At 40.9% G+C, this 57,671-nt stretch carries 55 protein-coding genes; 41 read left to right on the top strand and 14 right to left on the bottom strand.

Going from position 1 to position 57,671, the window contains the following annotated elements; genetic code table 11:
- The first annotated feature begins 46 nt into the window (after positions 1 to 46).
- The 3 genes from nadA to KTO63_RS03510 all read left to right on the top strand — a co-directional run bounded on the left by nadA (position 47) and on the right by KTO63_RS03510 (position 2,671).
- Entirely contained in the window at positions 47 to 1,057 is a 1,011-nt protein-coding gene (gene nadA, locus KTO63_RS03520) for a quinolinate synthase NadA (RefSeq protein ID WP_217789766.1), read from the top strand.
- 156 nt (positions 1,058 to 1,213) lie between these two features.
- Positions 1,214 to 1,507, top strand: coding sequence for a pepsin/retropepsin-like aspartic protease family protein (locus KTO63_RS03515; protein WP_217789765.1), 294 nt, complete (start codon positions 1,214 to 1,216; stop codon positions 1,505 to 1,507).
- A 75-nt stretch (positions 1,508 to 1,582) separates the two neighbouring features.
- On the top strand, positions 1,583 to 2,671 hold the full coding sequence (locus KTO63_RS03510) for a lipase family protein (protein ID WP_217789764.1): 1,089 nt from the start codon (positions 1,583 to 1,585) through the stop codon (positions 2,669 to 2,671).
- 139 nt (positions 2,672 to 2,810) lie between these two features.
- Here the strand turns inward: KTO63_RS03510 and mnmG are convergent, their stop codons facing one another.
- The gene (mnmG, locus tag KTO63_RS03505) at positions 2,811 to 4,679 is read right to left on the bottom strand and encodes a tRNA uridine-5-carboxymethylaminomethyl(34) synthesis enzyme MnmG (protein WP_217789763.1); all 1,869 of its coding nucleotides are present in this window, start codon (positions 4,677 to 4,679) and stop codon (positions 2,811 to 2,813) included.
- Between the two features lie 633 nt (positions 4,680 to 5,312).
- The gene (gene ybeY / locus KTO63_RS03500; protein ID WP_217789762.1) at positions 5,313 to 5,750 is read right to left on the bottom strand and encodes an rRNA maturation RNase YbeY; all 438 of its coding nucleotides are present in this window, start codon (positions 5,748 to 5,750) and stop codon (positions 5,313 to 5,315) included.
- Between the two features lie 159 nt (positions 5,751 to 5,909).
- Here ybeY and KTO63_RS03495 point away from each other — a divergent pair, with 159 nt between their 5' ends.
- The 4 genes from KTO63_RS03495 to KTO63_RS03480 all read left to right on the top strand — a co-directional run bounded on the left by KTO63_RS03495 (position 5,910) and on the right by KTO63_RS03480 (position 8,735).
- Complete coding sequence (locus tag KTO63_RS03495) at positions 5,910 to 6,176, top strand: FeoA family protein (protein ID WP_232373012.1); 267 nt, start codon at positions 5,910 to 5,912, stop codon at positions 6,174 to 6,176.
- 92 nt (positions 6,177 to 6,268) lie between these two features.
- Entirely contained in the window at positions 6,269 to 6,841 is a 573-nt protein-coding gene (nadD, locus tag KTO63_RS03490; protein ID WP_217789761.1) for a nicotinate (nicotinamide) nucleotide adenylyltransferase, read from the top strand.
- 275 nt (positions 6,842 to 7,116) lie between these two features.
- On the top strand, positions 7,117 to 8,355 hold the full coding sequence (locus KTO63_RS03485; RefSeq protein WP_217789760.1) for a chromate transporter: 1,239 nt from the start codon (positions 7,117 to 7,119) through the stop codon (positions 8,353 to 8,355).
- 209 nt (positions 8,356 to 8,564) lie between these two features.
- A complete protein-coding gene (locus KTO63_RS03480) occupies positions 8,565 to 8,735 on the top strand; it encodes a hypothetical protein (protein WP_217789759.1) in 171 nt (56 codons plus the stop codon).
- Between the two features lie 218 nt (positions 8,736 to 8,953).
- On the opposite strand, the gene KTO63_RS03475 is transcribed toward KTO63_RS03480, so the two are convergent.
- Positions 8,954 to 9,553, bottom strand: coding sequence for a porin family protein (locus KTO63_RS03475; RefSeq protein ID WP_217789758.1), 600 nt, complete (start codon positions 9,551 to 9,553; stop codon positions 8,954 to 8,956).
- Positions 9,554 to 9,697: 144 nt separating this feature from the next.
- Complete coding sequence (locus tag KTO63_RS03470) at positions 9,698 to 10,360, bottom strand: DsbA family protein (RefSeq protein WP_217789757.1); 663 nt, start codon at positions 10,358 to 10,360, stop codon at positions 9,698 to 9,700.
- Positions 10,361 to 10,479: 119 nt separating this feature from the next.
- Here KTO63_RS03470 and KTO63_RS03465 point away from each other — a divergent pair, with 119 nt between their 5' ends.
- A complete protein-coding gene (locus tag KTO63_RS03465) occupies positions 10,480 to 13,401 on the top strand; it encodes a DEAD/DEAH box helicase (protein WP_217789756.1) in 2,922 nt (973 codons plus the stop codon).
- A gap of 177 nt (positions 13,402 to 13,578) precedes the next feature.
- Here the strand turns inward: KTO63_RS03465 and KTO63_RS03460 are convergent, their stop codons facing one another.
- Complete coding sequence (locus tag KTO63_RS03460; RefSeq protein WP_217789755.1) at positions 13,579 to 14,364, bottom strand: hypothetical protein; 786 nt, start codon at positions 14,362 to 14,364, stop codon at positions 13,579 to 13,581.
- A gap of 127 nt (positions 14,365 to 14,491) precedes the next feature.
- On the opposite strand from KTO63_RS03460, the gene KTO63_RS03455 reads away from it, so the two are divergent.
- The 4 genes from KTO63_RS03455 (at position 14,492) to KTO63_RS03440 (ending at position 19,653) form a co-directional block, all read left to right on the top strand.
- Positions 14,492 to 15,622, top strand: a complete 1,131-nt coding sequence (locus tag KTO63_RS03455; RefSeq protein ID WP_217789754.1) for a hypothetical protein — start codon at positions 14,492 to 14,494, stop codon at positions 15,620 to 15,622.
- A 340-nt stretch (positions 15,623 to 15,962) separates the two neighbouring features.
- The gene (locus KTO63_RS03450; protein WP_217789753.1) at positions 15,963 to 16,703 is read left to right on the top strand and encodes a DUF2490 domain-containing protein; all 741 of its coding nucleotides are present in this window, start codon (positions 15,963 to 15,965) and stop codon (positions 16,701 to 16,703) included.
- Positions 16,704 to 17,003: 300 nt separating this feature from the next.
- Positions 17,004 to 18,851, top strand: coding sequence for an amidophosphoribosyltransferase (locus KTO63_RS03445; protein ID WP_217789752.1), 1,848 nt, complete (start codon positions 17,004 to 17,006; stop codon positions 18,849 to 18,851).
- A 310-nt stretch (positions 18,852 to 19,161) separates the two neighbouring features.
- Complete coding sequence (locus KTO63_RS03440; RefSeq protein ID WP_217789751.1) at positions 19,162 to 19,653, top strand: SixA phosphatase family protein; 492 nt, start codon at positions 19,162 to 19,164, stop codon at positions 19,651 to 19,653.
- Positions 19,654 to 19,687: 34 nt separating this feature from the next.
- On the opposite strand, the gene KTO63_RS03435 is transcribed toward KTO63_RS03440, so the two are convergent.
- Positions 19,688 to 20,752 carry a glycosyltransferase gene (locus KTO63_RS03435; RefSeq protein WP_217789750.1) on the bottom strand — a complete coding sequence of 355 codons (1,065 nt, stop codon included), beginning with the start codon at positions 20,750 to 20,752 and terminating at the stop codon, positions 19,688 to 19,690.
- Between the two features lie 69 nt (positions 20,753 to 20,821).
- Between KTO63_RS03435 and KTO63_RS26360 the strand changes: the two genes are divergently transcribed.
- Positions 20,822 to 20,944 carry a hypothetical protein gene (locus KTO63_RS26360; RefSeq protein ID WP_262901950.1) on the top strand — a complete coding sequence of 41 codons (123 nt, stop codon included), beginning with the start codon at positions 20,822 to 20,824 and terminating at the stop codon, positions 20,942 to 20,944.
- Positions 20,945 to 21,015: 71 nt separating this feature from the next.
- Positions 21,016 to 21,267, top strand: a complete 252-nt coding sequence (locus tag KTO63_RS03430) for a hypothetical protein (RefSeq protein WP_217789749.1) — start codon at positions 21,016 to 21,018, stop codon at positions 21,265 to 21,267.
- Between the two features lie 176 nt (positions 21,268 to 21,443).
- On the opposite strand, the gene KTO63_RS03425 is transcribed toward KTO63_RS03430, so the two are convergent.
- On the bottom strand, positions 21,444 to 22,013 hold the full coding sequence (locus KTO63_RS03425; RefSeq protein WP_217789748.1) for a DUF1543 domain-containing protein: 570 nt from the start codon (positions 22,011 to 22,013) through the stop codon (positions 21,444 to 21,446).
- 118 nt (positions 22,014 to 22,131) lie between these two features.
- Entirely contained in the window at positions 22,132 to 24,990 is a 2,859-nt protein-coding gene (locus KTO63_RS03420) for an outer membrane beta-barrel protein (RefSeq protein WP_217789747.1), read from the bottom strand.
- A 468-nt stretch (positions 24,991 to 25,458) separates the two neighbouring features.
- On the opposite strand from KTO63_RS03420, the gene KTO63_RS03415 reads away from it, so the two are divergent.
- The 22 genes from KTO63_RS03415 to KTO63_RS03310 all read left to right on the top strand — a co-directional run bounded on the left by KTO63_RS03415 (position 25,459) and on the right by KTO63_RS03310 (position 45,422).
- On the top strand, positions 25,459 to 27,018 hold the full coding sequence (locus KTO63_RS03415; RefSeq protein ID WP_217789746.1) for an HAL/PAL/TAL family ammonia-lyase: 1,560 nt from the start codon (positions 25,459 to 25,461) through the stop codon (positions 27,016 to 27,018).
- Positions 27,019 to 27,204: 186 nt separating this feature from the next.
- Positions 27,205 to 27,933 (top strand): 3-oxoacyl-ACP reductase FabG, encoded by a 729-nt coding sequence (fabG, locus tag KTO63_RS03410; protein ID WP_217789745.1) that lies wholly within the window; start codon positions 27,205 to 27,207, stop codon positions 27,931 to 27,933.
- Between the two features lie 140 nt (positions 27,934 to 28,073).
- Entirely contained in the window at positions 28,074 to 29,300 is a 1,227-nt protein-coding gene (locus KTO63_RS03405; protein WP_217789744.1) for a beta-ketoacyl-[acyl-carrier-protein] synthase family protein, read from the top strand.
- A gap of 77 nt (positions 29,301 to 29,377) precedes the next feature.
- Complete coding sequence (locus KTO63_RS03400) at positions 29,378 to 29,635, top strand: phosphopantetheine-binding protein (RefSeq protein WP_217789743.1); 258 nt, start codon at positions 29,378 to 29,380, stop codon at positions 29,633 to 29,635.
- Positions 29,635 to 30,516, top strand: a complete 882-nt coding sequence (locus KTO63_RS03395; protein ID WP_217789742.1) for an LpxL/LpxP family acyltransferase — start codon at positions 29,635 to 29,637, stop codon at positions 30,514 to 30,516. Before KTO63_RS03400 ends, KTO63_RS03395 begins: the two co-directional genes overlap by 1 nt.
- 76 nt (positions 30,517 to 30,592) lie before the next feature.
- On the top strand, positions 30,593 to 32,164 hold the full coding sequence (locus tag KTO63_RS03390; protein ID WP_217789741.1) for a hypothetical protein: 1,572 nt from the start codon (positions 30,593 to 30,595) through the stop codon (positions 32,162 to 32,164).
- A 178-nt stretch (positions 32,165 to 32,342) separates the two neighbouring features.
- A complete protein-coding gene (locus tag KTO63_RS03385; RefSeq protein WP_217789740.1) occupies positions 32,343 to 32,786 on the top strand; it encodes a 3-hydroxyacyl-ACP dehydratase in 444 nt (147 codons plus the stop codon).
- A gap of 142 nt (positions 32,787 to 32,928) precedes the next feature.
- A complete protein-coding gene (locus tag KTO63_RS03380) occupies positions 32,929 to 33,576 on the top strand; it encodes a hypothetical protein (RefSeq protein WP_217789739.1) in 648 nt (215 codons plus the stop codon).
- Positions 33,577 to 33,788: 212 nt separating this feature from the next.
- On the top strand, positions 33,789 to 34,214 hold the full coding sequence (locus tag KTO63_RS03375) for an acyl-CoA thioesterase (protein WP_217789738.1): 426 nt from the start codon (positions 33,789 to 33,791) through the stop codon (positions 34,212 to 34,214).
- 81 nt (positions 34,215 to 34,295) lie between these two features.
- The gene (locus KTO63_RS03370) at positions 34,296 to 35,438 is read left to right on the top strand and encodes a beta-ketoacyl-[acyl-carrier-protein] synthase family protein (RefSeq protein ID WP_217789737.1); all 1,143 of its coding nucleotides are present in this window, start codon (positions 34,296 to 34,298) and stop codon (positions 35,436 to 35,438) included.
- A 14-nt stretch (positions 35,439 to 35,452) separates the two neighbouring features.
- A complete protein-coding gene (locus tag KTO63_RS03365; protein WP_217789736.1) occupies positions 35,453 to 36,523 on the top strand; it encodes a methyltransferase in 1,071 nt (356 codons plus the stop codon).
- A 66-nt stretch (positions 36,524 to 36,589) separates the two neighbouring features.
- Positions 36,590 to 37,837 (top strand): NAD(P)/FAD-dependent oxidoreductase, encoded by a 1,248-nt coding sequence (locus KTO63_RS03360; RefSeq protein WP_217789735.1) that lies wholly within the window; start codon positions 36,590 to 36,592, stop codon positions 37,835 to 37,837.
- Positions 37,837 to 38,502 (top strand): hypothetical protein, encoded by a 666-nt coding sequence (locus KTO63_RS03355; protein ID WP_217789734.1) that lies wholly within the window; start codon positions 37,837 to 37,839, stop codon positions 38,500 to 38,502. The genes KTO63_RS03360 and KTO63_RS03355 overlap by 1 nt, the downstream gene beginning before the upstream one ends.
- A gap of 7 nt (positions 38,503 to 38,509) precedes the next feature.
- Positions 38,510 to 38,767, top strand: a complete 258-nt coding sequence (locus KTO63_RS03350; protein ID WP_217789733.1) for a phosphopantetheine-binding protein — start codon at positions 38,510 to 38,512, stop codon at positions 38,765 to 38,767.
- A 29-nt stretch (positions 38,768 to 38,796) separates the two neighbouring features.
- Entirely contained in the window at positions 38,797 to 39,993 is a 1,197-nt protein-coding gene (locus tag KTO63_RS03345; RefSeq protein ID WP_217789732.1) for a beta-ketoacyl-[acyl-carrier-protein] synthase family protein, read from the top strand.
- A 19-nt stretch (positions 39,994 to 40,012) separates the two neighbouring features.
- A complete protein-coding gene (locus KTO63_RS03340; RefSeq protein ID WP_217789731.1) occupies positions 40,013 to 41,179 on the top strand; it encodes an acyltransferase family protein in 1,167 nt (388 codons plus the stop codon).
- A 29-nt stretch (positions 41,180 to 41,208) separates the two neighbouring features.
- The gene (locus KTO63_RS03335) at positions 41,209 to 42,243 is read left to right on the top strand and encodes a beta-ketoacyl synthase chain length factor (RefSeq protein ID WP_217789730.1); all 1,035 of its coding nucleotides are present in this window, start codon (positions 41,209 to 41,211) and stop codon (positions 42,241 to 42,243) included.
- Positions 42,237 to 43,010, top strand: coding sequence for a polysaccharide deacetylase family protein (locus tag KTO63_RS03330; RefSeq protein WP_217789729.1), 774 nt, complete (start codon positions 42,237 to 42,239; stop codon positions 43,008 to 43,010). The genes KTO63_RS03335 and KTO63_RS03330 overlap by 7 nt, the downstream gene beginning before the upstream one ends.
- The gene (locus tag KTO63_RS03325) at positions 43,003 to 43,638 is read left to right on the top strand and encodes a LolA family protein (protein WP_217789728.1); all 636 of its coding nucleotides are present in this window, start codon (positions 43,003 to 43,005) and stop codon (positions 43,636 to 43,638) included. Before KTO63_RS03330 ends, KTO63_RS03325 begins: the two co-directional genes overlap by 8 nt.
- Entirely contained in the window at positions 43,616 to 44,239 is a 624-nt protein-coding gene (locus KTO63_RS03320) for a hypothetical protein (RefSeq protein ID WP_217789727.1), read from the top strand. The genes KTO63_RS03325 and KTO63_RS03320 overlap by 23 nt, the downstream gene beginning before the upstream one ends.
- 175 nt (positions 44,240 to 44,414) lie before the next feature.
- Positions 44,415 to 44,795, top strand: a complete 381-nt coding sequence (locus tag KTO63_RS03315; RefSeq protein ID WP_217789726.1) for a GxxExxY protein — start codon at positions 44,415 to 44,417, stop codon at positions 44,793 to 44,795.
- Positions 44,796 to 45,029: 234 nt separating this feature from the next.
- Complete coding sequence (locus KTO63_RS03310) at positions 45,030 to 45,422, top strand: hotdog family protein (RefSeq protein WP_217789725.1); 393 nt, start codon at positions 45,030 to 45,032, stop codon at positions 45,420 to 45,422.
- A gap of 169 nt (positions 45,423 to 45,591) precedes the next feature.
- Here KTO63_RS03310 and KTO63_RS03305 read toward each other — a convergent pair whose 3' ends face one another.
- From KTO63_RS03305 to KTO63_RS03285, 5 genes are all read right to left on the bottom strand, one after another.
- Positions 45,592 to 45,888 carry a hypothetical protein gene (locus KTO63_RS03305; RefSeq protein WP_217789724.1) on the bottom strand — a complete coding sequence of 99 codons (297 nt, stop codon included), beginning with the start codon at positions 45,886 to 45,888 and terminating at the stop codon, positions 45,592 to 45,594.
- Between the two features lie 230 nt (positions 45,889 to 46,118).
- Complete coding sequence (locus tag KTO63_RS03300) at positions 46,119 to 48,116, bottom strand: alpha-ketoacid dehydrogenase subunit alpha/beta (protein WP_217789723.1); 1,998 nt, start codon at positions 48,114 to 48,116, stop codon at positions 46,119 to 46,121.
- 132 nt (positions 48,117 to 48,248) lie between these two features.
- Positions 48,249 to 48,590 (bottom strand): phage holin family protein, encoded by a 342-nt coding sequence (locus KTO63_RS03295; RefSeq protein WP_217789722.1) that lies wholly within the window; start codon positions 48,588 to 48,590, stop codon positions 48,249 to 48,251.
- Between the two features lie 178 nt (positions 48,591 to 48,768).
- Positions 48,769 to 50,055: a M16 family metallopeptidase gene (locus KTO63_RS03290; RefSeq protein WP_217789721.1), complete on the bottom strand. Its 1,287-nt coding sequence runs from the start codon at positions 50,053 to 50,055 to the stop codon at positions 48,769 to 48,771.
- Between the two features lie 95 nt (positions 50,056 to 50,150).
- Positions 50,151 to 51,386 carry a M16 family metallopeptidase gene (locus KTO63_RS03285; protein ID WP_217789720.1) on the bottom strand — a complete coding sequence of 412 codons (1,236 nt, stop codon included), beginning with the start codon at positions 51,384 to 51,386 and terminating at the stop codon, positions 50,151 to 50,153.
- Positions 51,387 to 51,549: 163 nt separating this feature from the next.
- Here KTO63_RS03285 and KTO63_RS03280 point away from each other — a divergent pair, with 163 nt between their 5' ends.
- The 5 genes from KTO63_RS03280 to KTO63_RS03260 all read left to right on the top strand — a co-directional run bounded on the left by KTO63_RS03280 (position 51,550) and on the right by KTO63_RS03260 (position 56,674).
- A complete protein-coding gene (locus tag KTO63_RS03280) occupies positions 51,550 to 52,032 on the top strand; it encodes a hypothetical protein (protein ID WP_217789719.1) in 483 nt (160 codons plus the stop codon).
- Positions 52,033 to 52,115: 83 nt separating this feature from the next.
- Positions 52,116 to 53,384 (top strand): serine--tRNA ligase, encoded by a 1,269-nt coding sequence (gene serS, locus KTO63_RS03275; RefSeq protein WP_217789718.1) that lies wholly within the window; start codon positions 52,116 to 52,118, stop codon positions 53,382 to 53,384.
- Between the two features lie 573 nt (positions 53,385 to 53,957).
- Complete coding sequence (locus KTO63_RS03270; RefSeq protein ID WP_217789717.1) at positions 53,958 to 54,320, top strand: BlaI/MecI/CopY family transcriptional regulator; 363 nt, start codon at positions 53,958 to 53,960, stop codon at positions 54,318 to 54,320.
- A 4-nt stretch (positions 54,321 to 54,324) separates the two neighbouring features.
- Positions 54,325 to 56,271 (top strand): M56 family metallopeptidase, encoded by a 1,947-nt coding sequence (locus tag KTO63_RS03265; RefSeq protein ID WP_217789716.1) that lies wholly within the window; start codon positions 54,325 to 54,327, stop codon positions 56,269 to 56,271.
- Between the two features lie 52 nt (positions 56,272 to 56,323).
- Positions 56,324 to 56,674 carry a TonB-dependent receptor plug domain-containing protein gene (locus tag KTO63_RS03260; protein ID WP_217789715.1) on the top strand — a complete coding sequence of 117 codons (351 nt, stop codon included), beginning with the start codon at positions 56,324 to 56,326 and terminating at the stop codon, positions 56,672 to 56,674.
- 3 nt (positions 56,675 to 56,677) lie between these two features.
- On the opposite strand, the gene KTO63_RS03255 is transcribed toward KTO63_RS03260, so the two are convergent.
- A complete protein-coding gene (locus KTO63_RS03255; RefSeq protein ID WP_217789714.1) occupies positions 56,678 to 57,574 on the bottom strand; it encodes a diacylglycerol/lipid kinase family protein in 897 nt (298 codons plus the stop codon).
- Positions 57,575 to 57,671: the final 97 nt, after the last annotated feature.

Below are 57,671 nucleotides of genomic sequence, written 5' to 3'. Positions count from 1 at the left end.
CTAATAGTAATAGCTTTTTTTTATAAATAATTAATATATAGTTATTATGTCAGTTATAAACATTGATTCAGCAAAACAAAACATCGAAAAAAATGGATTCCTGGATATAGAAGTTGACGCAACGCTGGATCTGTTTCATGAGATCGAAAGATTGAAAAAAGAAAAAAATGCAATTATCCTGGCACACTATTACCAGGAGCCCGATATACAGGATGTTGCAGATTATATAGGCGACAGTTTAGGACTTGCACAAGCAGCAGAAAAAACTGAGGCTGATATTATTGTTTTTGCTGGTGTGCATTTTATGGCGGAGACTGCAAAAATTTTAAATCCAAAGAAGAAAGTGTTGTTGCCGGATTTGAAAGCCGGTTGTTCACTTGCTGATAGTGCGCCTGCGGATGCGTTCAGAGAATTCAGAAAACAACATCCCGATCATGTGGTGATCAGTTATATCAATTGCACTGCAGAGATAAAAGCACAGAGCGATATTATTGTTACCAGCAGTAATGCTGCACTGGTTGTGAACAGTGTTCCAAAAGATCAACCGATCATTTTTGCACCGGATAAGAATCTTGGGGCTTACCTGATTAAGAAAACAGGGCGTGATATGTTGCTTTGGAACGGTGCATGTATGGTGCATGAGATATTTAGCCTGGAAAAGATCACAAAACTTAAAATAAGACATCCTAAAGCAAAAGTTCTGGCACACCCTGAGTGCGAGGAACCTATATTGCGCATAGCGGACTATATAGGCTCCACTACGGGCATTTTAAAGTACAGTCGGGAAGATAGTGCCAACGAGTACATAGTGGCCACAGAAACGGGTATTTTGCACCAAATGCAAAAGGACAGTCCGCACAAAACTTTTATACCGGCACCTCCAACAAATAATTGCGCTTGTAATGATTGTCCACACATGAAATTGAATACGCTGGAAAAGTTATATCTGTGCATGGAATATGAAACGCCAGAGATTTTGATGGAGGAAGAGTTAAGAAAAGCTGCAAAAAAACCTATTGATAGAATGTTAGAGATTAGCAGAGCGGGAGGACTTTAGTTAGTTGAGAATTGAAAGTTGAAAATTGAAAATGATGGTTGAAACGTTTGTTTGCAAGAACGGCAGCACTATTGGTGTGGATAAAGGCGCGGAAAGGAGGATTGAAATGGTGATTGATCTGGATTTTTTTTTTCTGTGGTTGACATACAGTTAGCAATGTCACTCGATCTTGAATTTAGAGAAGAAAAAAGAAATATTATGCTTCAGGGAAGGCAGATAGAATGTGATGTTGCAGGGCCGGTAATAATATCATTTGGCGAGAGAACATCGTTTGAATTGATTTGTGTTGTTCAAAAACTTGAAAAGGCGATTCTCGGTAGAAGAGCACTAATGGAGATGGATCTGGTAGTAGATGAAAAATCTGGAGTGGTGAGGCGTAAAATACCTGAAACAATTTTTGTCAGAGAAAAATTAGAAAGTTTATTTAATACGAATTATTTCGTAGATTAATTTGGTATACTTTTTTTGAAACGTGTTGAACCCAATGTGGTTTAACACGTTTTATTTTTATACAAAGGAATTACTATGAAGAAGAATATTTTGCTTGGACATTGTTTTTTGTTGATCAGTTTATTTTCGTTTAGTCAACACAGTTTGAAAGCTGGATTTGACGGAAAGGAATACAGAGATGTTTTGAGAATTGCATTCGGTGTTACCGATACGTCTGCTGAGAAAATGAAAATAGAAAATCAGAGGACTTATAAAATGGTTTACAGAAGTAAATCTGGAGCACTAGACAATCGTTGGGATCTGTGGACAGATGAGGAACGTAAAATTGCTGTAATAAACATTCGAGGTACGATTAATACTAAGGAAAGTTGGCTCGCTAATTTTTATGCGGCAATGGTTCCTGCAACTGGATCCATACAGGTAAATGATAGCACAACTTTTAGTTACAAAATGGCAAAGGACTCTAACGCTGCTGTGCACGTGGGTTGGATGATAGGGCTGTCTTATTTAGGGCCGGATATTATTGCTCACATCAAAGAATATTATGCAAAAGGCTTTAAAGATTTTATTATTTGTGGCCACAGCCAGGGCGGTGTGCTTTCACTACTGATGAGAAGTTATGTTGAGTACAATGGCGGCTTACCAAAAGATATTCAGTTTAAGACGTATGCCAGTGCCGCACCAAAACCAGGCAATTTGTATTACGCTTATGATCTGGAATATTTGAGTGGATTAGACTGGACATTTCGTGTGGTGAATATTTTGGATTGGGTTCCGGAGACACCATTTTCCATTCAAACGTTAGACGACTACAGTCAACCAAATGGTTTAGCGGCGTTAAAACCTGCGATCAAAAAACAAAAATTAGTGGTTCGCTGGTACTTGAACGGAGCCTATAAGAAGTTGGACAAGTCACCAAAGAAAGCAGTGAAGTATCAGCAGAAATATCTTGGACACGGTTTGTATAAAATTGTAAAAAAGACTTTGCCTCAATTGAGAGAACCGGCGTATGCAAAGAGCAACAATTACATGGTGGCCGGTACACCCGTTATTTTAAGGCCGGATGAAAAGTACAAGGAGCTTTTTCCGTTCGATGGAAAGAACACGTTTATTAACCACATGATGAAACCTTATTTGTATTTGGCCCAGCTTTGTTACCCTTAGTTAATTGAGAGTTGAGAAGGGAGAGTTGAGAGTTCTCGATAATAGCATTTTAGGCAAAAAAAAATGGGCATCCGATTGGTGCCCATTTTTTATTACTATTTTTCTAGCGGATAACAAACTCTCAACTCTCAACTCTCCACTAACGCCCCATGTATATCATCAATATTTGGACATCGCTTGGATTTACCCCGCTTATTCTGCTGGCTTGTCCCAATGTTCTTGGTTTAATTTTCTTGAACTTTTGAAGCGCTTCGTTTGAAAGAGCTGCCACTTTATTGTAATCAAAAGTATCTGGTATAACGAGATCTTCAAGCTGGCTCATTTTCTGAACAAGCTCTTTTTCCTTCTCGATGTATACTTCATATTTGATTTGAATTTCTGCCTGCTCTAAAGTATCCCGGTCAAAAGATGATAGTAACGTGCCTAGTCTTGGTATGAATTGACACATCCCCACAAGGTCAATGTTTGGACGAAGCAATACCTGAAGCGCTTTCTGTTTTTGTAAAAGAGGTGATGAGTTTTTGCTTTGTAAGTAAGCCTCCGCCTCCGCTGGTTCCACAGAGAATTCTTTAAGGATAGACTTAATTTGCTCCACTCCTTCTTTCTTGTTTCTCACCTTTTCCATTCTTTCTTCAGACGCCAGGCCGATCTTATGGCTTAGTTCTGTTAATCTTAAGTCGGCATTGTCCTGCCTTAGTAATGTTCTGAACTCAGCGCGGCTGGTAAACATTCTGTAGGGTTCTTCAGTTCCTTTGCTAATCAGGTCGTCTACCAACACGCCAATATATGCTTCGCTTCTTTTCAGGATAAATGGATCAAGATGCTTCGCTTTTTGGTGAGCATTGATACCGGCCATAATTCCCTGGCAAGCTGCTTCCTCGTATCCTGTAGTTCCATTGATCTGTCCGGCAAAGAAAAGATTACTGATCAGTTTAGTCTCCAAAGCATGGGTGAGCTGTGTAGGTGGAAAGTAATCATACTCGATAGCATACCCCGGCCTAAACATTCTGGCATTTTCGAAACCAGGTATAGAAGTTAATGCCTTGTATTGAACATCATCAGGGAGAGATGTTGAGAAACCATTTACATATATCTCAACAGTGTTCCAACCTTCTGGTTCTACAAAGATCTGGTGTCTGTCCCTGTCAGCGAACCTGTTTATTTTATCTTCAATGCTCGGGCAATAACGAGGGCCTACTCCTTCTATTCTTCCGGCAAACATGGGGCTTCTGTCGAAACCTGTTTTTAAAAGTTCATGTGTTTCGGTAGATGTATATGTGATCCAGCAGCTTATTTGATCCTGTGCTTTTGGTTTAGGAACGTCAAGGTAAGAGAAGCCGGTTATTTCATCATCTCCCTTTTGCTCTTCCATTTTGGAGTAGTCAAGGCTTCTTCCGTCTATACGCGGAGGTGTTCCTGTCTTCAATCTATCAGCTTCAAATCCTAGTTCTACAAGTTGTTCAGTAATGCCGGTTGCTCCTTTTTCCCCTATTCTACCACCACCAAAGTTCTTTTCTCCAATATGGATGATGCCATTCAGAAATGTTCCACTTGTAACAACCACGGATTTGGAAGGAATATGATGGCCAAGGCCTGTTACTACACCACAAGCTTTATTGTCTTTTACAATAATGGAGCGAACCATATCCTGGTAAAAGTCAACATTGGGTGTTTGTTCTAGTTGTTCCCTCCATTTAGCAGCGAACAGCATACGGTCATTTTGGGTTCTTGGGCTCCACATAGCGGGGCCTTTTGACCTATTTAGCATACGGAACTGGATCATGCTTTGGTCGGTCACGATTCCAGAATATCCACCGAGGGCATCTATTTCTCTAACAATTTGTCCTTTGGCAATTCCTCCCATTGCTGGGTTACAACTCATTTGTCCTATCGTTTGCATATTCATAGTAATAAGCAGAACCTTAGAACCAAGGTTAGCTGCAGCTGCAGCTGCCTCACTACCTGCGTGTCCCGCCCCAACCACTATGACATCGTATTCTGGAAACATTTATCTTAAAAATTTAGAATGCAAAATTACAATTACCATTGTAATTGAGGGAGTTTAATTATGTTCCACGTGGAACATTGAGTCAGGGGATTGTAAAATATGATTAGATGTTATTACTTGTAGAAAGACAGGGTTTATATGTTCCACGTGGAACATGATTCTTAGTAAAAGAGGATGTTGGTTAACGCATATTAGCGGCTTGTTACTTATTGGTTATACCAAGACTTCGACAACCTTATCCTGCTACTCCGCTCATCCTGACAGGATGAGCCTGCCGAAGCCCACTCGCTTGGTTAACGACTCTGAATTGCTATTACTAGTATTTAATAATCTTACCTTATTTCAGCTTTAGGTGCAGATGAGAAAGTTTTAACGGGTGAAACATTCTAAATGTTCCACGTGGAACATAGAACTGGTCTAGTAATCCTGAATTACTGGTTGTGGTTTTGATTTTGACTATAGTTTCTTTTTGGTAATTAGGTTAATTCTTATTCCTGAAGTCTGATGAAATCTCGCTAATTCCTCTTTGGCTGTGATAATTTAATGTTCCACGTGGAACGTTAAATGAGCTTATATAGCTTATTGAATAGAAAGAAAAAAGGATGTTCCACGTGGAACATCCTTTTTTAAAAGCTATTTAAAGTAGAGCTTGAGGTATTTGTCTTCCATTTCCCTCATCTTCTCCTGCTCTTTTGCTGTTTTATCCCTGTATCCACAGAGGTGTAAAGCTCCGTGAAAGATTACCCTGTGTAATTCCCTTTTAAAAGATTGCTCCAGATTCTCCGCATTATCCTTTACCCTGTCCACACTTATGTATATATCTCCCACGGTTTTATTTGTGGCCGACAACTCGAAGGTTACTATATCTGTGTAATAGTTGTGTTGGAGGTAGTTGTTGTTTATCTCTAAAAGATACTCGTCTGAACAAAATACATAGTTCAGGCTCTCCAGTGGTTTCTTTTCCTTCTTAAACATACCGATAAGAAACTGCTTAAGTGCCGTCCTTTGTGTAAATGAAAACTGAACTTCCAGAAAATGGAAACTAATTACGGGTGTTTGTTGTTTATTCATCAATTCCAAAATTCGTAAAACATTCTTATTTATAGAAGATAGTTTTGCATAACCTTAATGCAGATTCTATTAAATAAAGGATAGCTTTGCCAAAGGATAAAAAGATAGCAATGAAATGAGCATGATAGTTATTGTTGCAGATAAAAGCGAGACTGTGATATGCGAATTTCATCTGGCCAAAACAAAATGAAAAATATGCAGATGAAAAGATTATCAGATATAAAAGTGGGTCAGCTAGTAGTAATTAAATCCTTTGAAAATAACGAGATATTTTTAAAGCTAATGGAAATGGGATGTGTGCCCGGCGAATACATTCGAATTGAGCAGGTAGCCCCTCTCGGCGATCCTATAGCAATAACCGTTTCAGGATATAACCTCAGTCTCAGACTCGATGAGGCGCAGAATATTTTTGTAGAAGAAGCTTAATCAATTTGAGAATTTGAAAATATACTAATGTGCTAATGAATGTGGTGCATCGTTCATTTTCAAATTTTCAAATCCCCAAATTTTCAAATTAAATGAACATCGGTTTATACTTCGGTTCTTTCAACCCCATTCATATAGGCCATTGCATTATCGCGAATCATGTACTTAACAATACTTCGCTTGATAATGTATGGATGGTCGTTTCTCCTCAAAATCCGTTCAAACCCTCCTCCTCCCTGCTGAATGAATATCACCGCCTTCACCTGGTAAAACTTGCTGTGGAGGGAGAAGAAAGACTAAAAGCCAGTGACATAGAATTTCATCTGCCCAAACCTTCTTATACGGTACACACGCTTGCCTATCTTAAAGAAAAATACCCTCAGCACACTTTCTCTATTATAATGGGTAGCGACAGCTTCCAGAATATTTTGAACTGGAAGAATGGCGATGTGATTGTAAAGAATCACCACATCTATGTATACACCCGCCCGGGCTATGAAGTGAACAATAATATCGGCGCAAACCTTACTGTACTCAACGCGCCTCTTTTAGAAATATCCAGCACGCAAATAAGAAAGGATATCAAAGAAGGTAGAAACGTTCGCTTTACTTTACCAGAGAATGTACGGCAGGAAATACTGCATAATGGCTATTACAAAAATTGATAATTAGCAATTAATAATTAATAGGGCGACATTTATTAAGAGATGCATCTTACTAATCATCTTATACAATGAAGGATCTTTCTTTTATTAGCGTGGTCCACCTATTAATTATTAATTACTTCTCTCCTAAATAGTCATAGAAAAAGTTCTCATTATCTTTTAGATTTGCGCTACACACTTGATAATGGTTAATTGATTAGTGGCAATGCGTTTGAGGCCGTTGTTATCTGTGGTGAAATAGGATTATCCTATTTAAACTCATACCAGAGAATTCTATGTTTCGCCATATTCCATTTTTAAAAGCAGTCTTTCTTCACAGCATAACAGCATTCGGCGGTCCGCAGGGACACTACGCCATGATGCTGAAAACTTTTGTACATGGAAGAAAAGATGTTACAGAAGAAGAGTTGATGGATTACACAGCATTTTGCCAGCTTCTTCCCGGCGCCTCTTCTACCCAGATTTTGACATTGATCGGATACAAACGCGGCGGAGTTCCGCTGGCCGTTCTCGCCCTGATCATTTGGATGTTGCCCGCCTGTTGTTTAATGGGGGCCTTCTCCTTTTTCCTGGAGTATATAGATCAGCGCACTGTAAAAACGATCTTCAAATTTATCGCGCCAATGTCTGTTGGCTTTCTAGCATTCGCCGCCCTCAAAGCATTCAGGCGTTCGGTGCACAACACAATCACCTGGGTCATCGCCGGTTTTTCAACAGTTATTTTGTTGCTTCTTTTTACGCGACCGTGGGTAATTCCCGTGCTGATTTTGGTCGGAGGTTTTGTGACTAATCTTAGTGACAAACGTATTCTTGAAAAAGAAGTGGTAACGCAAAAAATTAAGTGGTGGAACATCTGGCTATTCGCAATCATTTTTATCCTCGCAGGCTTGCTCAGTGAAACGGCCAGGAAAAATGACTGGCCCAACAGAAGACCCATTAACTTGTTTGAGAACACCTACAGGTTTGGGAGCTTTGTTTTTGGCGGAGGAAACGTATTAATCCCGATGATGTACGAGCAGTTCGTAATGCGTCCGGAGTCAAAAGCAGTGATGAAAAAAAATCCAAATGTTGTAAGAATTGATCGGGAAGATTTTTATTTAGGTGCCGGAATGATTAGGGCCATGCCTGGGCCGGTATTTTCCGTCTCTTCCTATATGGGAGGAACGGCTATGAAAGACGGAAATGTTTCCTGGCAACTATTGGGCTGTGCAATTGGGTCTGTGGCAATTTTTCTTCCCAGTGCTTTACTTGTTCTATTCTTTTTTCCCATATGGCACAACCTTAAGCGGTATGTTGTCGTCTATAGAGCCACGGAAGGAATTAATGCCGTAGTGGTAGGAATATTGTTGGCAGCCACATTCTATATGTTGAAGGATATCACGATTATAGGTTTAAAAATGGTGAGTTTTGTGAATCTTTCGGTCATTGTTGGAACAACGGTTTTGCTGCTGTATTCTAAATTACCTTCTCCGGTAATTGTGTTGTTATGTTTACTGTTGGGTTGGCTAATTTAATTGAAATGTTAAAAAGACGCTATTCACACGTAATTCACAATTTTCCGTGTTTTTTTGCGTTGCATAATACGATTCGAAGAACAGAATGGCGACAAACGATTGTTGTATTAATAAAATAAAAATATATATTATATTAAGTTTTTAATTGATTTCTACTGTAAATTCGTTTATTCTGATATCCTTCTGAATCATTAAACCAAGAATTCAAAATGAAAAACAAATCAATGTACTACGAAGTACACAAAGCAAAAATTTACAAAGACGCATACCGTCCATCTTCTAACCTTGGCAGATTTATTAAGAACATTTTTGCCATTATTATTTTTGGTAACTCCCCTATCAGCGGAGAACATCAATACCACCGCAGCAGATTGAAATAAATTCCCTAAACATTAAAGTTTTTAGCGCTTACTTCTGAAACCACAAAAAACAGTGTTTGTGCTATGGCCGCATTGTAATGATGCGGCTTTTTTATTGGAAAAACGGAGTGCAGATTCTCTTGATTTTCATGATGAGTGATGATTTTTTTCCGAAGAAGCTATTCAAAATAAAATGGCGTGGGATTTCCCACGCCATTTTATGCTTATTAAACCTTGAACTACTTTTTCTTTCCGAATTTATAAAATACGCCAAGCTGGAAAACCTTGTTATGGAGTTTATCATCAGATTCTTTTGCAATGTTTGAAAGCCCAAAAGTATAACGGGCATCAATACCCAGATTTATCTTTTTAAAGATATAACCCAATCCAATGCCACCCGAAAAATCAGTTGATTTAAAGTAATCTTTGTAAGCATGTCCGTCATTATCTGCCGGGTCGTAGTTATCCAATTTTGCGGAAGTTAAAAAACCGATTTGTGGGCCTGCTTCTACATAAAAGCCCGGTGTGAAATAGTACTGAGCCAGGATGGGAATATTGATGTAGCTAAGTGTACTATTTAAGCTTAAAGAAAATGGACCAAATTCGCCCGCTTTATAACGGCATCCCTGTGTAGAATACAACACCTCTCCCTGTAATGCGAAATTTTTGGAAAGTGCATAGTTTACAAGTCCACCAACATGACCGCCCGAAAGAGTTTTACCGTCGGAATTGCTAACATTAGATGCGTTAAAACCAACTTTAACTCCATAACTAATTTGCGATTTTGCGCCCAATGAGAAAAGTACCAAGGTGCTGCAGATGACTAAAATCCTTTTCATAATGTTAAATTTTGAGATAAGGCGCAAATGTAGAAGCACAAGAAAAGGCTGACTTTATAATTAGGATTTTTTAAAGTTGAAAAAGGTAGAATCTTAGCATTTATATTTGAATTACAGGCCAATCATGAAGATCTGCGTTTCTCTTTACGCGTCTTCGCTCTTCTCTATCTCGCTCAAAACATTGTCTATCGTGGCTTTTAGCGTTTCGTATTCAGTAAAACCTCGTGTTAGTAAATAGAACTTTCCTTCATTCACCTGCATAAAAACGGTGGGAAATCCGGTTACTTTTAATTGCTTGCACAAAGCGAATTCATAGTAAGCGCGTTCCTTATATTCTTCACCCGCCAGTTTCGTGTAAAACTCTTCTGCAGGGATATTATATTTTTCCAGCAAATGCCGGTAAGCCTCATTGTCCGTGAGATCGCGGCCCTCGTAGTGAAGTGAATATTGAAGATCTGCCGCAAACAGCACAGTATCATCAGGATAGTAATCCTTAAAAACGCACATGGCTATGGCAGCTTTTTCAGAATTTGGGTACCAGTCACTGTCATCAGGATTTTTAATATGCCAGAGGTAATCTTCTCCAAACTTAATACCGGTGCGCTCTTCCACCACTTTATAAGCATCTTTAATGTAGGAAGCCATTCTGCCAATATGATGTGTGTTTTCCACAGGGATCATATTTCCACTCAAGGTTTCAAAAAATAATTTGTCCTTATATTCTTCAAAAATTCTTTTGATTATCGGACTGAATCCATAGCACCAGCCACAATATGCATCGTAACAGTAAATAATTGTTGGAGTCATAGCACAAAAATAATGATTGAATGATTGAATTAATGAATAACCGAATTGTGGAAAACAAGGTTGCATTTACACCCTCAGTTATTCAGTTATTCAGTTACTCAATTATTATTTTTGCCTGAATGAGTGAAGAAGAAAAACAATATCCACAACGAACAGTTATTATCACCAATAACCCGAAGTCGAAGGCAAAAACAACGCCCGCCCTGCTCATCAATACAACGGCGAGGAATGAAATGGGGTTTGCAATTGAAGGGTTACTGATCAATGAATTCAACAACCAGCGTACATTACAGAAATTCCCGCTGAACAGCGACGTCGCGCTTTCTCACTTCAAAGCTTTGCCAACAGAATTTCTTCGGATCATCAAGCAACTATTTGCTTCTGCCCTCCAATACCAGAAAGAAAAATTAGCGCTCCAATATGTGCATGAAGATGGATCTGTTAGCAAAGAAGATTTTATCCAGAAAGGAATTGTTAACTACCACTTCAATATTTTCCAACAACTTAAGCCATTTGCATCTCTTGTAAAATGGTATTACCAGGGAATAGACGATGACTTGTTGACAACTACGGTTACCAAACCCGCAGCTGTTAGTAACTATTCTTGCCAGCTTAATTTTGAACTGGCCAGAACAAGCACCGGTATCCTCCGGCTTTATGCATTTGTAGATATTAACGGCAATACCTATTCACTTACTGAATTTTCACGCACTTCATTTTTATTAAGAAGCAAGTCAGAATTTTTTCTGCTGAAACCAAAAGATGCAGATGTTCTCGAGAAATTCTCCGACGGTTATCGCGATGGCTTGTTGCACGGCGAACAGAACTTTGTGAGACAAATTGTTGATAAGCTTGCCGAAAACTATCCGGTAAACAAAAACATTTTGCTCAAGAGAGAAGTTATTGACATCGAGCCACAATGCAATGTTTATTTAAGCGAATTGAACAATGCATTCCTTATGCTCAAGCCACACTGGCGATATGCAGACTTTGAAATTGAAGATGATGAGAAACTGGCCACAGAAATTTATACTACCGATGTTGTTTACGAAATAAAACGAAAGGCAGACGCAGAGAACGCTTTCAAAGAATTACTTCGGTCGCAGAATAAAAAATTCTCTCAGCAGAACAACGGTTTTTTTTACCTCTCTTTTGCCGAAGCTGAGAAGAGCCAATGGTTGGTAAAATGTTATCGAAAGCTTACTGACCAAAATATCGGCATTTTGGGAATGGAAACGCTTAAGCATTTCCGTTATAACATGAACACGCCGGAGATAAAGTTCGAGTTTAATGGAAAAGGCATTGATTGGTTTGACCTTGAAGTGGAAATTAATTTCGGCGATCAGCGCGTAACACTCGGCGATCTGCAGAAAGCAATTTTACACAAACAGCAACACATCATTTTGGGCGATGGTAGTATTGGCGCCATTCCTGAAGAATGGATCACTAAATACAGCATGCTCTTTAAGCTGGGCGAAACGACTAAAAACAAAATACGTCTCTCCAATCTCCACTGGACACTGAGCGATGAAATAGAAGGCGGTGACGAAATAAGAAAAAAGATTATCAGCACGGAGCATATACAGAAATGGGAGAGGTTGCAAACAGAAAACCAGGATGTATATGCCGTTCCGGAGAAAATAAATGCGCAACTCCGCGATTATCAAAAAGCTGGGTTCAACTGGATGTGCCTGCTCGATGAAATGCAGTGGGGTGGCTGCCTCGCAGATGATATGGGCTTGGGAAAAACGCTGCAAACTATTTCCTTCATTCAATACTTGAGTGATAAATACAAAGATGAAACACATCTCGTGGTGTGCCCCACTTCCCTTATGTATAACTGGGAACAGGAGTTGAAAAAATTTGCACCGCAGCTGGAGTATGTTATTTATCACGGTGCCGGCAGATCGATGGATGAAAAGGACTGGAAGAAGAAAAATCTAGTAATCACCAGTTACGGAACTGTGCGCAGTGATGCGGAACAGTTATCCAAATTCAAGTTCGGCTACACCATTCTTGATGAGAGCCATGTGATCAAAAACAGCGCATCGCTTGCTACCAAAGCAATGCAGCAATTGAATACCCGCAACAAACTTATCTTGAGCGGTACGCCGATTCAGAACAACACATTCGATTTGTATGCGCAAATGAATTTTGTAAATCCGGGATTGCTGGGCAACAAGGAGTTTTTCAAAACAACGTTTGCAACGCCGATAGATAAATTCGGTAATCGCGAAGCTTCGCAAAAATTGAGAAAATTGATCTTTCCATTTTTGCTGAGAAGAACGAAAGAGCAAGTAGCAAAAGATCTTCCTCCAAAAACGGAAATGATCCTATGGTGCGAAATGGGCGAAGAACAACGCAAAGAATACGACGCGGTGAAAGATTATTACCGAGAAAGTATTATGCAAAAAATAGAAACAGACGGGATGGGCTCACATTCCATCGAAATATTGTCTGGCCTTACAAAGCTGCGCCAGATCTGCAATTCCACGGCTTTGGTGAAAGACAGCAATAAAGAGATCAATGAATCTGTAAAGCTGGAAGAGTTGATGCGCGAAATAGAAGAAAACATTGGCGAAAGAAAAGCGCTCGTGTTTTCGCAATTCACCGGCATGCTGGAATTGATAAGAAAAGAGATGGACGCGAAAGGAATTTCTTATGTGTATCTTGACGGCGGTACAAAAGCAGAAACCCGCCAGGAGCTGGTAAAACAATTTCAAAGCGATGCCTCTATTAAAATATTCCTCATTAGTTTGAAAGCTGGCGGCGTTGGTTTAACGTTGACTGCGGCAGATTACGTGTATCTCGTGGATCCGTGGTGGAACCCCGCAGCAGAACAGCAAGCGATAGACAGAACGCATCGTATTGGTCAACAAAACAGCGTCTTTGCTTACAGAATGATTTGCCGTGATACTGTGGAAGAAAAAATTCTGGAACTGCAACAAAGGAAAAAAGTGATTGCCGAAGAATTAATAGCAGAAGACAGCGGGTTTATTAAAAAACTTACAACGGAGGATGTGGCGTTCTTGTTCAGCTAGAAGAGAGCACGCACCCGCCCGGCTGAAGCCGTTCGGACGGGGATGACGCTGATTAAACTGATTTGCGCTGATTTTTTCTTGAATGTAAATCGGCGATTATTTTGGATTTTCAAGGTTGTCGGAGACTAAGACCTGACAGGTTTCAAAAAACCTGTCAGGTCTGGTGCAAAAGATATTTTAAAACTTCATCTGTTTATCCTCCAGTTCTTTTTGCTTCGCTTTGTCTTCTGTGCCTTCCATAATGCTTTTAACGCTTTTTACGGTAAACTCATCTTTGTTCAGAAAAGCGTAGATCAAAAAGGTATTAACCGGTAGAATAGAACTTCTGGTTGCGCTGGTATTTCCTACCGCATATTTAGAAGTTTGAACGGAGATTGTTTGAGGTATTTCGTCGAACAAATCGTAGTCCCAAAATTTATCTACAAACAACTTGTCCTTACCAAACTTTTTCAAGCCGTGAAATGCATCTTCGAATCCAGTGGCCCCTCCGGAATAGTAAGTACCAGACTCTCGTAGCTTTGGTAATATTTTACGTATTGAACTATCAGCCTTGCTTAGTAGCCCGTTCGGAACAACTACAAATGAATCTATAAGGATAGTTGATTTTAATACAAAATCATTGAAGTCTGCAAAGTTTGCCCGGCTGTTATCTTGCGAAACATACCTTATTTCATAGGCAACAAATTCGCGGTTGTTCAAATTGAGCAAACCACCTTTATCGCTCACTGTAAATTCTTTTGCCGAGCTGTCATTTACTGAAACTTTATGAACACCTTCTGTGGTAGAATACAGTAAGGACGTATCCCTGGCAATCTTCAACGTGTCCTTTCCGTCAAATATTAGTTTGACAGCTTTTCCATAATGGGCATCAATAAGAATGTTTAGTTTTTTGTTTTCTGTAGAACAAGAAAAAAGAAAAAGAAGTGACAATGCACAAAAAAGTAATCTAGGGTTGTTTAACATATTCATAGTTTAGGATTTGGATTCTTGGAGCCAAATGTATTATTTTTATCCGATTTATCAAGACGATGTGCGTTGTTAACGCGGACGAATACCCGAAAAACTTAATCCTGTAAAAAACCCTTGAAACATGATAATTTACGGTCACAACAACTTTAACCGCCTTACGGTTAACCCTACAGAAATTGGCTTGTTCGACAATGCTTACGCCAACATTACATTTCAACTCAGACAGCGTTACGCTCACATTTTCTGGATACCCATTTTTCCTTTGGCCCAGGTTTGGATTGTTAATAAAGGAGATGGAAAACTATATGAATGTCCATATGAAATAAAGGAAAGACTTAATGAACGATTTGCAAAAAAAGGTCCTTCTGTTTTCGCATTCAGCGGGTTGTTGCTGGTTGCCATAATTGGCCTTTTGTATTATGTGTCAGATAAGGTGAGCAGCTATCAATCACAGAAGAATTATGAAGCGAAAATTGAAAAAGAAGGTCAGGACGCGTCTACCCAGGTTAATACCTTACATGCAAATGAGTTTTTGATTTTTTCGAGCAAGGCAAAGGACGAAAGCTACTTTGGCAGCGAAGGCACTTTAATGAAAGTGATAGACGTGAATGGCGACGCAATAACATTGGGAACTTATACAAAAAGAACTACGTCGATAACGAAGTCTGTAGAAGATGCAAGAGTGGGAGCCGTTAAGGCAGAAGATGAAGTAGAATCTTTAAGAGAAGAAGGCCTTGCGACAACAAAAACGTCGCCAGTTATTTCTTACATCAGCTCCGACGATGTTGATCAAAAAATAATCAAGATAGATGTCGAGTTTCGTTTTGCAGATACCATTAAAGTGGGTAAAGCAGAATTGCAAAAAGCAATTGCTTTAAAAGCGAACGACAAAGAATTCAAAGGAGTTGAATTAAAAGATTTTGCGGCTGATAAGAATTTCAAGCTCGAAAAAATAAAGGATTTAAAAGGTCCTATACTAAAAGAAAAAAGCGATGCTGCGGGAAAATCTTCCAATTATTTCGAAATTACCAACTACGGTTATGCTGCCAATGCGGATTCAATAGTGTCACAAACACCGGCTGTTCAGTGGCAACTGTCTAAAATGCATTATATGGGAACCGAGGAAACCATTGCTGTAAAAAACACAGGCAAAGGAAAAGCCATTTTATATTGCAGCGATAGCAAGAAAAACGTGTACAAATTCAATATTGATAACGAAAGTTATTCAGTGAACATCGAGCGCATGGAGTGAGCACGCTGATGACGCAGATTTGACTGATTTGCACGGATTTTTTTCTCACTGAGCAAGAACTCCGCAAAACATGGATTTCGAAAATTATTGGAGACCAAGACCTGACAGGATTCTAAAAACCTGTCAGGTCTTACACCAAATGTCATTCAACAAGATATTCAGCCAATTAGCCTCACAAACCTTCAGAAAAAAATCCGTGCAAATCAGTCCAATCAGTATCATCTGCGTGCTCCCTCCAAAAAAACTTAACCCAAAGGTAATTTTGCAATAAAAAAGTGTCAATTTTGCGGCCGGTTAAACAAGCCCTTGTCCAATTTTTTCACTTTTATAAAAAATTGTTTTGCAAAAGTCTCTATTACACGTAGTTATCATTATTGCCTTATCTGCTGCCTTGTTGCCTTTTTCTGCAATGGCTCAACCAGATAAGCTCGGCGGCTGGGATATTATAAATGCTACGATCAACCCCAATAAAAAATTCTCTTATTGGCTCGAAGCGCAGACAAGGTCTCAATACCTCACTAAAGATTTTTACTATCACGAACTGAAAGGAGGCGTTGCCTACAATTTGTCCGACAAAACGCAATTTTTCGTTGGTATGGGCGACTACAAAACCTATACATACCCGGGTAATTACGAGAAACCGGTAGCCGCAGCAGAGTTCCGTATGTGGGAACAATTCATTTTAAAAAGCCAGATCGACAGGGTTAAAATCGAGCACCGCTATCGTATCGAGCAGCGCTGGATATACGGTAATTACAAAAACCGTTTCCGCTACAGGATAAATCCTATTGTTCCACTTAATCACGCCAAGGTTATTCCTAAAACGGTCTATCTGTCCGCATTTGATGAAGTATTTTTTACCGACAAAGGCCCTTACTTTGAAAGAAACCGCTTTTTCGTAGGAGCCGGTTACCAGTTTACCGGACTGTTTGCTTTACAGTCTGGTTTTATCAGGCAGTTTGATTACAATACCACAAACGGCGGCGTAGGCAAAAACTTTATACAAACTACCCTTCTTTTTTATATCGACAAACACACTCTCAACAGAGATGTGGAAAGAAAGCCGAACACGATCGACTAAAACAATTTGAAAATTAGGGAATTTGAAAATTTGAAAATGAGTGGCTCGTCCACTCATTTTGGTTTTCAGCTGTTTGTATGATAAAGCGTTAGTCAAAGCCACAGAAAGAGATCCGTGTAAATCAGTCTAATCAGCGATATCTGCGTGCCCCAAGCCCGGCAGGCGTGTATGCTGCACCCTTCATTTTCAAATTTTCAAATCATCAAATTTTCAAATTCCCATGTCATCTGCGTGCCAAATCTTTATCTAATTGCTATCTTTTCATTCAATCGTGTTACCTTTGCGCCTTCAATTCGTAACATGAGCGATCCGATTAAGCACGAATGCGGTTTGGCATTCATTCGTTTAAGGAAACCATTTTCTTACTATCAGCAGAAGTATGGCACAGTGATGTACGGTCTCAACAAGTTGTACCTGCTCATGGAAAAACAACACAACAGAGGGCAGGACGGTGCTGGAATAGCCTCTGTAAAGTTGAACGTGGAGCCTGGTTACCCCTTCTTGCACCGTTTGCGCAGCGCAGCACCTCAAGCAATTGCAGATATCTTTCGACAGGTAGGTGAAGAAGTAAATGAGCTAGAAAAATATCAGCCCGACGTAAAAAGCCATCCGGGATTGCTAAAGGGTCACCTCAACTTCATGGGCGAATTGCTTCTCGGGCACCTCCGCTACGGCACCCAGGGAAAAAACAACGTAGAATTTTGCCACCCCTTCATAAAACGCAATACAGTTCCTGCACGAAATCTTGCACTCGCAGGAAACTTCAACCTGGTAAATACAGAAGAACTTTTTGACCTGGTAAATATCAATCCGGGGCCTTTCCAAAAACAAAGCGATCTCGCCGCCATGATGGAAGTGCTGCATCATTTCCTTGTAAAAGAAGATGAGCAAAGCCAAACGCAGCTGGATGTTGTAAATGTTTTGAAGAAAGCAGCAAGACTGTTCGACGGCGGTTACCACATCGGCGGATTGATTGGCAACGGCGACAGCTTTGTAATGCGTGATGAACACGGTATTCGCCCTTCTTATTATTATATAGATAAAGACGTGATCGTGGCTGCATCTGAAAGAGCAGCGATCCGTACTACATTCAACGTTGGCGAAAACGAAGTAAAAGAATTGATGCCGGGCCAGGCTTTAATCGTAAAAGCAAATGGCGATTACAGCATCGAGCAAATTCTGGAACCTAAAGAAAGAAAGGCTTGTAGCTTCGAACGCATCTACTTCTCCCGCGGAAATGATGAAAAGATCTACAAAGAAAGAAGCCAACTGGGCTATAACCTTAGCGACGCTGTTTTAAAAGCAATCGACTACGATCTTAAAAACACAATATTCTCTTTCATCCCTAATACAGCAGAAGTAGCCTTCTACGGTTTATTGAAAGGAATGGAAGATTATCTGAACAAAATAAAGGTAGAACGCATCCTTAGCTGGGGCAAAGACTTTGACGAAGAGAAACTATCGGAAATGGTTAATCGCAAAATTCGCGTAGAGAAAATTGCGATCAAGGATGTGAAGATGCGCACGTTCATTACCGAAGATGCAAGCCGCAACGAAATGGTGCAGCACGTATATGACATTACATACGGAACCGTTCGTAAAGGCGTAGACACCTTGGTGGTGATCGATGATTCTATCGTTCGCGGTACCACACTAAAAGAAAGCATTGTTACCATGCTTTCAAGACTGGAACCTAAAAAGATTATTATTATTTCTTCGGCTCCTCAAATACGTTACCCAGACTGCTACGGCATCGACATGAGCAAGATGGGCGACTTCATTGCCTTCCGCGCTGCTATCGAATTGTGGAAAGATAAAGGCCAGGAAAACTGCGTGGACGAAATTTACCAGCAATGTAAAGAGCTGGCAAGAACGGGCCAATTGCATTCTGAAAATATTACAAAGAAACTTTATAAGCCATTTACAGCTCAGCAGATATCTGATAAAATTGCCCAGCTGATTACTCCGGAAGGATTGAAAGTTCCCGTACACGTGATTTATCAAACGATTGAATCACTGCATAGCGCTTGTCCAACCAACACAGGTGACTGGTACTTTACAGGCGACTATCCTACAAACGGAGGAAACAAAGTGGTGAATAAAGCTTTCATTAACTATATGGAAGGCAAAAACGTTAGAGGTTATTAATATTTGCCACCGAGGCACAGAGAAACAGAGGAATCGTTTTCAAAGCGACATATTTATTTCTGTTCCTCTGTGCTTCAGTGGCAATGCTAGGCAACCCTTGATTTCGATCAAGTAAAACCTAAAAAAATGCAGGTATTTGTTAATTTGACAAAAAAAAGTCAATGTGGCAAAGTATTTGTGAATCTTTGAGCGAACTAAGCCGTTTTAAGACATTTTTCCTATGGGCGACCTAAATTCGATGAAACAGGCCTGTTTATAAAAATCCATATCTCTTTAAAAATTCATCAGCCTTACTATAATTTCATTTCTTATGAAATCATTACTGGTTATTCGGCATGCTAAAAGTAGTTGGAGTACGGCTGATTTAATTGACTTTGAACGCCCTCTTAATGAAAGAGGAAAAAAGGACGCGCCAGCAATAGCAAGCGCTCTTCTTAAGAAGAATGTGAAGATCGACACATTCATTTCCAGTCCCGCCAAAAGAGCGAAAAAAACAGCACAATATTTTTGCGAAGCATACAGCAGAGATAAAGATGAGATCATCTTCAAACCTGAGTTATACCATGCTGCTTCGGAAGTTTTTTACAGAGTGATAAAAGACCTCAGCAACAAGTCAAATACGGTTGCTATTTTCTCCCACAATCCAGGCATTACAGAATTTGTAAATACACTCACCGATACACGTATTGACGACATGCCCACCTGCGGCGTTTATGCAATACAAATGCAGGAAGATGATTGGTCGAAATTTGAAACAGCAGAAAAAACATTCTGGTTTTTTGAAGCACCGAAATTATTGTGATTGATGTTCCGTAAAGACGCATAATTATGCGTCTCTACAGACAAGGCAATGCCTTGTCTCTACCAAAATCGCGAAATACAAAATCCGCTTCCTCTAATTTTTTTAACACAGCAATTAAATCAAAATCTCTTTGCCTAACGTTTATGCACATACTATTTTCTGACAGATAATCCGCCAGGTATTCCTGTTCCGTTTGTCCCGGCGTGGGAACAAAAATGCATTTTTTGTGAAGAGGTATAAGATCCATCACAGTGCTGTATCCTGAACGGCTAATGATCGCCGATGATTCACTGATAGCGTTGTTCAAATCCACTGCTGATAAGTGATTATAAACTTTGATGTTGTCTGAAACATGTAACGTAGATGATGTGTTCGGCAAGCCCCTTACAACAATTACAGACAGGTCTGTTTGCGATAATTGGTCAACAATCATTTTTTCAAATAAACTCCTTTGCGGCTCAGGGCCGGAAATAATTACGAGCAAGTCGTTGATAATTTCCCGCTCTTCCCTTTTCATTCTTGATAAATGGCCGAGATAGTGAACAGGAATGGAAGGCATAAGATCTGGATGAGACAACTCGCCGCCGAGATTAATTTTTCCTTCATGATCCGGAACCCAACAGGCGGTGAATTTCCTTATGAAACGATAATTCATTTTTTGCAGCACCCGCTCGCTCCATTTTCCAAAAGGCGTTTTAATAAGCAACTGATGAGTAATGAAAAAAGACGGAACGCCTGTCAAATAGAACCCGTATCTGTTATCGCTGATGACGAAATCAACCCGGTTTTCAGCAGCAAATTTTTGTATCCATTTGTTTTCCCGCCGGATGGCGGTAAGAATTTTGGGTACCTGGAAAAAAACCTTGAAGATTGTTCCCCATTTTGTGCGTCCGTAGCGCAGCCTGTAACCGGGTAAATGGGTAAACTTTATATGTGGAAATTCATTTTGCAGAAGCGCTTTCTGGGCGCCCTCCGCAGCAATAATCACCTCGAAATCAGCGTTAATTAGGGAGTTTACAATGGGAACGCATCTTGTAGCATGGCCAAGTCCCCAATCGAGCGGGGCAATTAACACAACGGGTTTGGAATTTGATGGCATGTTATTTTTTACAAGATTTATTAACCATTGAAATTTATTGTTGAATTTTGTTAACTTAGAATCAAATCTATGAAGATAAAGACATTAATATTCTTTTTGCTGATCGCAGTTTCAATGGTGGCGTTTGTGGGTTGCAGTGGATCAAAAAAAGGTTGTGGTTGCGGCATTCACAAAGGCTTCGTTGGTTATTAGATAGAGACGGATGATAATCCGTCTGTTGAGACAGATAATTATCTGTCTGTACAATATTAAATTATATAGAAATGAAATCGCCGTCATCCCGTGATTTGCTTGTGTTGTTTAAAGATGATCTCTACAGTGAGCAGGAAATGCAAGCAACTATAGATCAACTTAACAAACTGCTGTATGAAGTTGAAACTGTAGAAACATTTTGTACGGTAAATGAAGTGGCAGATTTAAACAAATACAAACTGATCACCAAGCCTGTCAAACTCTCTCAAATTCTTTTCCAAAAAGAAATGAAGCCTTTTCAATTCATCATTAACAAAAACTAGAGGGACAATTAAGAATTAGGAATTAAGAATTAAGAATTCTTTCAATGTAACACGCCTCATCTGAAGTGACTTTCAGGAATAACAAAACTAATTTCAGCATTTTCAAGACAATTCTGCAAAGCAAACAATTGCAATTATTCGCACAGACGGCATTTTCAACTTTCAATTTTCAATTATCAAAGCGCACTTAACTTAAAATAACCCAACTTTATCGCATCGTTTTCTGTGCTGTCTGTCTCCGTAATTACAAGCGAGAACTTATCTTTCAAATTTGCCGGTAAAATATCCGTTATCTCATACAAGTCATCCACGTCGACACCGTATTTGTCATCAATGTGAGAATTCGCGCCTTCAAACCCGCAATGTTTATAAAAAGCAGTTTGCTTTGCCTGTTGAATGGCAACACCTTTGTCTGCCGCAACCGTCAACATTTTATAATGAAACTCATCAAACTCATTTTGTTTGTAACCGCCAAGGTTAATAAAAAATAATTTGTTCGGAGAACTTTGGGGAGCTGTATTGCCTTCATCCTTTTCCACGACTTCAATAGAAAAGCCGTCGACATTTTTTACTTCACGCCAGGCATCAACATGAATTTTGTCCTTTGCTTCCGGCCAGAAGTTTTTAATAGCAGGAATAGTGTTTTTCAATGAATCACTGATAGTGAAAAGCATATCGTGTTGCTCTGTGTGGCGACCATCGGGCTTGCAACCGAGCAATAGCATATAGAGTTTGAATGAGGACATGTGTCGAAGGTAGAAAATAACTGAATAACTGAATGACTGAATAACTGAGTAGCCCATGTGAAAGATAGTGAGTTACACACAAACCACTCAGTTATTCAGTCATTCAGTTATTCAATTCCTAGTCCCGCGACCTTCCTCTAAAACCTCCGCCACCACCACCACCGCCGCGGCCATTAAACGTTCCCGTTCTTCCGCCGAACTTTCCAAGGTTGTACATAAAGCTGGCCATGAAAAATCTTTGCAGCACCTGCGTACGCGTATCCTGCACCCAGTTGTCGCCCGTACTGGTGCTGATGCTCTTGTTTTGATTTAAGATATCGAGCACGGACAAACGAAATTCGCCATTTTGCTTCTTGAACAATCGCTTGGCAACACTGGCATTCCACAAGGGCACATTCTGATTAAAGCCACTGCTTCTGCCCGTGTTCACAAAAAAGTCGAAATCAGAAGACAACATGTATGTTTTGAAGAACATATACGTTACATCCAAAGAATAGTGGTAGGAGAAATATTTAATGTCCTGCGTTTTGTTCACCGTATAATTAGAGGTGTTGTAAGTCACGTTTGCACTCAATCCAAGATCAAGTTTTTCCTTAATGTTCATGTTGAAATTGAAGCGCTCATTGAGCACCCAATTGTTGGAAAAGTTTTTAATTGAATCCAGGATACTAACATCACGATTGTATCTCGCAGATGTAGTAAGGTTCAAATTCAACGGGCTTTTCTTTCCCGAAGCTACTTTCACCAATGGAATGCCTGTAGTAACATACAAGGATGAATTATAAGCACCATTCACGTTTACCGGAATGATCATTTGTGCCTTATCAAGCGTAATGATCTGGTTTACGATCTTGTTGTTGACGGTAGAAAAATTCAGATCTACACTCAAAAACATAAAGTTGGTCACGTTAAATGTTTTGTAGCTTAATCCGAAATCCTGCGTAAACTGTTGCTTCAAATACGGGTTACCAGAACGCAATTGCAACTGGTTGGAGGAGTCGATAACGTTTTGCAATTGTGTAATGGTTGGCGCCTGTGTATTTCCATGATAATTGAAACGGATACTTTTTCTTGTGCCTATGTAATAATTGAAATTGGCCGTAGGGAAAAAGTTTACGAAGTTCTGGTTGGTATTTGTTGTGTACGGCGTTCTCGTAGAGTCGAGTCTAACGCTTTCATTTTTGATAGTAGAAAAATTAATGGCACCGCCCAATTGAAAATCATATTTCTCTTTCTTCACGCGAAAGTTTGTACCCGCACGATGCGAGATCTGGCTATTTTCAAAATGGTTCGTCAGGCCAATGTTTGGCAAAAGAAATTTTTCTAAAGTGCTATCGTAGTCAAAAGTCTTTTTATCGGATGTGCTTTGATTGTTGCTGTAAGCGTAGTTGAATTCAAGAATTTTATTTGCTCCGATGCCTTCCGTAAAAGAGGTGCTGATCGTGTTATTCTTTGAATCTCCGGTTTGCCTGTTCTGCTGGTTTTGATTGTTGTGGTAATATCTCACGCTATCCGGTGTAAACCTTGCCTGGTCAGACAAAACATAGCTTGTGCCAGAGTTGTCGCTGAACCCTGTGTTCCAGCCAACGGTTAATGTACGGCCCACTTTTTTAAAGCGGTGACGGAATAGCAAATTGTTGCCAAAGTTCCAGCCATCCCTGGTGCCGTTGGTTTGCCTGTCGGCCAAAACCGCTAAATAATCATAAGGCTTTGTGGATTCTGTTTTTTGGCCGCTCTCACTATAGTTTGTAGAATGCTGCGTGCTGAATGAGGGTGTAGCCAAAAGAGAGTTCATTGAATCGATGGCATATTCCCACCTGAAATTGATACGATTGTTCAGGTTTTTATTGTTGGAAGAAGAAATGGTATTTGAATTCGATGATGAATCCGTATATAAATTTTGTCTGTAGGTATAGCTGTTATTAACCGTTTCAGAATTCGAAATAAAATAGTTGCCACTCACATCCATTTTAGGTGACCATTTATCGCGATAGTTAAAACCGGCATCCCAAACTGTTGTGTTACCGTCGGCGCTTCCGCTGTTGCCGCCGCCATTTCCACCGCCACCACCACGGCCGCCACCGCCGCCTCCTTTATTTCCACCGCCACCGCCGCTGCCAAACATATCCGAAGATGTAAATCCAGCAACGTTCACGTTGTTTGCGCCACCCACTACAGACAATTGTGTATTCTGTTTAAAATCATTGAACATTAAACTACCGTTATAACGATCGCTGGTTCCTACACCCACATTCGCACGACCGAAATAACCTTTCTTTTTATCCTTCTTCAGTTTAATGTTGATTGTTTTTTGTTTACTGCCATCATCAATTTTGGTAAACTTCGCCTGATCGCTCATGTCGTCAAACACCTGTACACTCTCAACCATATCTGCCGTCAGATTTTTTGTCGCCAGTTTGGGATCGTTGCTGAAGAATTCCTTTCCGTCCACATATACCTTGGTAATCTGTTCGCCCTGGTTGGTAATGTTGCCGTCTTTATCTACTTCCACACCGGGCAGTTTTTTCAAAAGGTCTTCCACCGTAGCGTTCGGTTTCGTTTTAAAAGCGCCGGCGTTAAACTCTACGGTATCTTTCTTAATAATGATGGGCGGTCTTTGCACGATTACTTCCTGCAGCATATCTGACTGCTTCGCCATTTTGATCGTACCTAATTCTACAACAGGGTTATTCTCAATTAAATGTAAAGTTGTGTCAAAAATGCTATAGCCTGTAAAGGTGATTAGCAAGCGGTATTTGCTGGCCGGAATATTTTTTAAAGAAAAATGACCCTTACTATCCGCTATGGTAAAGGCGGTTTGAGAAGAATCTGTCAACAACATCAGGCTCACTGTTGCATCTGAGAGCGGTTGTTTGCTGGCAGAATCTATGATTGCACCATGAACGGAAACTTTGTTTTGGGCATTTGCAAAACTGGCTACTAGAACAAGCAATAAGAGGGAATAAATCTTCTGCATCGGGCAAAATTGGTTAAGGTTCAGGTTGTTTAACGATTAAAAATGGCTTGGGTGCTGCACCCGACCCGACAGGCTTTTAGAAACCTGTCAGGTCGGGTAACTCGGCGATTAATTTTGCTGTATTAATAACAATTACTAACCAGCACATGCTTTTAGACGAAAAATCGCCCAAAAACTTGCTACGGCCATTATTTTTTATACAAACGGTAAGGGAACATTCCCGTAACTGAATAACTGAATGACTGAAGACTGCTATTTGATTATGCCCTTGGAAATCGGATGTTTCAGTTATTTGTCTCCCCCCCCAAAGCTTGCCTTCAATAAAGCTCTTCAGCCCCCAACCCCTCAGTTATTCAGTTACTCAGTTATTCAGTTAGTGACAATGCCCGCAAAAAGATGCCTCCAATGCTGAAAAATTCTGTGGTTTACCCTATTTTTGGCACCCTAGAACTATTTAGACATTATCGAATGAAATCTATACCGGAAAAGCATTTTACGCTTAGCGACTTTGAGGAGGTTATTTTTAAAGGAAAGAAAGTACAACTGCAAGATGCCGTAATAAAACGCATCGAGGAGAACCATGCTTTTTTGAAGAACTTTTCTTCCAATAAACTTATATACGGGATCAATACCGGCTTTGGGCCAATGGCTCAATATAAAGTGAGTGAAGAGAATTTACTTCAACTACAATACAACCTGATTCGCAGCCACTCCTCCGGCAGCGGAAAACTAATGGAACCCATTCTTGTAAAATCGTTAATGATGGCGAGATTGGGTAGCATTATGCAAGGCTATTCCGGGGTTCATCCACAAGTGGTGGAAGTTTTGCAAGACCTCATCAACAAAGATGTTTATCCATGTATATACGAACATGGTGGCGTAGGTGCAAGTGGCGATTTGGTTCAGCTTGCTCACTTAGGGCTCGTACTGATCGGCGAAGGCGAAGTGATTTATGAAGACAAAGTGCAGCCAACAGAAGAAGTATTCAAAAGATTAAATATTACTCCGCTTTCAATATACGTGCGTGAAGGCCTTGCCATCATCAACGGAACATCAGCAATGACGGGCGTTGGCATGGTGAACCTGATCCAGGCAAAAAAATTATTGCACTGGTCATTATTGCTTTCTGCAATTACAAATGAAGTGGTGGAAGCATACGATGATCACTTCTCTCACGAACTGAATGTTGTTAAAAGACATTTTGGTCAAAACAAAGTGAGCGAAATTTTGCGCGATCTTTTGAAAGGCAGCAAGCTCATCCGCAGCAGAGAAGAACATTTATACGACGCAGAAAAAACCGACAGAGAAATCTTTACCGATAAAGTGCAGGAATATTATTCACTGCGCTGCATCACTCAAATATTAGGACCGATTTACGATACGATTCGCCACGCAGAAGAAACTGTTGTAAACGAGGTGAATTCCGTAAACGACAATCCTGTGATTGACCACGAAAACAGAAACGTATTTCATGGCGGTAATTTCCACGGCGATTATATTTCCCTGGAAATGGATAAACTGAAAATTGCCGTGACGAGATTGGCGATGTTGTCCGAAAGACAATTGAACTATCTGCTCAACGAAAAACTGAACCAGAAGTTCCCACCATTTGCAAATCTTGGCGTGCTTGGTTTAAACTTTGGTATGCAGGGCATGCAGTTCCCGGCAACATCTACCGTTGCGGAAAACCAAACGCTTTCTTTCCCAATGTATGTGCACAGCATTCCCAACAACAACGATAACCAGGACATCGTGAGCATGGGTTGTAACGGAGCGCTGATCACTAAAAAAGTTATTGACAACTCTTTCGAGGTATTGACCATTCAGGCGGGAACATTGTTGCAGGTAATTGACTTCGCAAACTTTGGTGATAAACTGGCACCCGTTTCCAAAAAAATGTACAAGAAATTAAGAGAGCTGTTCCCCAAATTCGTGGAGGACGTTGCTCCTTATAAAAAATTGAAAGCAGTTAAAACATTCTTGGAAAATACAGATCCGTTTGTAGAAGTAAAAAGTCAGTCAATTTGAAAATTTGAAGATTTGAGAATTTGAAAATTCGTTCTGTGCAACTTTTCATTTTTTAAACTAGCTATCCATATATCCGGGAGCGGCTAATAAATTTAGAGAAACGCACTTAAAGCATTTTCAAATTCTCAAATCTTCAAATTTTCAAATTATTGCAGTCTTGAATTCACCCTTTCAAAAAATTTTCTCATGAAATGCGCATTAGTCACAGGAGGTAGCCGCGGAATCGGCAGAGCAGTTTGTTATAAATTAGCAGAGCAAGGCTATCATATTATCGTAAATTACAGAAGCAACGAACAGGAAGCGCTGGCAACTTTGGAGAACATCAAAGCAAAGGGTGGATCGGGTGAATTGTTGAAATTTGATGTGGGTTCAAAAGAAGATATTCAGTCTGTGCTGGGAGCATGGATAGAAAATAATAAAGACAACAACATCGAGGTGCTTGTAAACAACGCCGGCATTAAAGAAGACGGCCTGATGATGTGGATGAAAGATGAGCAATGGGAAAATGTTTTAGGTACAAGCCTCAACGGCTTCTTCTATGTAACACGGATCGTGCTCAACAGCATGCTCATGAAGCGTTACGGAAGAATTATCAACATGGTTTCATTGTCTGGCCTTAAAGGCCTGGCAGGACAAACAAATTATTCCGCTGCCAAAGCGGGTGTGATCGGTGCTACAAAAGCGCTGGCGCAAGAAGTAGGAAAACGCGGCGTTACCGTAAATGCAGTAGCTCCAGGGTTCATTCGAACAGATATGACCGAAGGCCTGCCAGAAGACGAACTGAAAAAAATGATACCGGTGAACAGGTTTGGAACAGTGGAAGAAGTGGCACACGCGGTGGGTTTCCTTGCCGCTCCGGAATCGGGTTATATTACCGGAACGGTGATTTCAGTAAACGGAGGATTGTATACTTAGTTGTTGGTTGATAGTTGTTAGTTGTTAGACATTCAGGTCGGTCAATCTGACAACTTGTAAACAGCCAACTAATTTTTTGGGAAGACAGGTTTAAACGCCTAACAACTAACAACCATCAACTAACAACCTATCTTTGTAACATGAACAGAGTAGTGATAACAGGATTGGGCATTTATTCGTGCCTTGGGAAAAACCTGGATGAAGTAACCAAATCGCTGCATGAAGGAAAATCAGGCATTGTTTTCGACCCTGAACGCAAAGCATACGGTTATCGCTCAGGGCTAACCGGTTTTGTGGAAAAACCTGCGCTGAAAGGCGTGCTTGATAGACGTGCACGCATCATGTTGCCCGAACAGGGCGAATATGCCTACCTCGCCACTTCAGAAGCAATGCAAAACGCAAAGATCGATGCGGATTATCTCACAACGATTGAAGCTGGAATTTTATACGGAAACGACAGTTCTGCTGCGCCGGTAATTGAGGCGACAGACATTATCAGAACAAAAAAAGACACGACTTTATTGGGTTCCGGTTCAGTGTTTCAAACAATGAACTCAACGGTGACCATGAACCTGGCCACTATTTTCAAACTCAGAGGTATAAATTTTACCATTAGCGCAGCTTGCGCCAGTGGCTCGCATTCTATAGGATTGGGTTATCATTTTATCAAGACCGGTTTGCAGGAAATGGTGGTGTGTGGCGGCGCACAGGAAATCAACTATCTCTCCATGGGTAGTTTCGATGCGCTTTCAGCATTTTCCATTCGTGAAGCTGATCCTACAAAGGCATCCCGACCGTTCGACCGCGACCGCGATGGATTGATCCCCAGCGGAGGTGCCGCGACCGTAATATTGGAAAGCCTGGAATCTGCCCTCAAACGAGGAGCTCCAATTTTGGCTGAAGTAGTGGGTTATGGTTTTTCCTCAAATGGCGCCCATATTTCGAACCCAACCGTGGAAGGCCCCGCAAGGGCGCTGAACATGGCCCTGAGAGACGCCGGTTTACAAAGCAAGGACATCGACTACATAAACGCACACGCCACTTCCACCCCGGCGGGTGATGCCAGCGAGGCAAAAGCGATTGATGAGGTGTTTGGGTCCACAAAACCATACGTAAGTTCCACAAAATCAATGACCGGGCACGAATGCTGGATGGCCGGCGCAAGCGAAATCGTTTACAGCATGCTCATGATGCAAAACGGCTTCATTGCCCCCAATATTAACTTCGAAAACCCCGATGAGGATTCTGCAAAACTCAATATTGTAAAAGATACCATTAATGCCAATATTGATATATTTTTGTCGAACTCCTTCGGTTTTGGAGGAACAAACTCATCCCTTATCGTAAAAAAATATGCGGGTGTGTAAAAAAGTACAGACAAGGCATTGCCTTGTCTCTACAGCTCTATAATACCTATTTAACCCCTTAATGAAAAATAATGAAAATGAGTAATGAAGAAATAATCGGGAAAATCAATGAATTCCTGGTTGAAGAGTTTGAAGTGCCTGCGGAAAAAATTACTGCCAACGCTAACCTTAAAGAAACGCTTGAACTCGATAGCCTGGATTACATTGACCTTGTAGTGGTTATTGAAAGCAACTTTGCTTTTAAAGTAAAACCAGAAGATTTTGTAGGAATTGTAACCTTCGAGGATTTTTACAACTACATCATTTCCCGCGTTAATGCTAAAGAATTTGCTTAATGTCTTCCTGGCAAGGTAGATCAAAAGGTACCCCTTTGGGGTACCGGATCTTTATATCCATACTTAAAAATTTTGGTGTTGTTCCTGCCTATTTACTATTAAGATTTGTTGCCGGGTACTACTTCCTTTTCGATAGAAAGTCATCAAAAATTTTGCGAAGCTATTTTCGTGACCATTTGCATTTCAGCAAATGGAAGACGATTGGCATGATGTACAAAAACTACTACGTGTTTGGTCAGGGCATCATCGATAAAGTAGTAATGATGGCCAATGTAGAGAACCAATTCACTTTCGATTTTGACGGAGAAGAAAACCTCCGCAGCATCACCGCGCTTGGCAAAGGCGGCTTGCTCTTAAGTGCCCATTTAGGCAATTGGGAGATAGCAGGTCATTTATTAAAGCGCCTCGAAACCCGCATCAACATTGTGATGTATGATGGCGAGCATGAAAAAATAAAACAATACCTCGAAGGTGTTACCGGCAAACGCAACATGAATGTGATCGTTATCAAAGACGATATTTCGCACATTTATGCCATCAACGAAGCGCTAAGAAATAATGAACTTGTTTGCATGCACGCCGACAGGTTTGTAGATGGAAACAAAACCGTATCGCACGAGTTTTTGGGCGAAGAAGCCAGGTTTCCTCTGGGCCCCTTCATTTTAGCATCTACATTTAAAGTGCCCGTTTCTTTCGTATATGCATTCAAGGAAACCAATAAGCACTATCATCTTTTTTCAAGTGAGCCCAAACGTTATGGGCATTTGACAAAGGGTGAAGTGGTTCCTGCCTTGCTAAAAGATTATGTAGAAGAAATGGAAAGAAAGACCAAACTATATCCCGCACAATGGTTCAACTATTACGATTTTTGGAAAGCCTGACATAATTAATTAACGGGACAGTCATTTGCAACATATAATTTTCTTTTTAAATTTATCCCAACCTAAACCAAAGAAAATGCAAAGACTGTTATTGTTGGTCCTGGCAATATTTTGTATTACGGTTTGCCGGTCCCAGTTCAAAGTTATTAGCGAAGGACAAATCTTCGACGAACCGGAAGAAGGTTACACAAAGATTCTTCAACTTAAAAATGGCAATACGCTGTTTTTAAATTTCACTTTTAAAGATGGTATTTACGTAAAACCTTACGACAGTAAACACAAGGAAGGCACAGAAGTGCACATAGATCCCTCGTATGGCAATTTCTCCAAAAAATCTTACAACGCATTTATTGAAGGAATTTTTGAAGTGGCCGGTGATGTACTGGTATTTGTAGGAAAAGTTGAAAAAGGAAATTCGAAGCTATATCGAATGATCATTGACGGTAACACTGGTAAACTTAAAGAAGACAAAGTGATATACGAGCTAGATGTGTCTACACTCGCTTTTTACATTAAAAAAGACCAGTACTCTGAAAACTACGCCGTCCTGATGATGAACGGAGAACGCTCAGATAAAGACAGAAACATTGAAGCATATCATTATGACGCAACCAACAAGGTGATAAACCATGCATCCTATCGATCGCCGGAAAACTTTTTTAAGTATTTCGAGTATGTAGATATGGTTGTGTTGGGGAAAGACAGAATCTGCGTGATGACATATGCTTACAATACAAAGAAGAGTGGCGGAAGGGCAAGCGAATTTTTATTGGCGAATATAACAGCCGGTGATTCTTCTATAAAAATGACTAAGCTGAGCAACACACAAAATATTGAATCGGTAAAAGGGCGCCTCAAATATAATCCGGTAACGAAGAAAATAATTGCAGTGTTTTGTCTCAAAGAAGATGTGAAAAAGGGCGGCTATATACCGTACATTGCTTTTATAGATCCACAACAGAATAAAATAGAGAGCACAAACATTATTGCGCCTACTGCCGCAACAGCAAAAAGTGCCGAAATTTTTGGCGATAAAAATACGTTCTACGGACTGCCGCAAAATATCTACGTAAACAACGACGGCAGTTTTATAGTTGTTCATGAAGAAATATCTGTGACAGCGTGGACATCAAGCTCAGGAACTACCACTTACCTGACCACGCTTGGCAATATTGCCGTTTCTATATTTAGTGTAACCGGTGCAGAGCTCGGCAGCTACCTGATTCCCAAAAGCCACTACCTGCGCGGCCAGGAGCTCTATCCTTTTTATCTTGCTGACAGAGACGGACAGGCACAAAAAATGGACTTTGGCAACCAGTACAAATCCTTTTCCTACATAGATGGAGTCAGCAAATCATACATACTATTTAACGACATTGCAGAAAATGAAGAAAGGGTTGAAAAAGGAAAACTGCCAAACAAAATTGACGGCGTTGCTGATTGCGATGCCTATGCTTACAATATTGAAGGGCGAAACATAATGCCGGGAAGAAAATATGTTTTTGGTGAACCCGGCAGAAAGGAACACAACCTTGCTGTTTTCTCAGTATCAGATTATGACAGGAACAGCAATATCTACGTGACTCTAAAACTTGCCAAAGATGGTAGACACAAAGGAGTACAACTGGTTTGGTTGCAACCGAGCTAGGGACTGAGTAACTGAATGACTGAATAACTGAAGGGCCTCGACCTTGTCGGGGTCTTTTCTTTTTCAATTGATAGTTGGTAGTTGTTAGGAAAGCCAACGCTGAAGGCCAAACAACTAACAACCATCAACCAACAACTCAAAAAGTTGTAGCTTCATTTTTTAAACGTGCAATTTATCCATGACAGAAAAATTTCCGGTAGAAAATATACAGCCGCTCATTCCCCAGGCGCCGCCATTTGTGATGATTGATGCTATTGTTAAATCTGAGGCAACAGCAACTCGCAGTACGTTAAACATAAAAGCAGATAATATCTTTGTAGAGAACGGCTTGTTTCGTGAGCCGGGCCTTTTGGAAAACATCGCCCAAACCGCTGCGGCGGGCGTTGGTTTCGAAGCACAAAAAGAAAATAAACCCGCGCCTATCGGATACATTGGAGCAGTGAAGAATTTTGAAGTGTTTAGCTTACCCAAAGTCGGCACCACAGTCGAAACCGAGATTTTTGTGAGCAACAGAATTTTCGACGTCACTGTTATCACTGGCAAGGTTTGGTACGACAATGTACTGCTTGCACAATGCGAGATGAAAATTTTTGTGCAACCGGAAATGCCGGCGAAAGCATAGTTGGTTTTGAGTAATGGGTTATGTGTTATGAGTTATGAGTTTGCGAAAGGCAGTTCACAACAGGATTATTGTTGCACCTATTAATTATTAATTCTTTTTCGCAAAGCGAAAAGCAACACTATACATCAAACTCTCAAATTGTATGAAACATTTAAAAACAACACTGATCTTTTCTGTTTTGTTAACCGTGTTTTCTTTCGGCGCTGTTTATGCCCAAATACCAACACCCAAAGACGTTTTTACAACCGACCAACCAATTACCTATCTCGGCATTGATTTCTCAAACGCAAGACTGATAGGGGACACAATCTTTTCGATAACAGATCTTCCGACAAAATTCGAGGCAATCAACAATGTTCCGGTAAATGAGGCCAAGAAATACGACATAGGAGCCGCGCTGAAAAAAACACATATAACCAACGATCTCACCGTAGTAAAAGAGCTGAATGATAAAACGGACCCCTCTACATTTCTTTCATCCAAAGATGCTGATTTCATGAGGTTCAAGGAAGCAGATATCAGCAAAATAGTAAGCGGCTACAATTTCAAAGGCAAAACCGGCGTGGGCCTGGTGTTTATTGCAGAGGGCCTAAGTAAACGACAGGAAAGAGCTTCCATGTATTTGACTTTTGTGGACATGAAAACCAACAAAGTTATTTATACGGAAAGAATGGAAGGGAAAGCCGGCGGCTTTGGCTACAGAAACTATTGGGTAAAACCTGTTTGGAGTATAATCGACGAAATAAAGAAACATAAAGACGAAGAATGGATAGCAAAGTTCTCAAAATAGTTTTTTGCAAAATATTTAATACGAACCCGGAAGAGCACAAAATCTTCCGGGTTTTTGTTCTATTGAGTTAAACGTGCAACAGGCTTCGACAAGCTCAGCCTGACAGTGTAAACGGACTATCAGGCTGAGCTTGTTGAAGCCCATCAAAATAAATTACAATCCAGCCGCTTCAATGCTTTCCGACCAAAAAATTATCGTAGGTTTGGCCTCTTATGAAAAAAGTTCTGACCCATAAAACGGAAATAGCGGTAAAGTTCAATGAGGCAGATCCGTTAGGCATTGTGTGGCACGGCCATTACATCCGCTATTTCGAAGACGGAAGAGAGTCGTTTGGTGAGGCCCATGGGTGCCGGTATCTTGATTTTTATAAAAACGGCTACGTAGTACCAATCGTAGGCGTAAACTGTAATTATAAAAAATCATTGAAGTATGGCGATAAGGTAATTGTCGAAGCAACCTATATACCAACGCCGGCGGCAAAAATGAATTTTGAATACACCTTGTACAACGCGAAAACGGGAGATATAGTGGCAACGGGAACTTCGGTGCAGGTTTTTCTTGATCTTGAAAACTCAAACCTTCAGCTGACACGACCGCTTTTTTTTGAAGAATGGCTAAAAGAAAAGAACTTATTATAAACCCTTAAACGAGAACAATAAACCAGTAAGAACAGAAAAGTATTTTTTACTGTTTATTTTTGCTTTTTACTTTCCTTGCGTATGCCAAAAGTTTTTGTAGTTGCAGATAATATTTTCTCACCACTCGGCAGCACCACTGCTGAAAACTTTAGTGAGCTGTTAAAAGGCAACAGCGGCGTACGTCGGCATTCACGCACTGAAATATTTAGTGAACCTTTTTTTGCCGCCATTTTTTCCGAAGAAAAAAACAAAGAGTTGAATGCGGGCATTCAAAACGCCAATGCATATACGAAGTTCGAAAGGCTCCTGATTCAATCTATAAAAAATGCATTGTCGCTCTGCGAAGTGGATATTCAATCTGCTTCAACAGCGATTATTATTTCTACCACAAAAGGAAATATTTCGTTGCTCGAAAACGAAACTGTAACAGAGGCAATGAAAGCGCAATTGCCTTTACATTATTCAGCAAAAGTAATTGCCAATTATTTTCACAATCCTAACTTACCCATCACGATTTCCAATGCATGCATATCCGGCATTTCTGCATTGATAACTGCGAAGAGATTGATAGAGACAGATCAGTTTGAAAATGTGGTAGTAGCAGGAGCAGATGTGATTTCATCATTTATTTTCAGCGGCTTCAATTCATTCCAGGCCATCAGCAAGCAGGTGTGCAAACCTTTCGATGCTGAAAGATCGGGCATCAATTTAGGAGAAGCAGCAGCAACCATCATTTTATCCAAACACAATAAAAATGCTTACGCCACTTTAGACGGCGGTTCTGTAAGCAACGATGCGAACCATATTTCGGGTCCATCACGCACAGGCGAAGAGCTGGCCATTGCCATCAAAAAAGCAATGCACGAAGCTGGTACAAAAAGTGACGCGATAGATTTCATTTCAGGTCACGGTACAGCAACACTGTACAATGACGAAATGGAAGCAAAAGCCATTAATATTGCAGGTTTGCAGGACGTGCCGGTCAACAGCCTGAAGCCATATTTCGGCCACACACTTGGTGCGGCGGGGATATTGGAATCTGTTGTTGCGCTAACCACAATGAAGCAAAATACAATCATACCGACACAGGGATTTGAAAACATCGGAGTTCCTGTGCCGGTAAATGTGCCCAATACCATTACCACAAAAAACATTAATAAAATACTCAAAATAGCTGCCGGCTTTGGTGGATGCAATGCGGCACTTGTTTTAAGTAAAAATTAAAACCATTCTATTCGATGCAATTTTTCAACGCCCCTTCCGAAGAAACAGCCCTCGATGCAAGATCAAAAGCACAGTGGATCGCATTTGCACCGGTAGTTTTCCAGGCAGCAAAATCACTGAGAAATACCGGCATTTTACAAACGCTGGAAAATCACAAGGCGACCGGCATCACAATGGAACAGGTCGAAAAAAGTACAGGCATTTCCCACTATGGTGTTCGCGTTTTGCTGGAAGCAGGATTGGGAATGGGCCTTGTATACCTGGAAGATGATAAATACTTCATGACCAAAACGGGTTACTTTATTTTGCATGACGAGATGACGAATGTGAACATGAACTTCATTCATGACATTTGCTATCATGGCCTTCACAAACTGGAAGAAAGCATCCGCAACGGAAAACCGGAAGGTTTGCCTACGCTGGGCAATTGGAACACGATTTACGAAGGGCTTTCAAAATTGCCGCCGCATCAGCAAAAAAGCTGGTTTGAATTCGATCACTTTTATTCCGACAATGCGTTTCCCGGCGCTTTAAGAACTATATTTAAAACAGAGTTCAAAACATTGCTCGACATTGGTGGCAATACCGGAAAATGGGCCGTTGCCTGTACGAGATACAACCCCGAGGTTCATGTTACTATGATGGATCTTCCGGGACAATTGGGTTTGGCGAAAGAAAAAATTGCGAAAACTGAAGTAGCCGATCGTATTTCCTATTTTGAAACAAATATTTTAAATGAATCGCTGCCTTTTCCAAAAGGCTTCGATGCCATTTGGATGAGCCAGTTCCTCGATTGTTTTTCTGATGCCGAGATAGAATCCATCCTTAAAAGATGTTACGATGCATTGAACGATGGTGGACACGTGTTCATAATGGAAACTTTCTGGGATAGGCAAAAATTTGAAGCGGCTGCATTTTCGCTTCAGCAAACATCATTGTATTTTACGGCAATGGCAAATGGCAACAGCCAGATGTATCACTCTGATGTTTTCAAAAAAATTGTTGAAGAAGCTGGCTTTGAAGTAGCAGAGCAAATTGATAACATTGGATTGGGACATACGATTTTGAAATGCAAAAAAAGATAGCATACGCATAACATAAACCCCCGATAATAAATCTCTAAACAACTAAAGCAAAAACCTACTAGCAATATGAAAAATGAAAAAGTTGATGTACTTGTAATCGGAGCGGGACCTTCCGGAACTGTTGCCGCGTCTATCGTAAACAAGGCGGGCTACAAAGTAAAGATTGTAGAAAAGCAAAAGTTTCCGCGTTTTGTAATTGGGGAAAGCTTATTGCCGCGCTGCATGGAAGCGTTGGACGAAGCAGGCTTTTTGCCATTTATCGAGCAGAAAGGTTTCCAGCAAAAATCAGGTGCAAAATTCGTGAGAGATGGCGCTGTGTGTGACTTTTCATTTGCCTCTCAATACACAAAAGGTTGGAACTGGACATGGCAGGTGCCTCGTGCAGATTTTGATAAAACACTGGCAGACGCAGTAGAATCGATGGGCGTGCCTGTTGATTACGAAACCACTGTTACAGATATAAAATTCAACCCCGACACAACCTCCGTTACCACGGTTGAAGATAAAGATGGCAATAAATCCACCATTGAAGCTCGCTTCATCATCGATGGAAGTGGCTATGGACGTGTAATTCCAAAGCTCTTTAATCTTGACAGACCGTCTACTCAAAAACCACGCAAAGCATTGTTTGCGCATACGGTTGACTTGAACCGCTCGATGGCCGACGAACCAAACCGTATTACAATCGTGGTACACAAGCCGGATACATGGGTTTGGGTGATTCCGTTTTCTAATGGCGTTACTTCTTTAGGCTTTGTAGGCGATCCGGAGTTTTTCAAACAATTTGAAGGAGACGACGAAAAAGTTTACCGCGCAATCATCGAAAGCGAACCATACTTAGCAGACAGATTTAGAAATGTAGAGCTGAAATTCGGCACGAGAATATTGGAGTCATGGTCCGCAACAACAGACAAATTTTTCGGCGACGGCTTCGTGCTTACAGGAAACGTAACCGAATTCCTTGATCCTATTTTCTCTTCCGGCGTAACGCTGGCAACCGTTTCCAGCCAAATCGCCGCGAAACTGGTGATCCGCAAACTGAAAGGAGAAGACGTAGACTGGAAAACCGAATACCAGGAAGTAATGATGCAGGGTGTAAACACGTTCAGAGCGTATGTTTTCGCATGGTACGATACTTCTTTGCACAAAATATTCTTTGCGCCAAAACCAGTGCCTGAAATTCAAAACATGATTTGCTCTGTATTGGCAGGTTATGTATGGGACACAACAAACCCTTATGTAAGAGATCATGCAAGAGCGATTGAAAAATTAGCGAAAGTGATTACGCTGGAAGAATCAATTGGAAAAAGATAATGACGCATTCGGTAAATATTGCAACTGACCCCCTCTCCTCTGGAGAGGGCCGGGGTGAGGTCTTCATCACCGGGTATAGCATTATCAGCAATGGTGGAGTTGAAAAAGACGGACACCTTGTTTGGAAAGAACCTTCGGCTCAGCATACGGACAATTTTTTGGTAAGCGCCTACCGGCAAATGGGACTCAGTTATCCGAAATTTTTCAAAATGGATAACCTGTCAAAACTGGGCTTGCTCGCTTCTGAAAACCTGTTGTCCGGAACCGACTTAAAAGGAAAATACAAACCTGATGAAATAAGCGTAGTATTTGCAAATGCCAGCTCCAGCCTGGATGCAGATCAAAAATATTTTGACACCATAAAAGACATTGCGAGCCCGGCATTATTTGTGTACACGTTGCCCAATATTGTGATTGGAGAAATATGTATAAAGAACGGTTTCAAGGGCGAAAATGCTTTTTTTGTGTTTGACAAATTTGAAGCGAAGTTCCTGCACCAGTATGTGCAAACCCTGATGCAACAGAACACCAATAAAGCTTGTATTTTTGGGTGGCTGGAACTGATAGGCGACAGCTATGAGGCGGCGCTGTTTCTTTTAGAGAAAGAAGCCGCAGACAAAACAAATCCGTTTACACTAGAAAATATTTATAAACTATACTCATAATTTTTTTATGGAAAAATTGATGGCCGACTTGAAGGCCCAGATCATTCAACAATTGAATTTGAAGCACTTGAAACCAGAAGACATTGGCGATGATCAACCGCTTTTTGTAGAAGGCCTTGGATTGGATTCCATTGACGCCCTGGAACTGATTGTTCTTTTACAACAGGAATACAATATAAAACTGGCTAATGCAGAAGACGGCCCGAAAGTTTTTCAATCGGTAAGAACAATGGCCGAATACATTACTGCAAACAAACCTGCATAATACATTACTAAAAAGACTGCCGGCGCTGAATGAGCAATAACATTTACATACAGGGACTAGGGATAATTTCTGCCATTGGCAACAATGCGCAGGAATGTCTTGACTCGCTACAAAGCAGAGCAGACGGCGTTGCGAAAATGAATTACCTGCAATCGGCACACAAAAACGAGCTGCCGGTTGCCGAGGTAAAAAAGAGCAACAAAGAACTGGCTGATATGGCAGAAATGCCGGCATCTTTAACAAGAACAGCGTTGCTTAGCACAATTGCAGCAAAAGAGGCACTCGCCGACGCTGCAATAGAAAGCATTACTGACTGGAAGATTGGTTTCATAAGCGCCAACACTGTTGGCGGTATGGATAAAACAGAAGATTTTTTCAAAGACTTTCTGCAGGACGCTTCCAAAGGAAAGCTGCGGGACGTAGTGAATCACGAATGTGGAAGCGCCACCGAAATTGTGGCCGAGGAATTGGGCGCAACGGATTATATCACCACCATCAGCACGGCCTGTTCCTCTTCCGCCAATAGCATTTTCTATGGAGCAAGACTGATCAGGAATGGCATTCTTGATATTGCCATCGCTGGCGGTGCAGATGCGTTGACCAAATTCACACTCAATGGCTTCAATACATTGATGATCCTTGACAAGGAACCGTGCAAACCTTTTGATGAAAACAGAAAAGGATTAAACCTCGGTGAAGGCGCGGCTTATGTGGTGCTGGTTTCTGAAAGGGTAATGAAAACATTGGGCAAACAACCTTATTGCAAACTCAGCGGCTACTGCAATGCAAACGACGCGTATCACCAAACAGCATCCTCTCCCGATGGCACAGGTTCCTACCTCGCCATGAAAGGTGCACTGGAAAAAAGTGGTTTGCAATTGACCGATATTGATTATATCAATCTTCACGGCACTGGAACGCAGAACAATGACAGCGCAGAGGGAACCGCCATCAAGCGATTGTTTGATCCGCATTATCCCAAACTAAGTTCCACGAAAGCATACACAGGTCACACCCTTGGCGCAAGCGGTGGCGTAGAAGCCGTGTTCGCCTCGCTAGCTATTAAACACGGCCTTATTTATCCAAACCTTCGCTTCGAAACCCAAATAGCCGACCAGCCATTTGCACCGGAAACCCAATTGATCCGCCAGGACGTGAAGAACGTGCTGTCAAACTCATTTGGATTCGGGGGCAATTGCTCGTCACTGATTTTTTCGAAAGTATAGCACCTATTTTTACAGCGCAATGAACAAGTACAAGAGTATTTCTTTTTTTGAAGGATTGAATCCTCTGAGATTTTTCGCGGCGCTATTGGTGTTGATGCATCACTCCGAAGCCATCAAACTCAAAAATGGCCTCGCGAATCTTGAGTGGCTCGGTCTTTTCAGAAACGGAAATAACGCCGTTACGTTCTTCTTTGTGCTCAGTGGATTTTTGATCACCTATCTTCTGCTGAAAGAAAACTTCAAAACCGGAACCATCAGCATTAAAACGTTCTACATTAAAAGAATGCTGCGCATCTGGCCGTTGTATTTTCTACTGGTTGTAATCGGTGCCATACTGCTTCCCGTAGCATTTCATGTGTTGAAGGTAGACTACACCATGCCCTACACGTTTAGGCAAACATGGTATTACTTTCTGTTTTTCTTACCCGGCCTCGTAACATTCTTCTTCGGGCATCATTTGCTGGAGCCGCTCTGGTCCATCGGTGTGGAAGAAGTCTTCTATCTTATCTGGGCCCCCCTTTTCAAATGCTTAAAGCACAGGATACTGGTTGTTTTGCTCTTCGTTATCGCCGTCAAAATATTACTGACACTACTATCAATGTATGCCATACACAGCGAATTATTTGCGTATGTGGTGAGTATATTTCAGTTTGAGTCAATGGCCATCGGTGGCCTCGGCGCATACTTTTTGTTCTATCACGGCGAAAAATTGCAACAGCTGGCTTTGTTTAAGAAGCCTGTACAGGTTTTAGTATATTTTACCCTGGCCATGTACCTGATATTTCACGCGAATATTGACAATGCGATTTGGAACATCATTTTTAAAACACCTGTTATTTCAGCGCTTTTCATCAACTTTTTGTTTTTGTATTTAATTCTCGACGTTTCATCCGTCGACAGTGGCATTCTGAAAATCAAGAGCAAATTGCTCTCCACCTTCGGTGAAATTTCGTACGGTATTTACATGTACCATATGCTCGTGATCTTCACCATTATTTTGTTTTTAAAGAAATACCTGGCGCAAATGAATCCGGTGTTAAGCAACATCGTTTTCTATTTGGTCGTGATACCGGCAGTGCTTTTGGTCTCTTACCTTTCCAAAAAATATTTCGAGAATTATTTTCTGAGTCTGAAGGAAAAACTGGAAAAGAGATCGAACCAGAGCAAACTGGAAAAAGCGTCATGAAAATTGTTTTTTAATTACTTTTATTAACAATGTACATACAAGCCCTGGGCAACATATCACCACAAACAGATTTCAATCAGCTTCCGCAAAAGGTTGACTACACAAGCAATCATTTGAAAGCTATAGATGCGGATATTACAGAATTTGTGAACCCGAACATTGCAAGACGCATGGGGCGCATCATTAAAATGGGCGTTGCTGCGGCGATGGCCTCTATGAAAGAGGCGGGTCTTGAAAAACCTGATGCCATTACGATGGGAACAGCCTATGGTTGCCTGGAAGATACAGGAGTGTTTCTGAAAAAACTGGTGGAGCAAAATGAAACAATGCTTACGCCGACTAACTTTATTCAATCCACGCACAACACAGTTTCCGGACAAATTGCTTTGCTATTGAAAACGCATTGCTACAACAACACCTTTGTGCATCGCGGCTTTTCTTTTGAAAGTGCCTTGCAGGATGCCATCATGCTGATGAATGAAAACGACGCAGCGCATGTGCTGGTCGGCGCGGCAGATGAAATCACCGATGCGAGCCACAAAATCCTGAGTCGCTTTGATCTGTATAAAAATAATGTTGCAAACTCTGAAGAGCTGTTCTCTCAACATACAAAGGGAACGATCGCAGGCGAAGGCAGTGTGTTTTTTATGATGAATAAAAAATCATCAGAAAAAGATTATGCAATTCTAAAAGACGTCACAACTTTTTACAAACCGATCGGCAACCACGCGATTACCGACCGAATCAATAAACTTCTTTCTTCGAACGGATTGTCAATAAATGATATTGATGTGGTGATCAATGGAAAAAACGGCGATGTGCAAAACGACAGAGTGTATGAGCAATTAGAAGAAAATATTTTTTCTGGTAAAACGAGCATCACTTACAAACAATGGTGTGGTGAATTTCCCACATCAAGCGCTTATGCACTGTGGCTCGCGGCTAATATTGCAAAGCATCAGCAGTTGCCGGCAGATAAAACAAACAGATCGATAAAACACATTCTCGTTTACAATCATTATCAAAATATTCATCATTCCCTACAACTCGTAACTGCGTGCTAAACTTTAGAAATACGAATATTTTTTTCATTCTGGTATTGGCGGCGTTGGTGTATCTGCATACGAAATACGGAATGCCGTGGTATGTTTATGTATTGCTGTTTATCGTTTACTCGTTGATATTGTTTTACGGATCTTACTATGTTGGCTCCAATTTTTATTTGAAAACAATTTGCGACGGCGACAGCACCAGAAAACAAATTGCGTTAACTTTTGATGACGGCCCGGCGGTGGAATACACCCCTGCTATCTTAGATATATTGAAGTCGCACAATGTTCCCGGAACGTTTTTTTGTATAGGAAAAAGAATTGCAGGAAGTGAAAGGCTGCTCAAGCGTATTCATGAAGAAGGGCACATTATTGGCAATCACAGTTATTCACACGGCTTCTGGTTTGATATGCTGATGGCGCCTCAAATGCAGGCAGACATTGAGCAAATGAATTCCGAAACACAAAGAGCTATCGGACTTAAACCCAGGTTGTTCCGCCCGCCGTACGGGGTAACCACACCGCCAATGAACAAGGCATTAAAGCGGGGTAACTTTAAAGCAATCGGCTGGAACATCCGCTCGCTCGACACTGTAATAAAAGAAGAAGTTAAATTGCTGGAAAAACTGCAGCAATTATTAAAACCCGGCGCCATTGTTTTACTTCACGACACAAGTAAAACTACCTTTGCGGTGTTGCCACAATTCATTGACTTTGCAAAACAGCAGGGGTATGAATTTGTAAGGCTCGATAAAATGATCAATGAAAAAGCATATGCATAAGTATTTTTTTCTAATAGTAAGTTTTGTTGTTTCACTCGCTGCCACAGCGCAATATGCTGGCTATAAAGCCGTGACGGATGTTGCTTCTTTCAAGCAGCAATTTGCCGCAGCGGCGCAAAAAACGCAAAGCATAAAAAGTGATTTTGTGCAGGAGAAAAACCTGAGCATGCTCTCAGAAAAAATTACCTCTAAAGGAAAATTTTATTTCAAGAAAGAGAATCTTGTGCGCATGGAATACACGTCGCCGTTTCAATACCTGATGATCATGAACGGAAGCTCCGTGTACATTAAAGATGGTCAGAAAGAAAATAAGATCTCTACAAAATCCAACAAGCTATTCCAACAGATCAACAAAATAACTGTCGATTGTATACAGGGAACGGCTTTGGACAACAAAGATTTTACCATGAAAGTCTTCGAGAGCGGCCAGAATTATTTGGTAGAGCTTACACCAGTACAAAAAAACCTCAAAGAATTTTTCAAGAACATCAATATGACGATCGCAAAAAAAGATTTTTCGGTTTCCAAAATTGACATGCTTGAACCTTCCGGAGACAATACCGCGATTAGTTTTATAAACAAGGAAATGAACACCAATCTTCCCGATGCGCTATTTACTATTAAGTAGTTTTTTCTGCCTGTTGTTTGCGTGCAAATCTTCCTACAAAAGTTTGCAAAGCAGTCCTGATAGTGCAGCAGGCTGTATTCAAAAGTTTACGCCGCAGTTTACAAGAGTGTTGTACAAAACGCAGGTAGATATTGTGGGCAAACATTTAAGCGGCATTCTACTCATCAAGCAAATGCCGGACAGCAGCACGCGTATTTTATTTTCCAACGAGATGGGTTTTAAGTTTTTCGATTTTGAATGGAAAAAAGACGGCGCGTTTACGGCGCATTATGTCTTTGATAAAATGAACAAAAAAGCTGTGATCAAAACCCTGCGAAAGGATTTCGAACTAGTGTTGATGAACACACTGAACTGGCAAAGCGAAAAAACATTTACGCAAGACAGCGCGGTTTATCATCGATTCACTGCCGCCAAAGGCTACAACTATTATATTACAGATCCTTCCTGTAAGGAATTGCTACGCATAGAAAACGCCTCCAGCCGCAAAACCATCGTATCCTTGATTATGAAAGACTACGAGAACGGCGTACCTGACACGATAGGCGTATCACATAAAATGTTCAGCTTCGAAATAGGATTGAAGAAGTTGACGGACGAGTGAGAGATTAACCGCAAAGGGCACGAAGGTTGCGCAAAGGAAACGAAGGAGAGCTATGAAGAACGAAACGCTCGTTTTGTTTTGAAGATTTTGAAAAAGGCAAATGTTAGTTTGAGAAAGAAATAAAGAATACCCATTAGTTCCTCTAACCTTTTATTGATTTAAAAATAAGGGAATTATGGATGTTAATGAACTTTCAAATAAAGTTATCGGCATTGCGATAAGCGTACACAGAACTTTAGGGCCAGGGTTGTTAGAGAATACATATAAAGAGTGTCTATTTTATAAAATCACACAATCTGGACTGTGGGTAGAGAAAGAGAAACCAATGCCTTTAGTTTACGAGGGGGTAAAGCTGGAGTGTGGCTACCGGATCGATCTGCTTATTGAAAGATGCCTGGTACTGGAAATAAAAAGTGTTGAAGCCCTAAATGACGTACATCTGGCGCAAACATTAACGTACATGAAATTAGGTAAATATCAGTTGGGGTTGCTTATTAACTTTAACGTTTCTCTCCTTAAAGACGGAATTAAAAGAGTTGTAAATAAGCTGGTTTAAGCCTGCGAATGAATGGGCCGAAGGGCGAATGGTTTTTAACCGCAAAGCGCTCAAAGGTTGCGCAAAGCAAACGAAAAGTGATGTTAAATAATATCTTTTGTTCCTTTCGGCTCAAAGATCAAAATTAAGAAAAGGGTAAATAAACCATGCAAACCTTTGCTTTCTTTGCGCAACCTTTGAGCGCTTTGCGGTTAAAAGCACTTCAACCATTAAATTTGCCATAACTTCAATACTATGATCTTACTCAACGACTTTTTTACCATACAGCATCTACACTCAGAACAGGAATTGATAACCGCCGATATTGAAATCAATCCGCAGCATAAAATATTTGAGGGGCATTTTCCGGGACAGCCCGTTGTGCCAGGTGTTTGCATGATGCAAATTGTAAAAGAGGTGTTGGAAGACGCACTTGACATCAGCACCAATTTATCCAAAGCGCTTGATCTGAAATTTCTGCTGGTGATCAATCCGCTTGAAACAAAATCATTGCAGGTAAAAATAAAATATTCCCTCCCCGAAAACGATCAGTATTCGCTGCAGGCAGAGCTGGTAAACGGCGATAAATGCTTCTTCAAATTCAAAGGAAGCTTTGTACGACAAAATGAACTTGCAGAAAGAAACTAGGGATTTGATAGCACACGGATGACACGGATTAGACTGATTTAAACGGATTTTCTAGTTAAAAACTTACGAACAAATCTTCGTGGACTAATGAATGGCATTCAGTTATTCACTTGTTCGCAAAAGATCCGTGTAAATCAGTTTAATCCGTGTCATCTGTGTGCCGTAAAAGCTAGATTTCGGTTTTTAATATCTCGCGGTAGGAGCTTATCACATGTTTTTTGAACTGCTCGTACCATTTTTGCCAGTCCTTCTCGCCCATGCCGGACTGAAGTCCCTTTTCATACGATGCAAGAGAATCAAACTCGGCTTCAAATACAAGACGATAAGAATCTCCCGTAAAATCGGTCAGCATCCTCATTGATTTGGCATTTGGAATGAAATCCTTTCCCTGAACTTCTTTCAGTAATGCTTTGACATCTTTATAATGTCCGAATTGTAAGCGGAAAATATCACGAACTACGTACATAAACAGGAATTTTAAGATGAATAAATATTCCTGTACGGAGCCAAGGTAAAGTAGAAATGGATAAAGGGGAATTTGAACTTTATGTTGACGATGTAAAGCTAGAAAAAGGAACGCAGATTTTCATGATTGTCATGATTTGTCAAGATTCTATTTGGAAAACAAGTCAGCGACATTATTTTTAAAAAAATCATAATAAATCATGACAATCATGAGGATCAGTGTTCCTTCTCTCAAAATTTCATCAGCTTTTGCACAGCTTCGTCCAGCCGGGATTTTGCGAGGAAGTTGTTCTCCAGTTCTTTATTAAAGGGAATGGGTGTATCCAGCGAGGCGCAACGCATCACTGGCGCATCCAGCCATTCAAAACAATGTTCAGCGATCCAGGCGGCAATTTCACCACCGATGCCACCAGTCAAAGTATCTTCATGCAGTATCAATATTTTTCCCGTTTTCTTAACCGCGTTTTGTATGGCTTCATAGTCTAGCGGCAGCAGCGTTCGCAAGTCGGTGATGTCAATAGACAAATGAGTTTGCGACGCATATTCCAATGCCCAATGTACACCTAAACCATAAGTGATAATGCTGAGGTCCTCTCCGTCCTGCACATGAAATGCTTTGCCTATTTCAACTTCATAATACTCCTCAGGCACTTTGCCGGAAATGCTTCTGTACAAAGCCTTGTGTTCAAAAAATAAAACAGGATTTGGGTCATTGATTGCGGCTGTGAGCAGCCCTTTCGCATCGAACGGGTTGGAAGGGTACACAATTTTCAAACCCGGTACATGTGTAAACCAGGCCTCGTTGCTTTGTGAGTGAAAAGGTCCAGCACCTACGCCGGCGCCGGTTGGCATGCGAATAACAACATCCGCATTTTGCTGCCAGCGATAATAAATTTTGGCAAGATTGTTTACAATCTGGTTAAAGGCCATGGTAACAAAATCGGCGAACTGCATTTCCACCACAGATTTATAACCCTCCAAACTCAATCCCAATGCGGCTCCCACGATAGCGCTTTCGCAAATGGGCGTATTTCGTATTCTGGCCTTGCCAAATTTCTCTACAAATCCTTCAGTAATTTTAAAGGCACCCCCATACTCCGCAATATCCTGTCCCATGATCACGAGATGCTCATGTTTCTCAAGATTTTGCTCCAGCGCAGATCGAATCGCATCTATAAAACGAAGTTCTTGTGATTGATTTTCTTCTGTAGCGTTTTTTTCTAAAACAGCAACACCGCTATTAAAAGTTGTTGGCGCATACACATCACTCAATTCAACACCGGAATCAATTTTAAAATCTTCCATCGGCTCTGCTTTGTGCAACTCCTCTTCGATGTGTTCTTTTGTTTCTTTTTTTATCGCTTCAATTTGCGAATAAGTCAACACATCTTCCAACACAAGATATTCTTCGTACTTTTTCACCGGATCTTTTTGCGCCCATTCTTCCAGCAAGTGTGGCGGCACATACTTAATACCGCTGGCTTCTTCGTGCCCGCGCATCCGGAAGGTCATGCATTCGATCAGGTAAGGCTTTTTGTGCTCAATGCAATATTCTCGTACACCTTTGATGGTGTCATAAACCGCGAGCAAATTATTGCCATCAATTTGCACACCCTCCATTCCATAACCCTTTGCTTTATCAACAATATTTTGGCATCGGAACTGTTCGTGCACCGGAGTACTCAAACCGTAACCATTATTTTCAACCAGAAAAATAATAGGCAGGTCCCAAACGGCAGCCACATTCAATGCTTCGTGAAAATCACCTTCGCTCGTGCCACCCTCACCGCTGAACGCAAGCGCCACTTTGTTTTCATTTTTTAAAACGTGCGCCAAAGCCACACCATCTGCCACTGCGAGTTGCGGCCCTAGATGGGAAATCATACCACAGATGTGATGCTCTTTGCTGCCAAAATGAAAACTTCTTTCACGGCCATTGCTATAGCCTTCCTTATTTCCCTGCCATTGCATAAACAATTTATGCAGCGGCATATTTCGCGCGGTGAAAACACCAAGGTTTCTATGCAACGGCATAATCCATTCATCTCGCTGCAAAGCCAGCGCTGCGCCCACAGCAATTGCCTCCTGACCTATGCCGCTGAACCATTTGCTGATTTTCCCCTGGCGCAACAATAGCAACATTTTCTCCTCGATCATCCGCGGAAGTAAAATGCTTTTGTAAAAATCAATCAGTTGCTCGTTGGAGAGATTCTTTCTGTGGAAATGCATGACGGAATGTTTTGAGTGGTGGCAAGGCGTGAATCGTGAATCGTGAATTAAGGTCGCCAATGAAATGTAGAGGTAATCTATATAGCAGAAACCTACTCACGATTGACGTTTCACGATTCTCCATTCCCGAGACTACTCATCTCTTGAAGGCCTGTAAAAAATAGAGGTAATCAGCGATAGCAGGAAGCTAAACAGCAATGCCCACCAGAAACCATCTACTTTAAAGCCCGGAACAAATTTCGCTGCCAGTAAAATGATGGCTGCGTTGATAACAAACAAAAACAAGCCAAAAGTAAAAATGGTTATCGGCAAAGTAAGAATAACAATGATTGGTTTTATAATGGCATTTAATATTCCCAAAACGATTGCTACTAAAAGGGCAGTAGTGAATTTATCAATACGTACTCCTGATAAAATGTAAGAAAGACCAAAAGCTACTACTGCGCTAATAATGATTCTCAGAATTAAGTTCATGGGAGTTTTTTATAAAAGTAAAAAATCAAAAAGGAAAAGCGAAAATCTTTTCTATCTCGCGGCCCCGTACAGACATGGCACTGCCATGTCTCCTTGCACCTACGGGCTGTAGCACAAAAAAAACGCGATGTTCGAATAGTCGAACATCGCGCTGGTAGAGACGGATAATTATCCGTCTCTACACAACCACTAATTCATAAAAATCTTTTGGCTGTAAATATTTATTGGCCAGCTCTTGTATTTCTGCCGGCGTAATAGATTTGATGGCGCGGATGGAATTGTAGAAATAACTCTCATCAAGATCGTTGAGAATAATATTTTTCCATCTTCCGATAATATGAAAAGGACCATCAAGGTCTCCCAAAATAGAACCCATCATGAAGTTTTTCACGAGCAACAGTTCTTCGTCGTCAACCGATTTCTCGCGAAGCTTTTTCATTTCCTTGTACACTTCTTTTACAGTTGCGTCGCACACATCTTTACCCGCTTCGGTTGTAATCATCCACGCAGAAGAATGAATATGGTTCTGCAAATAACTGTGAATGCCATACGTATACCCTTTATCCTCGCGGATATTATTCATTAGTCTTGACCCAAAAAAACCACCAAATAGCGTATTCAAAACCTGCACGTTCAAAAAGTCTGGGTGGTGACGATTTGGAAATGGCCTTGCCATACGCACCGCACCTTGTACGCCATCTGGGTCATTTGAAAGGCGAATTGGAGAACCGATGTTTGGTGATTGCACAATTGGATGAGTCACTTCTGGCAATGCCTTATTGTTAAGAGGCAAACTGCCGAAGTACTTGTTCAGTTGCGCAAACAAGTTGGCAGGAATTTTACCCGCAACAAACAAAATGCATTTGCCGTGACGATAAAACTGATCGTAAAACGCCTTCAACTGATCTCTGTCCACCGCGTCGTAAGCCTCTGCAGAGCTGTATTTCCCGTATGGGTGATCAATACCAAAAAGATATTCATCAATATGCCTGTTCGCCACGAAATCGCATTTCTTCAGGTTAACAGAAAGGCGTTGTTTATTATTCTGTTTGTACAGCTTTAGTTCATCCTCGGGAAATGTCGCCTCTGTAATCAACTCCTGCACCACAGGCAAAAGCTCTTCAATGTGTTTGTTTAAACAATGCAGTGTAATAGTTGACGTTTCATTATAACAGCCGCGATTCAAATAAGCACCATAATATTCAAAATGCTCACTAATCTGGAAAGCTGTTTTAGAAGCCGTCCCGTTTTTAAGTAAAAAGTTGGTTGTAGCCGCAATCATGTTTTGCTGCTCATACCAGTTGCCTGCAAAAAATACCCATTCTATTTGTAAAACCTCCTCTGCTCCAGCGTCGATTGCATACACCTCAATCCCGTTGTCAAGTGTCTTCTTTTCATAAGGTTTCAGGTGCAGGTCAAATTCAACCGGATCAATTATTTTAGGGGCTATTGTTCTGTTTGCCATGTTTTGAGTTATAAGTCCTAAGTTTTAAGTTGTAAGTAGTTAAGTGTGAAATAGCATAAGCTCTTTCTTAAAACTTATTACTTACTACTTATAACCTAGTTCGCGTAATAGTATAAAGTATTTGAATTGTTCTCGTCGAAAATTTCGTTGCTCAGTTTTTGAATTTCAGCTACTGTTACCTGTTGGTATTTTGACAGTTCTGTATTCATCAACTGTGCATCACCAAGCAGCTCGTACATTGCAATGCTACTGGCGCGGTTCATCACGCTCATGTCTTCAAAAGCGATTGCGCTCTCTGTTTTGTTCTTCACTTTTTCCAACTCGCTTTCCGAAACTTTCTCATTCTTAATTTTCGTCAATTCTTCTTCCACGGCCTTTTCTGCGTCCTGCAATTTTACGCCTTTCACAAGCTTGCCTTCAATAGCCAGCAGGCCAGCATCGGTAGAGCCGAAATGATAACAGTCGATATTGCTGAACAATTTCTTTTCTTTCACCAAAGCCTGGTATAACCTGGAAGAACCGCCACCGCCAAGTATTTCGGTAATCAGGTCCATAGCGTAGTAAGTGCTGTCGAGTCTTGAGCCCACGTGCCAGCATTTGTAGAAAGCATCCAGCGGAACATTGGCTTTTACTTCAAGCCTGCGAGGCTCAGTTTGCTTTGGTTCCTGCGGTAAATTTCTTTCGTATTTTTCGCCGGCAGGAATGTCGCCAAACCATTTTTCCGCCAGTTCTGTTACCTGCGCCGTAGTAACATCGCCCGCAACCACAAGTATTGCGTTCGACGGACGATAATGTTTAAAGAAGAAGTTTTTTACATCTTCAATCTTTGCGTTTTCAATATGACTCAGCTCTTTACCAATTGTTTGCCATTTGTAAGGATGTACTTTGTAAGCCAGTTCACGCATTTTGAACCAAACGTCGCCATATGGCTTATTGATATAATGCTCCTTAAACTCTTCGCAAACTACTTTACGCTGAACCTCCAGGCTTTTCTTGCTGAATGCAAGACTTAGCATACGGTCACTTTCCAGCCAGAAAGCTGTTTCTATGTTTTGGGCAGGAAGCTGGCAATAGTAATTCGTAAGGTCATTAGTGGTAAAGGCATTGTTTTCGCCGCCGGCCAGCTGCAAGGGATCATCATAGTTTGGAACATTTACACTGCCGCCAAACATAAGGTGTTCAAATAAATGGGCAAATCCGGTCTTGCTTTCACTCTCATCTCTTGCGCCAACATCGTATAAAACATTAACCACTGCCATCGGGGTAGAATGATCTTCGTGCACCAACACTCTGAGCCCATTGGCCAGTGAAAACCGATCAAATTGTATCATGGAAAAATTCTGCTTTTAAAATTGAAATGGAGTGCAATATAGCTAATGTGTAATTGTTGCAGAATGATGATCTTATACAGCTAGTGTTTATTCGTTGATTTCCAGTAATTTATATTTGTTTTTTTGATTTTTGGCTCATTATCTTTGCCGTAAATTTTATAGTATGAAAAGGACGTACCCCTTATTGCTGGTTGCAATTTTATTTGCTGCCTGTAACTCTATTTCTGCACGTAGTTACAACAACATGTGCGTGGCAAAAGAAAACGCGCTTATTCCGCAAATTGAAGTCACGGAAAACAGCGTGGCCGCTTTTGCACAGGAAAGTAAGTTCGACAGCGTAGCAGCCGTTTCACAAAGAATGGTCACCAGTATCGAAAAAACAATAGCAGAAATTGAAAAGGCCCCGCTGCCTTCAGTAACGGGAGGCGAAGACTTTAAAAAAGCCTACCTGGACTATTTTCAGTACATGAAGAAAGTATATGCAAGTTATAAGAAATGGGGGCTTGCAAAAAACGATGAAGAAAGAGGCACTGAAATCCAAAACGTACAAGCGCTGATAAAAACACAGAAAATGGTTTTGGCAAAAATGCAATCAGCACAAAGAAAGTTTGCAGCTGAAAATAATCTGACAGTTGAGAAGAAGTAAAAGGCAGCGACATATCTTATTGGTTAAAAGAAGGCACTACCCCTATGCCTTCTTTATTTATATTTGCCACAAATTTTTTGGAGATGTTACAGGTTAATTTTATTCGTCAAAATGCAGAACTGGTAAAGCAAAGACTGGCCGTGAAAAACTTTAAACAGCCGGAACTGGTGGATGAGTTATTGCAATGGGATGAAAAAAGAAAGAAATATCAATTTGAGTTGGACGAGGCTTTGGCAAAAGTAAACGCAGCTTCCAAAGAAATTGGTCAGTTGATGGCCAAAGGAGAAAAGGAAAAAGCAGAAGCCAAAAAGCAGGAAGTGGCACAGCTGAAAACCTCACAAGACAACTCGAAATTGGTGGAAGCAGAAAAAGAAATTGAAAAAATTCTTTATCAGCTGCCAAACCTGCCATCGGAAAAAGTTCCTCCGGGAAAAACACCCGAAGACAATGTGGTAGTAAGAGAAGGTGGCAGCAAGCCTGAGCTATTCAAAGGCGCCGTTCCTCACTGGGATCTTATTAAAACATACGACCTTGTTGATTTTGAGACGGGCGCAAAAATTACAGGAAGTGGTTTCCCATTATACAAAGGAAAAGGAGCAAAACTGCAACGTGCACTGGTGCAGTATTTCCTTGACTTCAATACAGGTGCAGGTTACACAGAGTACCTGCCGCCATTGTTGGTAAACGAAGCGTCTGCTTACGGCACAGGTCAGTTGCCGGATAAGGAAGGACAAATGTATCATGCAACAGAAGACAATTTATTCCTGATCCCAACATCTGAAGTGCCGGTAACAAACATTTACCGTGATGAGATGCTGAAAGAATCACAACTGCCTATCAAGATGACTGCATTTTCTGCATGTTTCAGAAGAGAGGCGGGAAGCTTTGGTAAAGATGTTCGCGGTTTGAATCGCGTTCACCAGTTTGACAAAGTTGAAATAGTACAAATAGTAAACCCTGAGAAAAGCTATGATGTGCATTTGGAAATGGTAGCACATGTGGAAAAACTGTTGCAAACGCTTGAGCTTCCATATCGCATATTGGCGCTTTGCGGTGGTGACATGGGTTTTGCCAGTGCATTAACCTACGACTTTGAAGTGTACAGCGCAGCGCAGGAAAAATGGCTGGAAGTAAGCTCTGTAAGTAACTTCGAAAGCTTCCAGGCAAACAGAATGAAATGCCGATTTAAAGACGCGAACGGGAAATCACAGTTGGTACACACTTTGAACGGAAGCTCACTGGCCCTTCCGAGAATTGTGGCTTGTTTGCTGGAAAACAATCAAACAGAAAACGGCATTAATCTGCCAAAGGCGCTGCATCAATATTTTGGTGCGGAGGGAATTTCTAAATAAGATCATTAAACGATAAATGTAAAAACGGAAGGCGAGAGCTTTCCGTTTTTTGTTTTAATAGACCTCACGAGTGGATACGTGAATAAACCTAAGGTCTATCTGTTCAAAGAACAGATGACATTTAACATGTCGCCCCTCCGGGGCTGGCTCTATGTTTTGTCAATTGATTTCTTTTTTTCTACTAAAGTGTCGCCCCACTGGGGCTATAAGGAACACCCAGAAACGTCAACTAAGCCCCAGCGGGGCGGCACGTTAGTAGTAGGCCAATATTACGTTACAGCGATCCAAATTCCAGCCCCGGAGGGGCGCCATGTTAAATATCGCGAAGCGAATGAGCTGGAGAGCTTCTGAAGCCGCGGTTCGTGTCTTCACGAATCGCAACGGCGTGCAAACAAGCAGTTCGTGAAGACACGAACCGCGGCACCAAGGGCTTGCTGCCTTCATTTTTTAGAATCAAAAAATCAGCGCCAATCAGCTAGATCAGTGTCATCAGCGTGCTCTCTCAAATAAAACTAAAAAAATAGTTGTATAACTAAAAAATTAGTTTATATCTTTACATAACGAATCATTTATATGAATAAGTCACTTACAAAAGCAGAAGAACAGGTTATGCAGGTATTATGGAAACTGGAAAAAGGTTTCCTGAAAGACGTGGTAGAAGCTATGCCGGAACCAAAGCCGCATTCCAATACTGTTGCCACTATTCTTAAAATATTGGTGGAAAAAGAGTTTGTAGGCATCGAAGTTTTCGGGCGCCAGCATAGTTATTATCCAGTGGTAAGTAAGGATAATTATTCTGCACAAACAATGAAACAGCTCGTGCAGGGATATTTTGATGGTTCTGTTAACAACGTGCTTTCTTTTTTAGTGAAAGAAAATGAAATAGACGTGAAAGACCTTGAACTTCTGTTACAGCAATTGAAAAAACAAAAGTAGAACCATGACAGCGATTGCACTCTATTTGTTAAAGATGTTGGTTTGCTCAGGCATACTATCAGCTTATTATTTTGCATGCCTTCAAAACAAACTATTCCATCAGTGGAACAGATTCTATCTTTTGCTAACGGTGATTTTCTCCGTCACGTTTCCGCTGTTGTACATTCCAATATTCGATTTCAACGAATCATCAAATACTGTTGGGCAGATGGTTTACAAGGTAAGCAGCTCTGAACTGCTTTTGCTTAAAAACCAAACACAAACCTTATCCTTTTTCGATTTAATAGTTTATGGTGCGTATTGTTTAGCAGTGTTTATTTTTCTATTGCTGTTCGTTTTCAGTTTGTATAAAATCTATTCGTTGAAAAAAAAGTCAACTTTTATACAGCAAAGCGATATCAATATTTATCAAACCAATGCATCTCAGGCGCCATTTTCTTTTTTTAAAAATATTTTCTGGAAGCAAAGCATCAATCTTCAATCAACAGAAGGTCAGCAGATATTGAAACATGAGTTGGTTCATGTGCATGAAAAACACAGTGTCGACAAAGTGTTCATGCAGCTTGTGCTGAGTGTGTTTTGGATCAATCCATTTTTCTGGCTCATTAAAAAAGAGCTGACCATCATACATGAGTTTATCGCTGACAAAAAAAGTGTAGGAAGCAATGATGCATCTGTATTGGCGGCGCTCATATTAACCACCGCGTATTCGTCCGGACGTTTCGATATCACCAATCAATTTTTTCATTCATCCATTAAAAGGAGAATTACAATGGTCACAAAAAATAAAGATCCAAGGTTTTCATACATCCGCCGCATTGCCGCCTTGTTTGTGTTGCTTGCAACGCTTGGCATGTTGGCGTTTCGATCCAAGGATATTAACGAGACCAACACCGCCCGGTCTGCAAAAGATACAAGCATTAACGCGATAAAGGCGCTAGAGCTTGATTGGTTCAGGGATAAAGACACGTCGGCAATCATTTATACACTTGATAAGAAGCGGGTAAAATACTCGGATGTCAGCGACCTTACTACTGACCAGGTAGAGAGTGTTCATTCGTATGTTGAAAAACGAAACGGCAACAATGTAATCATAATTGACCTGACGCTGGTGGACCCAAAAAGAAAAGGCAGCGTTCCTATGATCCCGTCAAACCCTCTGTATTATATTGACGGCAAAGAAGCTACAAAGGCAGATCTGGATAAGCTCGGCCCTGTCGAATCCATCACGGTCAAGACATGGAAAGGCGAAGACGCCATTAAGAAATTTGGAGACAAAGGAAAAGGTGGAGTTGTAGAGATTGTAACGAAACAAGCCAACCCCAAAAATCTGGAGAAAGATACTCTTAACCCTCCTGGATTGAGGATTAGAAATGTCTCTGGAAAAACCAACGCGCCACTTTATATTCTGGATGGAAAAGAAGTGACAGATATTGAGAACATCAACCCCAACGACATCGAGTCCGTTACGGTATGGAAAGATGCCCATGCCATCGAGAAATACGGCGACAAAGGAAAAAACGGAGTAATAGACATTAGAACAAAAAAAGCTGCCCAACCAGGGAATGCGAAGGAAAAGAACTTTCTTAACCCTCCTGTACCCGACGCGGCGCCAAACGCAGATGCAGGTCAGCTTTTGCCGCCAACGCGGGATAAGATTGCAGACACAGGAATGAGTACTTCCAAAGTTGTTGGTATAAGGGTTTCTACTACAGATCGTGACAGCAGTCATTCAGTGAGGATTAGAAATACCTCCGGAAAAACCAACTCGCCACTTTATATTCTGGATGGAAAAGAAGTGAAGGACATTGAGAACATCAATCCTAACGACATCGAGTCCATTACAGTGTGGAAAGACGCTCATGCCATCGAAAAATACGGCGACAAAGGAAAAAACGGAGTAATAGATATTAAAACCAAAAAAGCCACCAAACCTGCCCTCATACCTTAATTCGGTTTGATATAGCTAATCATTTTTCCATTCAACATTAAAACCAAAAATTATGATCACGGAAAACAAAGATCCGAGGGGTTCATTTGTGCACCCTATATTGACCGCATTTATGCTCGCTGCGACGCTTAGTATGCTTACGTTTTGCTCGAAAAATACGCAGAAGAATGCAGAGCAGAATACACAGCAGAATGTGGCAATACGTCCTTTGGAAAATTCAACTCCACTCTATATGGTGGACGGCAAAAAGATAGCCGAAGCAGATTTTAAAGCAATCGATCCCAACAGTATCGAATCCATTAGTGTTTGGAAAGATGCAAAAGCCATCCAAAAATTTGGTGAAGAAGGGAAAAACGGAGTAATCGATGTGGTGACCAAAAAAGCGGCACCTGTTAAAGACTAGCCGCTACACCGGTTGCAGCAACTTAAAGCAGTTCGGAATTATTTTGATGTCAAAAGATGAAGACGTTTCCTTTGGCTCACCATCTATATGAAGCGGAGCATGGGAAACGTTCTTTATTTTGATTTGCGATGTTTGAAAATAAGTAATACCCGGCGTTTTAATTTCCTTTTCTGAAGTGATCTTTCCCGTTTTCACCTGCTGCAAAACTGCCAGCGGCAAAACGATCTTGTTCATGTACGGAACAATTACAATATCCAGCAAACCATCGCAGAGACTGGCTTTAGGCGCAATAGTAAATTGATTGCCGAACTGGTTACTGTTGGCAATACTGATGAAAAATGCCTGTGTATTAAACTTTGCACCGTTCACCGTTAATTCAAATGTATATGGCTTTGCAGAGAAGAAATTTTTGAAAGACTCTTTCGCGTAGGTCAGCAAGCCGCGTGTTTTTTGCTGCGCAAAATCATGCGCCACCTTCGCATCAAAGCCGATGCCGCAAAGCATACAGGAAAACTCGTTGTTGATGGTAAATGCATCAATGTACGCAGCATGACCTTTAATAACCACGTCAAGCGCCTTCCCGGAATCTTTGGGAATTTTTGCAGTGTTGGAAAGTCCGTTGCCCGAACCCAACGGAACAATTCCGAAGTTCACACCAGTTTTGTATAACTGCTGCGTTACCGTATTCACGCTGCCATCGCCGCCGCAAATAACAACATCGGTAATATTCTCCTCTTCAATTTTTTGTTTTACAAACTTGTAATCGCCACTGGCAACAGTTGGTAAAATTTCAAAATGGATTTTAGCCGCTTTTGTTTTAGCAGCAATCAACTCCGGAAGGTTTTGCTTATTCTTAGTGCCGGAAATAGGATTAACGAGGTATATGATCTTACGGGTCATTGGGCAAATGTAGGGGAAAACACGGAACGCCCGCCTGAATGACTTTAGTCGGGCAGGCAGATTTTCATGATTTTCATGATTGGTCAAGATTTTTGAT

It is taken from the genome of Pinibacter aurantiacus, from assembly GCF_019130065.1.
In the GTDB taxonomy this organism is placed as follows: Bacteria; Bacteroidota; Bacteroidia; order Chitinophagales; family Chitinophagaceae; genus Pinibacter; species Pinibacter aurantiacus.
The sequence above is the reverse complement of the archived record's forward strand: the minus strand, read 5'-3'. Positions and strand labels throughout refer to the sequence as shown.

Bases quoted from the DNA above. Each gene is read 5' to 3' on its own strand.
- nadD (WP_217789761.1), top strand. From the start codon at position 6,269: ATGAACATCGGTTTATACTTCGGTTCTTTCAACCCCATTCATATAGGC.
- KTO63_RS03295 (WP_217789722.1), bottom strand. From the start codon at position 48,590: ATGAACTTAATTCTGAGAATCATTATTAGCGCAGTAGTAGCTTTTGGT.
- KTO63_RS03370 (WP_217789737.1), top strand. From the start codon at position 34,296: ATGCCAAAAGTTTTTGTAGTTGCAGATAATATTTTCTCACCACTCGGC.
- KTO63_RS03455 (WP_217789754.1), top strand. From the start codon at position 14,492: ATGATAATTTACGGTCACAACAACTTTAACCGCCTTACGGTTAACCCT.
- KTO63_RS03360 (WP_217789735.1), top strand. From the start codon at position 36,590: ATGAAAAATGAAAAAGTTGATGTACTTGTAATCGGAGCGGGACCTTCC.
- KTO63_RS03285 (WP_217789720.1), bottom strand. From the start codon at position 51,386: ATGATACAATTTGATCGGTTTTCACTGGCCAATGGGCTCAGAGTGTTG.
- KTO63_RS03515 (WP_217789765.1), top strand. From the start codon at position 1,214: ATGTCACTCGATCTTGAATTTAGAGAAGAAAAAAGAAATATTATGCTT.
- KTO63_RS03445 (WP_217789752.1), top strand. From the start codon at position 17,004: ATGAGCGATCCGATTAAGCACGAATGCGGTTTGGCATTCATTCGTTTA.
- KTO63_RS03375 (WP_217789738.1), top strand. From the start codon at position 33,789: ATGAAAAAAGTTCTGACCCATAAAACGGAAATAGCGGTAAAGTTCAAT.
- KTO63_RS03465 (WP_217789756.1), top strand. From the start codon at position 10,480: ATGAGTGAAGAAGAAAAACAATATCCACAACGAACAGTTATTATCACC.
- KTO63_RS03510 (WP_217789764.1), top strand. From the start codon at position 1,583: ATGAAGAAGAATATTTTGCTTGGACATTGTTTTTTGTTGATCAGTTTA.
- KTO63_RS26360 (WP_262901950.1), top strand. From the start codon at position 20,822: ATGAAGATAAAGACATTAATATTCTTTTTGCTGATCGCAGTTTCAATG.
- KTO63_RS03365 (WP_217789736.1), top strand. From the start codon at position 35,453: ATGCAATTTTTCAACGCCCCTTCCGAAGAAACAGCCCTCGATGCAAGA.
- KTO63_RS03400 (WP_217789743.1), top strand. From the start codon at position 29,378: ATGAGTAATGAAGAAATAATCGGGAAAATCAATGAATTCCTGGTTGAA.
- KTO63_RS03470 (WP_217789757.1), bottom strand. From the start codon at position 10,360: ATGACTCCAACAATTATTTACTGTTACGATGCATATTGTGGCTGGTGC.
- KTO63_RS03385 (WP_217789740.1), top strand. From the start codon at position 32,343: ATGACAGAAAAATTTCCGGTAGAAAATATACAGCCGCTCATTCCCCAG.
- fabG (WP_217789745.1), top strand. From the start codon at position 27,205: ATGAAATGCGCATTAGTCACAGGAGGTAGCCGCGGAATCGGCAGAGCA.
- KTO63_RS03475 (WP_217789758.1), bottom strand. From the start codon at position 9,553: ATGAAAAGGATTTTAGTCATCTGCAGCACCTTGGTACTTTTCTCATTG.
- KTO63_RS03420 (WP_217789747.1), bottom strand. From the start codon at position 24,990: ATGCAGAAGATTTATTCCCTCTTATTGCTTGTTCTAGTAGCCAGTTTT.
- KTO63_RS03280 (WP_217789719.1), top strand. From the start codon at position 51,550: ATGAAAAGGACGTACCCCTTATTGCTGGTTGCAATTTTATTTGCTGCC.
- KTO63_RS03495 (WP_232373012.1), top strand. From the start codon at position 5,910: ATGCGAATTTCATCTGGCCAAAACAAAATGAAAAATATGCAGATGAAA.
- KTO63_RS03395 (WP_217789742.1), top strand. From the start codon at position 29,635: ATGTCTTCCTGGCAAGGTAGATCAAAAGGTACCCCTTTGGGGTACCGG.
- KTO63_RS03325 (WP_217789728.1), top strand. From the start codon at position 43,003: ATGCATAAGTATTTTTTTCTAATAGTAAGTTTTGTTGTTTCACTCGCT.
- KTO63_RS03350 (WP_217789733.1), top strand. From the start codon at position 38,510: ATGGAAAAATTGATGGCCGACTTGAAGGCCCAGATCATTCAACAATTG.
- KTO63_RS03380 (WP_217789739.1), top strand. From the start codon at position 32,929: ATGAAACATTTAAAAACAACACTGATCTTTTCTGTTTTGTTAACCGTG.
- KTO63_RS03255 (WP_217789714.1), bottom strand. From the start codon at position 57,574: ATGACCCGTAAGATCATATACCTCGTTAATCCTATTTCCGGCACTAAG.
- KTO63_RS03260 (WP_217789715.1), top strand. From the start codon at position 56,324: ATGATCACGGAAAACAAAGATCCGAGGGGTTCATTTGTGCACCCTATA.
- mnmG (WP_217789763.1), bottom strand. From the start codon at position 4,679: ATGTTTCCAGAATACGATGTCATAGTGGTTGGGGCGGGACACGCAGGT.
- KTO63_RS03355 (WP_217789734.1), top strand. From the start codon at position 37,837: ATGACGCATTCGGTAAATATTGCAACTGACCCCCTCTCCTCTGGAGAG.
- KTO63_RS03425 (WP_217789748.1), bottom strand. From the start codon at position 22,013: ATGTCCTCATTCAAACTCTATATGCTATTGCTCGGTTGCAAGCCCGAT.
- KTO63_RS03345 (WP_217789732.1), top strand. From the start codon at position 38,797: ATGAGCAATAACATTTACATACAGGGACTAGGGATAATTTCTGCCATT.
- KTO63_RS03335 (WP_217789730.1), top strand. From the start codon at position 41,209: ATGTACATACAAGCCCTGGGCAACATATCACCACAAACAGATTTCAAT.
- KTO63_RS03290 (WP_217789721.1), bottom strand. From the start codon at position 50,055: ATGGCAAACAGAACAATAGCCCCTAAAATAATTGATCCGGTTGAATTT.
- KTO63_RS03485 (WP_217789760.1), top strand. From the start codon at position 7,117: ATGTTTCGCCATATTCCATTTTTAAAAGCAGTCTTTCTTCACAGCATA.
- KTO63_RS03320 (WP_217789727.1), top strand. From the start codon at position 43,616: ATGCGCTATTTACTATTAAGTAGTTTTTTCTGCCTGTTGTTTGCGTGC.
- KTO63_RS03390 (WP_217789741.1), top strand. From the start codon at position 30,593: ATGCAAAGACTGTTATTGTTGGTCCTGGCAATATTTTGTATTACGGTT.
- KTO63_RS03340 (WP_217789731.1), top strand. From the start codon at position 40,013: ATGAACAAGTACAAGAGTATTTCTTTTTTTGAAGGATTGAATCCTCTG.
- KTO63_RS03270 (WP_217789717.1), top strand. From the start codon at position 53,958: ATGAATAAGTCACTTACAAAAGCAGAAGAACAGGTTATGCAGGTATTA.
- KTO63_RS03440 (WP_217789751.1), top strand. From the start codon at position 19,162: ATGAAATCATTACTGGTTATTCGGCATGCTAAAAGTAGTTGGAGTACG.
- KTO63_RS03305 (WP_217789724.1), bottom strand. From the start codon at position 45,888: ATGTACGTAGTTCGTGATATTTTCCGCTTACAATTCGGACATTATAAA.
- KTO63_RS03480 (WP_217789759.1), top strand. From the start codon at position 8,565: ATGAAAAACAAATCAATGTACTACGAAGTACACAAAGCAAAAATTTAC.
- KTO63_RS03300 (WP_217789723.1), bottom strand. From the start codon at position 48,116: ATGCATTTCCACAGAAAGAATCTCTCCAACGAGCAACTGATTGATTTT.
- KTO63_RS03315 (WP_217789726.1), top strand. From the start codon at position 44,415: ATGGATGTTAATGAACTTTCAAATAAAGTTATCGGCATTGCGATAAGC.
- KTO63_RS03405 (WP_217789744.1), top strand. From the start codon at position 28,074: ATGAACAGAGTAGTGATAACAGGATTGGGCATTTATTCGTGCCTTGGG.
- nadA (WP_217789766.1), top strand. From the start codon at position 47: ATGTCAGTTATAAACATTGATTCAGCAAAACAAAACATCGAAAAAAAT.
- serS (WP_217789718.1), top strand. From the start codon at position 52,116: ATGTTACAGGTTAATTTTATTCGTCAAAATGCAGAACTGGTAAAGCAA.
- KTO63_RS03415 (WP_217789746.1), top strand. From the start codon at position 25,459: ATGAAATCTATACCGGAAAAGCATTTTACGCTTAGCGACTTTGAGGAG.
- ybeY (WP_217789762.1), bottom strand. From the start codon at position 5,750: ATGAATAAACAACAAACACCCGTAATTAGTTTCCATTTTCTGGAAGTT.
- KTO63_RS03265 (WP_217789716.1), top strand. From the start codon at position 54,325: ATGACAGCGATTGCACTCTATTTGTTAAAGATGTTGGTTTGCTCAGGC.
- KTO63_RS03435 (WP_217789750.1), bottom strand. From the start codon at position 20,752: ATGCCATCAAATTCCAAACCCGTTGTGTTAATTGCCCCGCTCGATTGG.
- KTO63_RS03310 (WP_217789725.1), top strand. From the start codon at position 45,030: ATGATCTTACTCAACGACTTTTTTACCATACAGCATCTACACTCAGAA.
- KTO63_RS03460 (WP_217789755.1), bottom strand. From the start codon at position 14,364: ATGTTAAACAACCCTAGATTACTTTTTTGTGCATTGTCACTTCTTTTT.
- KTO63_RS03430 (WP_217789749.1), top strand. From the start codon at position 21,016: ATGAAATCGCCGTCATCCCGTGATTTGCTTGTGTTGTTTAAAGATGAT.